Origin of the sequence: Ruegeria atlantica (genome assembly GCF_013032455.1) — a bacterium.
In the GTDB taxonomy this organism is placed as follows: Bacteria; Pseudomonadota; Alphaproteobacteria; order Rhodobacterales; family Rhodobacteraceae; genus Ruegeria; species Ruegeria atlantica_B.
The window spans coordinates 1-57,671 of sequence record NZ_WQCF01000015.1 but is presented as its reverse complement, the minus strand read 5'-3'; the positions used below and the strand labels follow the sequence as shown (position 1 = coordinate 57,671).

Here is a 57,671-nt window from a genome sequence, read left to right as displayed (position 1 = left end):
GCACCTGTTCGGGGCTTTCAGCGGTAGACTACTATGCCCTGTCGCGGCGTGCCTACGAAGGCATCACGCGCCCGGCGATTTTCCGCAAGCTGGATGCGCAGGTCAAACTTCCGGCATCTGTCGTCGAAGAGGCGTTCCTAAAGGCCAATCCCAACCTTGAACGCGACATGATCACGGTCACTTGCAACCAGGGTTATATCGAAGAAGTCCGCTTGTGCCTGTCCCTTGATCTTGAACCCGTCCCATGCGGCCGGGACGTGATACGCGATTGCACAGCCAAGGACGCGCTGTTCGACCCGATTCGTTAGAGTTCACCGCTCTGGCAGTCCCGTGCATATTCCAGCGCCTTGGCGGTGCCATTGAGGTCGATCGCCATGACCACTTCACCTGCGGGGTTGTAGACGGTCATGGTCTTGTTCTGCGCAATGGCGGCGACGAAACTTCGGTCGGTAAAAAACACGGTTGCTCCGGGCACACGGCCCTTATTGAACCCGATGGCGGTGGCATCAAAGCTTTTGCCGTCAAGTTCGAACCTGATCGGGTAGCTCTCGCCTTGTTTGATGTCGCCCCAGGCCTTGTTGTAGACGACGAAATATCCGCGATTGCCCAAGGCATCATATCCCAGCCGCACGACCGAGAGGTCCTGATACACCGTCTGGATCAGACATCCGTTACCAAGCGCGGGGTCCATCATGATGTTCCAGCCTTCGACGAAGCCCTTGTCGATCAGTTCCTGAGACAGGGCAGCGGTTGCGGTGAAGGCGGCGAGGGTGAAAGCGAGAAGGCGGTTCATTACAATTTCCCAGAATGTGATTTGTGAATTTTTGGTTTCTTGTAGGTTACTGAACTCGGGCTCGGCAGACTACACCTCTATGGACTAAACGTAATCATCGGGAAGTGTCGACATGGTTGCTATGCCAAAGATTGGCAATACAGCGAACGATAGCATAGACGCTAAAGCTAGCTCCTGCCGAAGCCACGAAAAACCCGGTAAGACAAGGAACGTTAGCTCCTCCATTCCGGTGCAATTACGACACCGACCTGTTTCTATTTCGATGTACATCGCGGCAAGGCTGATCACCATCACAACAGCCTGCAACCCTACCGCAGTCTTGAGCCATTTTAGTTTCTGAAAATACCCGAAGATTACCGCGACGGCCGGTACTGCGAACAGCAAATTCACAAAGAATTCTATAGAAAGTTCGCTTAGGTACATAAATCAAATACCAAGTTATTTCCGATAGTAATAAAACAAACAAAATGACAATATAGCATTAAAACTATGCGTCTATAACTCCTTCCGCGCCCGCAGCGCCGCCGTAATCGTCCCGTCATCCAGATAATCAAGCTCTCCGCCAATCGGCACGCCTTGCGCCAGTGAGGTCAGGCGAACCTGCCCCTCCAACTGATCGGCGATGTAATGGGCGGTGGTTTGGCCATCGACAGTGGCGTTCAGGGCAAGTATGACCTCAGTAATCCCCTCGGCAACAACCCGATCCTTGAGGCGGGGAATGCGCAGTTCGTCCGGGCCGACGCCGTCCAGCGCGGACAGAGTACCGCCCAGAACGTGATAGCGGCCTTTGAAGACCCCGGCGCGCTCCATCGCCCAGAGGTCGGCGACGTCCTCGACCACGCACAGCTCTCCGGTTGCGCGGGCTTCGGAATCGCATATGTCGCAGATATCGGTGGTGCCGACGTTGCCGCAGTTCAGGCATTCGCGGGCGGTGACGGCCACTTGCTGCATCGCGTCCGACAGCGGCGTCAGCAACAGGGCGCGCTTGCGGATCAGATGCAGAACTGCGCGACGGGCCGAGCGGGGGCCGAGGCCGGGCAGTTTGGCCATCAGGTCGATCAGGTTGTCGATATCGCTGTTCGAACTCACGGCGCGGGCTCCTGCAAAGGGGCCGGGCAGGGGTGCCCAGCCCGGTGTTCGTCAGGAATGCCTATCAGAAAGGCAGCTTGATGTCTGCGGGCAGGCCCATGCTTTCGGTCAGTTTTGCCATCTCGGCTTGAGACCGCTCAGCGGCTTTGGTCTGTGCGTCCTTGATGGCAGCCAGGATCAGATCCTCGACAACTTCCTTGTCGTCGCCGTTGAAGATCGACGGGTCGATGTCCAAACCTTTCAGTTCACCTTTGGCGGTGGCGGTGGCCTTTACGAGGCCAGCACCGGATTCGCCAACAACCATCAGGTTGTTCAACTCTTCCTGCATGTCGGTCATTTTGGTCTGCAAATCCTGTGCGGATTTCATCATCTTGGCCATGTCGCCCAGACCGCCGAGTCCTTTTAGCATCGGTATTCTCCTGTAAATCTATTTGCCGCCTAAATACGGTCGGCATACGCGCGGCACAAGGGTCGAGGGTTTCGAGTTGACCGTGGGGCGGTTTATTCCTCTTCGAACGGGTCCCATTCGTCTTCGACTTCGGGCAGGGCTTCGGTTTCTACCTTTGCGGCGCGTTGTTCCGGCGTTTCTATGTTTGTGATCCGCGCCTTCGGAAAATGGGCCAGAACTGCCTGCACCAGAGGGTGCTCTCGGGCCTGGGCCTTCAACGCCTCCTCTGCTGCGTTTTCTCTTTCATAGATCGTCTCGCCACCGCCTTCATTGACGACGGTCAGGGCCCAGCGGTTGCCTGTCCAGCGTTGCAGCGCAGAGCCCAGACGCTGAGCCAGTTGGCCGGAGGCACGCTCGGTCGGCTGGAACTCGATGCGACCGGGTTGATAGGCAACCAGCCTCAAGGATCGTTTGACCTCGTCCAGCAGAACGCCATCCCGGTTTGCGCGGATCAGTTCGACCACGTGGTCGAAGGTTGGATAGCGTGCCAGAGCCGCTTGCGCATCCTGTGCCAAAGCGGCGCTTGGCCCGCCGGACCCGCCGCTGGCGGGTGCTGCATAAGCAGACGCCACTGTTGGCTGAGGTTGAACGGCCGCATGAGATGGTGCCGGTATCCCACCACCGGGCCCGCCATTTGGCGGTGGCGGAGTATCCTGCAACCGCTTGATCAACTCTTCCGGGCTGGGCAGGTCGGCCACATGGGTCAGGCGGATCACGGCCATCTCAGCCGCCATCATAGCGTTCGGTGCGGCGGAGACCTCTTCCAGCGCTTTCAGCAGCATCTGCCACATGCGGGTCAGTACGCGCATCGGCAGGGCCTCGGCCATCTGTTGACCGCGCGCCCGCTCGTCCGGGGATACGGTGGGGTCGTCCGCTGCATCCGGCGTGATTTTGACAACCGATACCCAATGGGTGATTTCGGCCAGATCGCGCAGCACAGCCAGCGGATCGGCGCCTTCGGCATATTGCCCGCCCAGTTCGGTCAGCGCTCCCGCAGCGTCGCCGCGCAGGATCATGTCCATAAGATCCAGCACGCGCCCGCGATCTGCCAAGCCAAGCATCGCGCGCACCTGATCTGCGCTGGTTTCCCCAGCCCCGTGTGAGATCGCCTGGTCCAGCAGCGAGGTCGCATCCCGCGCCGAACCTTCCGCTGCGCGGGTGATCAGTGCCAGCGCGTCATCCGCGATCTGAGCATTTTCGGCGGCTGCAATTTTTCTGAGCAGGCCGATCATGTCCTCAGGCTCAATGCGGCGCAGGTCAAACCGCTGACAACGCGACAACACCGTAACCGGCACTTTGCGAATCTCGGTGGTGGCGAAGATGAATTTCACATGCTCGGGCGGCTCCTCAAGCGTCTTAAGCAGCGCGTTGAAGGCGCTGGTCGAGAGCATGTGGACCTCGTCGATGATATAAATCTTGTAGCGCGCGCTGGCGGCGCGATAGCGGACGCTGTCGATGATTTCGCGAATATCATTCACGCCAGTGCGGCTGGCGGCGTCCATTTCCATCACATCGACATGGCGGCCTTCCATGATGGCCACGCAATGCTCGCACTGGCCGCAGGGTTCGGTCGTTGGCTTGCCCTCGCCGTCGGGCCCGATGCAGTTCATGCCTTTGGCGATGATCCGCGCCGTGGTGGTTTTGCCGGTGCCGCGGATACCGGTCATGATGAAAGCCTGAGCGATCCTGTCGGCCTCGAACGCGTTTTTCAGCGTGCGCACCATCGCGTCCTGGCCGACGAGGTCGGCAAAGGTTTCCGGACGGTATTTACGGGCAAGAACCTGATAGGCGGGGCTGGGCGTGTCGTTCATGTCTGCTCTGTCGGATTCGGGTTCCGATGCAGCGTAGAGACCCCTGCGCCCCGCGTCCACAGCAGGCTTGGGTGAATTTCGGTTTGCAGGGCAGTTTGCACATCTTACAAGCTGTGTCTGAGGAGGACCCGGAGTGAGCCAGTTTGCAATTTACGCTGTACGCGTGGGAAACGGCACCGTCGCCCTGTCGCCGCTGCCGGGACGTGGTGGGGGGTATGTGCGGGATTTCAGTGCCATTCGCGACTGGCAGCCGGATCTTGTGATCTCGATGACTACCGAGTTTGAAATGCAGCAGGAGGGCGCAGGCGGTTTTGGTGATGACCTGCGTGCGCACAATATCGAATGGGCTCATTTGCCGGTTGCGGATTTCGGGACACCACCCCCTGCAACTGACGCCGATTGGGTCAAGGTCAGCGCAGCGGCCACTCGCATTCTGTCACGCGAGGGGCGGGTGCTGGTGCATTGCCGGGGCGGCTGTGGCCGGTCCGGGATGATTGCCCTGCGCCTTATGGTCGAGCATGGCGAATCCCCAGAGACGGCGTTGAACCGTTTGCGAGCAGTGCGGCCCTGCGCCGTCGAGACCGATGGCCAAATGGATTGGGCCAGCCTTCCGCAGACAAGCGGCTAGTCTATAGCGCGAGCTGTTGTTCTGTCTGGGCTACCGGCTTGGAGGGAATCGCCGTGACCTCTAGCATGGCGCAGGGCGGTGCGGCCAACATTCCCGCAGGGCGCATGACCATGTCAGGGCCGAACAACATATCCGCGTAGTCGTCTAGCGATTCGAGTGACGCATCATCGCTTGTGCCACAAAAGACGCGGATCAGGTCTTTTTGCGCTCGGAACCGTGCGGTGCAGCCTTCGGCGCAATGGGTCAGGTCGCTACTGCCGTCGAACTCAAACTCAGGGGTCGTTGCAAGGGCGGCGGTGTCCATCGCCTGTACAACAGCGCGCGCCATCTGCGCTAGTGCCGGGCAGTTTTCTCCGGTACGTTGGCAGACCGTTGCGGTGAATTGGTGTGTCCTTGTCTTCCAGATCATATTGCGCCCTCCGCGCGTGGGACGAGGGGCATAGATCAGGTGTGACAGCGTACTGACTACCTGCCCGGACACCCCGCCCGAGTTTCGGTTTTTCGTTCGATGGCAGGTCTCCTGACTTGCGGGTCGTTGCTTTGCCAACCTTCCCAGCCTTGTGGCCAGTGGTGTTTCGGCATTGCTCACCGCTTACAGTTGCGGGGGCAGTCGCGGCTTTGGTTCGTTCCGGCATAACCGAGCAGAATCGCACCGCGTTCCCTTTTCATCCCGCCCCGAAACCGGGGACGGGAACCATCACGTTATCGCTAATTGGTTCGGGTGGTTTGAGTCAAGCGGCCATTGACCATGGCCGAGCGGACGTATGGTCATGCTGAAACGGGATTGACCTGAAGGGGTGAACCGTGCGGTTTGCAGGGGTGAACTGATTAGTTCAGATTGAGGGCGACATGCTGGACAACGCAAAGGCCGTATTGACCGAGGACTTTCTGTTTCAATCAGGTTCGACCAATTTGTCGGCTCGGTTGTACCTGCCGGTGAACGAGCCCCAGACCGCTGTGATCATCCATGGCGCGACCGGCGTGCCGCGGGATTACTATCAGCATTTTGCGCGCTGGCTCGCTGCTGATCGGGGCATGGCCAGCTTGACTTATGACTATCGAGATTTTGGTCATTCGCTTGAGGGGCCGCCCAAGAATTCACACGCCACGATGGCGGATTGGGCATTGATCGACATGCCCGCCGCTCGGGCCGAGATGCGGCGGAGATTCCCCAACGCGCAGCAGTGGAGCATCGGCCATTCCGTCGGCGGAATGCTGGGGCCGATTCAACCCGATATTGACCAGATCGATCGCATGATCTGTGTCTGTTCCGGCCCGGTTACAGTGTCAGATCATCCCTGGCCCTACAGAGCTTTGGCTTTGCTGTTTTGGTACGGCCACGAACCCTTGGCGGTGAAAGCTCTGGGTTATTTGCCCGGCAAGGCGTTGGGGTTCGGGGCGGACTTGCCCGCTAGTGTTTATTGGCAATGGCGCAGTTGGTGCACCGCGCCGCGCAACTACCTGCCCGAAATCGGCGTTACTTTGCCCGAGGCACGCTGGGCGCAGAGGGATACGCCAGTGGATTTGTTTACTTTTGAGGATGACGACGTTGTTCCGCCAAAAGCGGTTTGGCGACTGGCTGATCTTTATGGGCCCAATGCACGTCGCCATCTGCTGTCACCGGCTGAGTTCGGCTTGCCCAAGGTTGGCCATATCGGCGCTTTCGCGCGTCGCAGCGCGGCCGTCTGGCCGCGGTTGATCGACTAATCTACTGGCCCGTTTGGTGCGAATATGTTGGGGAATTGAAGTGAGAGGTTGGACATCGACCCAAGCGGGGCTCGTTGTGGCTGCTTCCTTCCGGACCTGACCAGGTTGGCGAGGCGCTCGCCCGCGCCAACCTCTCATCGGTCGATATAGGCAATGACCGGGGAAAAGACAAGCCGTCAGAGCGTCAAGCGGATCAGTAGAAAACCTTCATCGTCTTTACCGACCACTTGCGGGTTGTATTCTGCCAACTCTTCCAGATGCGCTTGGGCCATTGGTCCGGTGCGCAGCAACGTCTTTGAGCCGGGCTGAGACGTCAGGTGGAAGGGGCGCGGGGCGTGCTGCAGCGGGTCTTGTGGCAGATCGCCGGACAGGTAATCCCGCAAGATGCTCTGGATCGGTAGCATGGGCAGCGCAATGGGTTCTGCCTGTTCGACAAAGGGGAAATGACCGCCTCCATTCGCGCGATAATTGTTCAACGCGACGACAAAGCGCTGTTTGGGGAGCAACAGCTGACCTTCGAGCTGAATATTGCGAATGCGCCGATGCGCCGGGTTGATCAGGCGACCGCTGGCCTCGAAACGCGGGGGCTGCGACAGGTCGATCTGGTAGGTAAGCCCCAACAAGACATCAAAGTTATGCCCAGCTCGGTCCAAGGCAATCAGTTCGTCTTGATGCCCGGGCGTGATCTGGTTGAAAACCCCGGCGGACATTTCCAACCAATCGCTGATCTGCTCGGCAGTCACCACCACTGCCTGCAATTCGTTTGGGAATACATACAGATCGTTGACATGGCGCAAGCACAATTGGCCAGAGGGAACGTCCGTGTAGTGCCTGGGGCCAGCTCGACCTCCGAATCTTGAAGGCGCAACCGCTGATAAAATGGGTAACTCGGCAAGGTTTGTGCCGTGCAGATAGGGACGCAGGGCAGCGGCTTGGGCTGCCGCGGCCAAGGTAAGTCCACGGTCCGGGACGCAAAAGCTGAAATAACTGTGCAGAGGATGGCCGCTATGACCGACGGGTTGTGACGCGCGACGGCGCGTATCCGAATGCGCCTCGGAAAAAAGGTGTACTAATTCAGGGTCTTCTGCGACCGGTGTGGGCATGCTTCCCGTTGGCGTTGAGCAGATGGGTCGCAACTCGGATTTGTGGTCGTGAACTCTCCACTTTCCGGTGTCCTCACGGTGTAGCGTCAGGTCAATCACACCCAGATTCGACCCCGCTGCGCCGGGCATGACCACAGGTTTTCCGTGCACCCGGCCCAAACTGGCGTCGACATGGTCCAATCCATCATGCGCCTGACCCGGCAGTGTAAGATGTGAATGCCCTGCGATCAGAGCGTCGATACCATCAATCGCCGCAAGAGGGATGATTGCGTTTTCCAGATCCGGCTGAGGGGCGGCGGGTCCAAGTCCCGTATGCGCCAAAGCAAGGATCAGATCGCAATCCTGTGTCAACAAGTCCTGCACCTGTTGTTGGGCGCATGACAGAATGTCGTCCACAACGACTCTGCCCTTTAGCCGCTGCGTTTCCCATTTTGCTGTCTGAGGCGGCAGCACCGAAAACACGCCGATCTTTAACGATACATTTCGGCCGAACTGATTGGTTGTCCGGGTCAAAATGGCCTGATCCTGCCAAGCGGACCTCGTATCCAGGTGGCGCGCGTTGCTGCAAATCACCGGACACGTCGCGTCGGCGATCACGCCATCCAAAGCGTCCAGTCCAAAGCCGAAATCGTGATTCCCGAGGCCGACGGCGTCATAGCCCAGCACATTGAAGGCGCGCATAAGGATATGCGGGGTATTTGCCGGTTCCACCGCCCATTCTCCGACGGGTGTACCTTGCAGCGAATCTCCGTTGTCGAACAGTAGGGTGATTGTGCCCTCCGCCTCAGCTTCGCTTCGCGCGTCACGGATCAGGGAGGCTGTGCGGCTGAAACCGATCGTTGGGTCGGGCTTATCTGAATAGTAGTCGAATCCTCGAAGATTCATATGCAGATCGGAAGTTGCCAGAATCCGGATCTTCAGCGAGGCGTGCGGCGGGAGAGGGGAATGTGACAATCTTCTACTTTTAGCAGTTGTATGTTAAGCTTTTTCACCAAAAAGTATAACAAATGCAACTTGCAACGCGGGCCTGTGATCATTTGACGGCCTCATGTTTTCGGGCATCTAGAATTCCCATTGCACTGCCGGTGTAGCCGTGGCAGCCCTGTGCCGTCGTCCAGAGGATATTCTATGAAACACGCTGAACTTGTGACATTTGGCAGCTCGGGTCTGGATCGTGCGGCGCAAATTCGGGGGGATGCCGAACAGTTGGCGCAGGCGCGTGCCCACCCGCAAGCGTCATGTCTGCTGCTTTGGCGTGGCAAGCCGCTGGTTCAGGGGGAGGGGCTGGATCGGCTTGAGCTTATTCCAATGTCCCACGGGCTGGTTGAAAATGGTCCTGGCGGAAGTATTGAAGAACCCGTGTTTCTAGGGCTGTCCGACGGTGACCCGGTTTTTGCTTTGGATATCTCGGGCTGGTCGCCCGAAGGGCTGGACATGTCGCAGATCGGCGGCTTTATCGATCCGTCCGAACAGCAGCACCCGGACCTTCCACACGGCCATGTGTTCGCCGAGCTGCGCCGGATCATGACCCGCCTCTCCGCACGGGATGCGGAATTGGCGGCGGCGGCCAAAGCGGTCATTGGATGGCACGAAACCCATCGGTTCTGTGCGCGTTGCGGTGCGGCCAGCGAGGTTGCACAAGCCGGATGGCAACGCAGTTGCCCCGCATGTGGAGGTCAGCATTTTCCGCGAACCGATCCGGTCGTCATCATGTTGATCACACACGGAGACGCGGTGCTGGTTGGCCGATCTCCGGGGTGGCCCGAAGGGATGTATTCGCTGCTGGCCGGTTTCGTAGAGCCCGGTGAAACACTAGAGGCTGCGGTGAGGCGTGAAGTGATGGAAGAGGCGGGCGTGCCCGTAGGTGCGGTCAGCTATCTCTCCAGTCAGCCTTGGCCTTTTCCAGCTTCGCTGATGTTTGGTTGTGCGGGTGAGGCGCTGTCGCGCGAGATCACCATTGATCCGGTGGAAATAGAAGACGCGATGTGGGTTAGCAAACCTGAAATGCTGCAGGCTTTTGCCGGGGAACATCCAAAATTGCTGCCCGCCCGCAAAGGTGCCATTGCGCATTTCCTGCTGCAAAACTGGCTTGCGGATACGCTGGACTGACAAAATACTGACCTAACAGGAAACAGAGCGACAAACCGCCATGCAGTTTAAAGCGCGCGAAGATATCGAAGCTCCCATCAATTCGGTGTTCGAAATGGTTGCCGATTTTGAACGTTTCGAGCGTATGGCCATACGCCGCGGGATCGAGGTGCGACGGTTGTCGGGCCATATGGGTGTCGTACCGGGAACGCAGTGGGAAACCGAATTCAAGCTGCGCGGCAAGCCGCGTCAGGTCGCGATCCAGATGGCCGAGTGTGAACCGCCTTCGCATATGCGGTTTGAAGCGTCGAGCAAAGGTATGAACGGCGTTACGACCGTTGAGTTTCTGGCGCTATCGCAGCGCCGCACTCGTCTGAGCATTGATATGTCGTTGGCCGCCAAATCTCTGCCAGCGCGTCTGTTGCTGCAATCAATGCGGCTGGGTCAGGCGCGGTTCCGGCGGCAGTTTCAGGTGCGGCTCAGTGAATTTGCCCGCGAATTGGAAGAGCGTCACCTGCATGGCACCTGATTGAGCCGAGGCCCATTTGCGCCAGCAAATTCAATTCAGGCAGCGCATTTTCAACTATTAGCCACGCGGTTCAGCTGCTGGGTAAACGCCCAGAACTTCGACATTGGTGGTGAAATGCTCTAGTTCATCCATGGCCAACTGCACGCTTCGGTCGTCGGGGTGACCGACGATATCGGCATAGAACTGGGTCGCGGTGAACGAGCCGTCGACCATGTAGCTTTCCAATTTTGTCATGTTGATGCCATTGGTGGCAAATCCGCCCATCGCTTTGTACAGCGCCGCCGGAATGTTGCGGACCTGAAAGACAAAGCTGGTGATCATCCCATGCGGCCCGCGCCGGGTCAGGTCGGCCTCGCGTGACATGACCAGAAAGCGGGTCGTGTTGTTGTCTTGATCCTCGATATGACGAGCCAGCAAGTTTAGGCCATATATTTCCCCTGCCAGCTCGCTGGCCAGAGCAGCTGAATGCAGGTCTCCTTGCTCCGAGACCTCACGCGCGGCACGGGCGTTGTCGGGGCTAACGCGGCCACGGATGTTGTGTTCTTTCAGGAAACCTGCGCATTGCGGCAGCAGAACCAGATGCGAATGCGCCTCGGTGATATCATCCAGTGTCGCGCCCGGTACAGCCAACAGGTTGATATGCACGCGCACGAACGCCTCATCGATGATGTGCAGTCCGCTATGCGGCAGCAAGCGGTGAATGTCGGCCACCCGACCGTATGTCGTATTTTCGACCGGTAGCATCGCCAGATCGGCCTCGCCTGACCGAACCGATTCGATTACGTCCTCGAATGTGCGGCAGGGAAGGGCCTCCATATCGGGACGGGCATTGCGGCAAGCCTCGTGACTATAGGCGCCGGGTTCTCCCTGAAATGCGATGCGATTGGTCATTTGGACGATTCCGTGCAACAAGTTCGTGAATTGGGCGTTTAGTCGCGGTGTCTATACCTTGCCTCTTGCAAGGGGAAGCCTTAGACACCCCGCAGACAGCTGAAATGGACTCGCGATCAATGTTCGACACGATGACAGTTACCAAGGCCGCCGCAGGCCTGTTTGGCACCTTCCTGGTGCTGCTTCTGGCCAAATGGGGTGCCGAGGTTCTTTACCATGCGGATGGGCATGGCGAGACGGCCTCTTACATTATCGAAACCGAAAGCTCTGGTGAAAGCGCAGACGGCGAAGAGGTGGTCTTCGAAGATCTGCTTGCCGCAGCGGATCCTGAGAAGGGCGCAAAAGTATTCCGTAAATGCACCGCCTGCCACAAGCTGGAAGACGGCGCAAATGGTACCGGCCCCTATCTGTACGCAATTGTGGACCGCCCTGTTGCGTCGGCCAAAGGCTTCACCGGATATTCGGCTTCGATGCAGGCGCATGGCGGCAACTGGACACCCGAAGCACTGGACGCGTTCCTGACCCGCCCCAGCGCCTATATCTCGGGTACATCAATGAGCTTTGCCGGCCTGAAAAAACCGCAGGAACGTGCCGATCTGATTGCTTACCTGCAAACTATCGGCAACTGATCGCGTGATCAGCCACTGAATTCAAAAGCCGCTGCCCTGTGCAGCGGCTTTATTTTTGCTTAAGAACATCTTCACAAAGCGTTCACGCATTCTAAACTTGAACCTGACAGCGCTGGTCATTTAGCTGGCGCGTATAAGATTAAAGACACAGGCGAAGCAGGGGATGAGCAATATGAGATCCAAAAGAGTTTCCGTTCAGGCGCGCGCATTGGATTTCAGGGGCTCGATACATGCTTTGATGGCGGGGTTTTTTCTGGCTTTTTTGGCGGCGACCCAGCTATTTGCCGAAGAGAAAATCATCAAAAGCCACGGGTTCTCTGAATTTGGCGATCTTAAATACCCCGAAGGATTCGCGCATTTCGACTATGTGAACCCGAATGCGCCAAAGGGTGGCGAACTGTCTTACGGCGCGCAGGGTACGTTCGACAGCTTTAACCCGTTCACACGGCAGGGTCGCGCCGGAGTACGGTCGGCGGATCAATATGAATCTCTGTTGTTCCCGTCTTATGACGAGCCTGCATCCTATTACGGTCTGCTGGCTGAAAGCCTCGAATACCCGGAAAGCCAGGATTGGGTGATCTTTAACATGCGCCCTGAGGCGCGTTTCTCGGACGGTACTCCGGTGACCGCCGAGGATGTTGTGTTTTCCCACAACCTGCTTCTGGATCAGGGACTTAAGTCTTACGCAGACGCCGTGCGCAAGCGAATCCCCCGTGCCGAAGCGCTGGATGAACATAGGGTCAAATTCTATTTCGCGCCGGATATTCCACGCCGGGCGCTGATTTCTCAGGTGGGCGGTACGCCGGTGTTTTCCAAAGCCTGGTTCGAGGCTGATCCAGAAAATCGGCGTTTGGACAAGTCACGCCTTGTGCCGGGTATTGGTTCAGCGCCCTATGTGCTGGACAGCTACGACATCAACCGGCGCATCGTGTACAAGCGCAACCCCGATTACTGGGGCGATGACATCAACGTAAATGTCGGCCGCAACAACTATGACACCATCCGGATCGAGTATTTCAGTGACTCGATTGCGGCGATGGAAGGGTTCAAGGCGGGGACGTTCACTCTGCGGCAGGAAAATAACTCGAAAAGCTGGGCCACGGCCTATGACTTTCCGGCGATTTCCAATGGCAATGTGATCCGGGCCGAGTTGGAGGATGGTAACGTGCCGTCCGCGACCGGTTTCATCATGAATCTCGACCGCCCGCAGTTCCAAGACCCCCGTGTCCGCGAGGCGGTGCAGCTCGGTTACAACTTCGAATGGACCAACGAAAGCCTGCAATACGGCCTGTTTCAGCAACGGCATTCATTCTGGGAAGGTACGCATCTAGAAGCCAAAGGGCTGCCTGAAGGGCGTGAGCTTGAGGTTTTGCAGGCTTTGGGTGATGCGGTCGATCCCGCGGTTTTGACTGAAGAACCTGTAAGCGCCCATGAATCCCGGCCCGCACGTCAGAACGACCGCCGCAACCTGCGCGCTGCCATGAAACTGTTGGATGAGGCAGGTTGGCTGGTCGGCGATGACGGTATCCGCCGGAATGACAAGGGAGAGGTTCTGTCCATCGAATTCCTGTCGGACCAGCCTACGCTGGACCGTATTATTCAGCCTTTTGTCGACAACCTGCGTGCCATGGGTATTGATGCGAAATACAACCGCGTCGACAACGCTCAGTTCACCTTGCGTCGCCGCGACCGGGATTTCGACATGATAAACGGCGGTTACCGGAAATCGCTGCAGCCCTCGACGGGGCTTTACCAGCAGTATGGGTCTGAGGCGGCGTCATATTCCGTGTTCAACCCGTCGGGTGCGCATGGCCCCGATATTGAACCGCTGATCGACAACATCGTTGCCGCGACCGAAAGCGAAGAGCTTTTCGCCAATGTCCGCGCACTGGACCGCGTGTTGCGCGCCAAGCGGATCATGGTGCCCACATGGTATCTGGGCAAATACTGGGTGGCCTATTGGGATATGTATGAATACCCCGAAAATCTGCCGCCTTATGCGCTGGGCGTGGAAGACCTCTGGTGGATCAACGCTGAGAAAGAAGCCGAGTTGAAATCGTCAGGCGCGTTGAGGTAATCCGCCCCCATGGGAGCATATATTCTAAGACGTCTGTTGCTGGTCATCCCAACCCTTCTTGGGATCATGATCGTCAACTTCACACTAGTTCAGTTCGTCCCCGGTGGGCCGATTGAACAGATCATCGCCCAGATGGAAGGCGGCGGTGACGTATTTGAAGGCATTGCCGGAGGCGGCAGTGACATCGAGCAGCAGACCGGCGGCGCCAATGATCGTTACGTCGGCGCGCGTGGCCTGCCGCCCGAATTCATAGAAGAGCTTGAGAAAGAGTTCGGCTTCGACAAACCTCCGGTTGAACGATTCCTCAACATGATGGGCAACTACCTGACGCTGGATTTTGGTGAGAGCTATTTCCGCTCGATCAGTGTGACTGATCTGGTGTTGGAGAAGATGCCTGTGTCGATCTCTCTGGGGCTGTGGTCGACATTGATCGCCTATCTGGTGTCGATTCCGCTGGGCATTCGCAAGGCGGTAAAGGATGGATCACGCTTTGATACCTGGACCAGCGGCACCATCATCGTGGCCTATGCCATCCCCGGCTTTCTTTTTGCGATCCTGCTGCTTGTCCTATTTGCCGGTGGCTCATACTGGCAGATCTTCCCGCTACGGGGGCTGACCTCGGACAATTGGGACAGTCTCAGCCTGATTGGCAAGGTCGCGGATTATTTCTGGCACATCACCCTGCCTGTCATTGCCCTGACGATTTCCGCCTTTGCGACGCTGACGCTGCTGACCAAGAACTCGTTTCTGGATGAGATCAAAAAGCAATACGTGATGACCGCGCGCGCCAAAGGTTTGAGCGAAAGCAAGGTTCTGTACGGCCACGTCTTTCGCAACGCGATGCTTATCGTCATCGCGGGATTCCCGGCGGTGTTTATTGGCGTGTTCTTCGGAAGTTCGATTATTATCGAGACGATCTTCTCGCTGGATGGTTTGGGCCGTCTGGGCTTTGAGGCGGCCGTGGCGCGCGATTATCCGGTAATCTTCGGCACGCTGTTCATCTTTGGCCTGATGGGGCTGGTTGTCGGCATCATCAGTGACCTGATGTATGTGCTGGTCGACCCGCGCATCGACTTCGAAAAGCGGGAGGGGTAAATGGCCTTGTCCCCACTCAACCAGCGCCGCTGGCGCAACTTCCGCCGCAACGGACGGGCCTTCTGGTCGCTGATTATCTTCTCGGTTTTGTTCGGCCTATCGCTGTTCGCCGAGTTTATCGCCAATGACAAACCGATCCTGGTGAAATACCGGGGCGAGTTCTTCACGCCGATCTTCAACTTCTACCCTGAAACCAGATTTGGCGGCGATTTCCAGACCGAAGCGATTTATCGCGACCCCGAGGTTCAGTGCCTGATCGACAGCGGCGGGCTTGAGGACTGTTTCGACGATCCCGAAGGTATCATTGATGAGATCAAGGCTGGGTCGTTTGAAGCGGAAGGTTACGAAAAGGGTTGGGCCATCTGGCCGCTGATCCCGTATTCCTTCAACACCAGTGTTGATCGCCCCGGAGCCGCGCCGCTGCCGCCCAATGGTCAGAACCTGCTGGGTACAGATGACACCAAACGTGACGTTCTGGCTCGAGTAATCTACGGTTTCCGCCTGTCGATCCTGTTCACGCTGATGGTTACCGGCGTGGCCAGCATGATCGGTATCTTCGCGGGTGCCATTCAGGGTTTCTTTGGCGGTTGGCTCGATCTTGTTTTCCAAAGGATCATCGAAATCTGGTCGGCCACGCCCTCGCTCTACGTCATCATCATCATGTTTGCCATTCTAGGACGAAGTTTCTGGCTATTGGTGGCGCTGATGATCCTGTTCAGTTGGACCGGGTTGGTGAGCGTTGTCCGGGCCGAGTTCCTACGTGCGCGTAATCTTGAATATGTCCGTGCGGCACGGGCGCTGGGCGTGGGCAACATGACCATCATGTTCCGCCACATGCTGCCCAACGCGATGGTAGCGACACTGACTTTCATGCCATTCATCGTGACCGGCACGATTGGCGGCTTGGCTTCGCTGGATTTCCTAGGCTTCGGCCTGCCATCCTCTGCGCCGTCGTTGGGGGAACTTACCTTGCAGGCGAAACAGAACCTGCAAGCGCCTTGGTTGGCCTTCACTGCCTTTTTCACCTTTGCCATCATGCTGTCGCTGCTGGTCTTCATTTTCGAAGGCGTGCGCGACGCGTTTGATCCCAGAAAGACCTTCTCATGAGCCTGTTGGATGTGAACAACCTCAAGGTATCGTTCAAGCAAGACGGGCAGGTGAGCGCGGCGGTCAAGGAAGTGTCCTTCACCGTGGATCGAGGTGAAACCGTCGCTTTGGTGGGTGAATCCGGTTCGGGCAAATCCGTCACTGCCCTATCTACGGTGTCCTTGCTGGGCGACAGCGCCATTGTCGAAGGCTCCGTCAAATACGACGGCGACGAGATGATCGGCGCCTCGCAGGACAAGCTGATGGATGTGCGCGGCAATGACATCAGCTTTATATTTCAGGAGCCGATGACATCACTGAACCCGCTGCACACGATTCAAAAGCAGATGGCTGAGTCTTTGGCTCTGCACCAGGGGCTGACCGGTGAGACAGCGCGGGAACGTATCGTTGAACTGCTGACCAAGGTGGGTATTCGCGATCCGCGCGAGCGTCTGGACAGCTATCCGCACCAACTGTCGGGCGGGCAGCGGCAGCGGGTCATGATCGCGATGGCGCTGGCCAACAAACCGGACATTCTGATTGCGGATGAGCCTACGACAGCATTGGACGTGACCATTCAGGCGCAGATTCTGGAGCTGCTGGCCGAGTTGCAGAAATCCGAGAATATGGGGATGCTGTTCATCACCCACGACCTCGGAATCGTGCGCCGGATTGCTGACCGGGTTTGCGTGATGAAAGACGGTGAGATTGTTGAGACCGGAGTGACCTCCGAAATTTTTGAGAATCCGCAGCACCCCTACACGTGCAAGCTGCTGGGGGCCGAACCCTCGGGGCATCCCGACCCGGTCGCGCCGGATGCCGAAGAGGTCGCCCGGACCGATCACCTGAAGGTCTGGTTCCCGATTCAGCGCGGGTTTCTGAAACGCACCGTTGGCCATGTGAAAGCGGTGAACGACGCCACACTTAGCGTGCGCGCGGGCGAGACACTTGGCATCGTCGGCGAAAGCGGCTCGGGCAAGACTACGCTGGCGCTGGCGATCATGCGGTTGATTGCGTCCGAGGGTGGGATCACCTACCGCGATCAGGATGTGCGCCGCTGGTCCACGCGCGAGCTGCGGCGTCTGCGCAAGGACATGCAGATCGTGTTTCAGGACCCGTTCGGCAGCCTTAGCCCGCGTATGACTTGCCAGCAGATCATTGCCGAGGGGCTGGCGATCCACAAGGTTGACCCCCACCGTGCTTCGCGCGAGCTGGTCGCCGAAGTGATGACCGAAGTGGGTCTCGACCCAGCGGCGATGGACCGTTACCCGCATGAGTTCTCGGGCGGACAGCGTCAGCGTATCGCGATTGCACGCGCCATGGTCCTGCGCCCCAAACTGTTGGTACTGGACGAACCGACCAGCGCACTGGACATGACGGTACAGGTGCAAATCGTCGATCTGCTCCGCGATCTGCAGCGGAAATACGGTCTGGCCTATCTGTTCATCAGCCACGACTTGAAGGTCGTGCGGGCTATGTCGCACAAAGTGATCGTCATGCGGAATGGCGATGTGATCGAAATGGGTGCGGCTGAAGACCTGTTTGAGAATGCCCAGACCGACTATACCCGAGAACTGATTGCGGCGGCGGGCTGAAACCAGCCCGCCACGCGCGGAATTCAGGCGTTCGCTTTCTCGCGGTCGGCTGATTTTGGCACCGGTCCGCGTAGTTCTTCATAATGATCAAACGTCAATTTGACCCACCCGGTGCCGCGCGTAGCGCTGGCAAGGGTGCGGTGTAGTTCGTCTTCGGCCACGGCAGGTAGTTGGGCGTTGAAAATTTCCCAGCCCGAGGCATTGGGATTGCCCTCAAAGCCCAGAACCTGACCCTGCAGCGAACTGATCGTGGGAACCAGATCGCCGACGAAATCCGAAGGCAGGTGAATCTCGGCGTTCAGGATGGGTTGCAGGACGACCGGTTTGGCTTGTGGCAGGGCCTCGCGTACAGCGTTTTTGCCTGCGGTTCGGAACGCATAGTCCGAGCTGTCCACGTTGTGATGTTTGCCGTCGCTGAGCGTGACCTTCACGTCGACCACAGGAAAGCCTTCTGGTCCCTGCGCCAGCGCGTCCTTGGCGCCGTGTTCGACGGACGGGATATAGTTTTTGGGCACCGCACCTCCCTTGACGATTTCTTCGAACTGAAACCCCGACCCGCGTGGCATTGGCGCGACCGAGATTACCACGTCGGCGAACTGCCCCGCGCCGCCCGATTGCTTGCGATGGCGGTGACGATGTTCGATCGGCGTGCGGATTGTCTCGCGATAGGCGGTCTCAACCGGTTCGGTGGCGATCTCAATTCCGAAATCTTCGGCCAGTTTGCTCGAGACGCGCCGCATATGCTGCGGCCCCTGAGACCCCAGAACGGCATGGCCGCTAAGTTCATCCTGAGCCAAATGCAGGCCGGGATCGATCTCGACCAGACGGGACAGCGCGTTGGACAGGCGCACGTCATCACGCTCGTGCGCGGGTGACACGATCTGCCGATGTGCTGCCGGGTGTGAGGCCGCCCATTCCGGCAGAGGGGAGGCTGACATACTGTCATAAAGGTTGCCGGGGTTCAGGTGGTCGGACTTCACCGCAAGCCCGATTTGTCCTGCGGGCAGTTCGGAGATCTGTGTCTTGGCGTCCAGCGTTGTCAGGTTGCCCACCGTTTCACCGCCCAGATTTTCATGTGCCTTCACACCTGCGCCCAGCCCGCGCAGGACCACGATCTTGCCGATATGTTTCTTCACATCCGCAAACCCGGCGATAGCGCGGGCATTTTCTTCGGCTTCGTCGCGCCCGGCGGCGATATCGAATCCCGGTGCTTCGTGCCGCAGGGCTTTCATCAGGCGAGTCAGCCCATTGCCGTGGCTGGCTGCGCCCAGGCAGGCGGGAATCAGCAGGTGGTTCTGCAGCACTTGTGCGGCCAGTTCATAAACCTCGGCACTGGGTGGCTGCTTGTCCTCAATCAGCTGCTCCAGCAGGTTGTCGTCGAAATCCGACAGGGTTTCCAACAATTCCGTTCGGGCTTCCTGTTCGCGATCCTCGACCGATTGAGGCAGCTCGATCAGGGCCGAAGGCTGCCCTTCCTGATATTTCCACGCCCGCTCAGATATCAGGTCGACTGCGCCGACAATATCTTCGCCTTCGCGGATCGGCACTTGCCGCAGGGCTATGTGGTGGGTGCAATAGGTTTGCAGCGCCGAGATAATGTCGCGAACCCGGCCGTTGGGATTGTCCATCCGATTGATGAACAGAAAACAGGGTATGCCAGCCTCTTCGACCAGACGCAGGTAGGGCGCGCAGAGAACAGCAGCGTTTGGGTCGGGTGGCACGACCACTACGGCGGCATCCGAGATTGCCATGGCGGGTCCGACATAGGCCAGATTGTCGCCGCCGCCATCTACGTCGATGGCGCACCAGGGCTCGTCCAAATAAGAAAAACCGTGCAAATGCACGGTTCCGGATACGTCGAATGTGGTGGGCCGCCCGTCGAGGCGGCTAATAGCCTCGACCAGAGTGGTTTTGCCCGATTGGCTGGGGCCGAGGACGGTGAAAACGCGCATGGGTGCTGTCCCTCTTTCAAATTGCAGATCGGCTGCACGAATGGGAAAGCCTTACGCGAATGCGTTGGCATGAACTGTCTGGTACTTGGCCTGCCTCAGGCGCGGGCGGATACCACCCGCCCCGCAAGTTTGGAAAAAACTGACCCGCCGCGTCAAGCCCTGACCTTCTTTCGGGTCAGATTGCCGAGCTGTGGCCAGCTTTGCTCAGATCATAAGCGTCGAAACTGCCAGCAATCATGCGGGTCAGCGGGCGCGCCTCGATCGGGATGAACAACCCGTCCTCGGTAATCCGCAGCAGGCCGTCAAAGGCGGCATTGGCCTTTTGGTACATGCCCTGCAGCTCGGCCTTGGTAATGTTGTGGTCGCGCAGTATCTCGGAGCTATTGATCTGGAAATCGCACATCAGCGCCTCGATCAACCGGGCGCGCAGTATGTCTTGCCCTTTGAACAGATGGCCGCGCGAGGTCGAGAACCGCCCTTCGCGGATCGCTTTCGTGTGAGCTGAGGTCGCGGGCGCGTTTTGGGCATATCCCTGCGGAAAGCGCGAGATCGAGCTGGCACCGACGCCGATGAGGACATCAGCCTGATCGTCAGTATAACCTTGGAAGTTCCGCTTAAGCTGCCCGGTTTTCAAAGCACGGGTCAGGCCGTCATCCTGCGTGGCAAAGTGGTCGATGCCAATCTCGGCGTAATTGTCCCACATGAACAGGCGGCGGGCCGTGTCGAACAGGTCCAGCCGTTCTTCTGGTGTGGGCAGCGCGTCTGAAGGGATCAGCTGTTGCCGTTTGGCCATCCAGGGAACATGGGCATAGCCGTAAAGCGCTACGCGATCCGGGCTGAGCGACAGGAGTTTCTGCACGCTTTCCGTCATCCGCGCCTTGGTCTGGTGCGGCAGCCCATACAGGATATCGGCGTTCAGGCTTGTGATTCCGCGGGCACGGATCATATCCACGGCTTCGCGCGTGGTGTCATAGCTTTGAATGCGCCCAATGGTTTTTTGAATCTCGGCGTCGAAATCCTGTACCCCGATTGAGGCGCGGTTCATCCCGGCCTCGGCCAATGCGTCCAGGCGGGCCTCATCAATCTCGTTTGGGTCGATCTCAACCGAGAATTCGGCGTTCGGCCCCAGTGGCACCACCTCTAGAATTCGTGCCGCCAGATCGCGCATCAAATCCGGGTTCAGCAGGGTTGGTGTGCCGCCGCCCCAATGCAGGCGCGACAGGGTGACGTCCTCGGGCAGGCGCGCGGCCAAAAGATCCAGTTCGGCCTTTAGAACGTCCACATAGGCAATCACCGGATTATCGGTCTGCGTCCCTTGCGTCCGGCAGGCACAGAACCAGCACAATCTGCGGCAGAATGGTACATGGATGTACAGCGACACTTGACTGCCGGGTTTGATCCCGGAAATCCAGTCACCATAAAGACTTGCCTCCACGTCATTGCTGAATTGGGGCGCGGTGGGATAGCTTGTGTAACGCGGGACTTTCGCGTCAAATAGTCCAAGCTTTGCCAATTGAGGTTTCACAGTCATGGCGATACCTTTATGGGACGGCCCGCCAAGTTGCTTTGACCAAGATCAAATGGAAACGCGCATGACACCGATATTCAAAGTCGACCACACGAACTGTGAAGATTGCCCCATCCGGCATCGCGCAGTGTGCGCGCACTGTGATGCGGATGAGTTGGAAGAGCTTGAAGGCATTAAGTATTACCGCAGTTTCGAAGCTGGTCAGACGATCATCTGGTCCGGGGATCAGATGAACTTTGTTGGTTCTGTCGTGTCTGGAATCGCGTCTTTGACGCAGACGATGGAGGACGGGCGCACGCAAATGGTAGGTCTGTTGCTGCCCAGTGATTTCGTCGGGCGCCCCGGGCGCGAATCTGCGCCCTATGACGTACAGGCGACCACTGATCTGGTCATGTGCTGTTTTCGCAAAAAACCCTTTGAAGAGTTAATGAGCTCCACGCCGCATATCGCGCACCGCTTGTTGCAGATGACGCTGGATGAGCTGGATGCGGCCCGCGAATGGATGCTGGTATTGGGACGTAAGACCGCTCGCGAGAAAATTGCCAGCCTGTTGTCGATCATTGCCCGCCGAGATGCTTCGATCAGCCAGAAGGGCAATGTTGGCCCGATCGTGTTTGATCTGCCACTGACCCGCGAGGCAATGGCTGATTATCTGGGTCTGACGCTGGAAACGGTCAGCCGTCAGATCTCGGCCCTGAAAAGGGATCAAGTCATCTTACTTGAGGGCAAGCGCCACATCACAATCCCGGATATGGGGCGCCTGATGGAAGAGGCCGGTGACGATTCGGATGGCGGGTTTCCTATTTGATGCTTGCCGCGTGACTGTGCTTTGACGTCATGCTTAACTGGCCCTGAACGAGGCAAACTTCAGGAGTAAGTAATGGGATTTAGTAGCATTCTGGCGATGCTTTTCATTGGCGCGGTCGCCGGATGGCTGTCAGGCAAAATCATGGAAGGCCGTGGTTTTGGCTTGATCGGCAATATTATTGTTGGCGTCGTCGGTGCATTTCTGGCCGGTTTGATTTTCCCAGCTCTCGGTTTTTCCATTGGTGGGGGCGTCTTGTCCTCGATCCTATTTGCGACCATCGGCGCAGTGATCCTGCTGTTCCTGATTGGGCTAGTGAAGAAATAGAAAACCGCCCCAAAGGGCGGCTTTTTAGGAAGGTTCACCTAGTGCGCCAAGAACACTGGGACCGAAGCCTGCTCCAACATATTTCTGGTGGCGCCGCCCAGAATGGCCTCGCGGAATCGCGAATGCCCATAGGCCCCCATTACGATCATGTCGGCCTGGGTGTCCGAGGCGTGCCGGTTTAGGATATCGGACACGCGGGTCATGGTCTTGCTGAGCACGTCGATCTCACATTTCACACCATGGCGGGCCAGCATTTGTGACAGCATTCCGCCGGGGTCCGAGCGATCGGGGCCATGGCGCGGCGGGTCAATCACTACGATGCGCACCAGATCGGCTTGAATCAGGAAGGGCAGGGCACGTCGGGTGGCCCGCATTGCCTCGACACTTTCGTTCCACCCAAGCAGGATTGTGCCGGGGCGGTCGAACGGGGTCGTATCGTCGGGCGTGACCAGAACCGGCGCATGACCTTCGAACATGGCGGCTTCGATGATCGGCTCGGCCTCGGCGCCGCAATCTTTTCCATAGGGTTGTGGCAGAATGACAAGATCCGAGAAGCGGGCACGATGGGCCACATGGCGCCCGATATCGGCGATCTGTGCTACGCCACTTTCGGCGGACCAGCGGGTCCCTGTCTTACCCAGATAGTTCTTTGCATAAACCAGAACTTCTTCGGCTTCAGCGTTTGCACGGTTGAGCGTTTCCTGAAGAATCAAAGCATTAGCACCGGCATAATAGTACCCTGTCTGGCTGCGGTCGACGCCCAGACACAGTGCTTCGGCATGTGCATCCTGCGCATGCGCCAGAGCGGCCATCTGTGCCAGTGCCGGTCCGCTTTGCTTTGCATCTGTGATGACGGTGAGAAGCGATTTATACGCCATATTGACCTCGTGCCTTGAACGCGCGTCGTGCTGCGGCTTGATGCCTCAGCAGACAATACACGATAGTCATAGAATTCAGGCTATTGTCTTGACACAGATCAAAGCAGTTCCGGCCTCTGTCGGACAAAACAACAGCCAGTCAAAAAGGTCCTGCGACACATAAAGAATCGCGCGGGGCATGGCAAAGGGACGCAATATGTCAAATTACATCAAGCTGATCGTGCTTGGTCTCGTCGTGGTATTTGCCGCGATCGGGTCCAATTATGCACGCGATTTGGCGTATCAGGTGCATGCAATTCTGGTGATGCTGATCGCCGGTGGTTTGTTCATCTGGACGCTTAGAAACACCGATGAGCCAGATATTCTAGTCGACCGCTCGGGTGAGTACATGGATGACGTGATCCGCTATGGCGTGATCGCAACCGCCTTTTGGGGCGTGGTCGGGTTCCTGGCGGGGACCTTTATCGCGTTTCAGCTGGCCTTTCCGGTGCTGAACTTCGAATGGGCTCAGGGTTATCTGAATTTTGGCCGTTTGCGTCCGCTGCACACCTCAGCGGTGATTTTTGCGTTTGGCGGCAACGCGCTGATCGCGACGTCTTTCTATGTGGTGCAACGCACCAGCGCCGCGCGCCTGTGGGGCGGCAATCTGGCCTGGTTTGTGTTCTGGGGCTACCAGCTGTTCATCGTGCTGGCTGCGACCGGCTATGTTCTGGGCGGCACCCAGTCCAAGGAATATGCGGAACCCGAATGGTATGTTGACCTGTGGCTGACCATCGTCTGGGTTGCCTATCTGGCCGTGTTCCTCGGCACCGTGGTCAAGCGGAAAGAGCCTCACATATACGTGGCAAACTGGTTCTATCTCGCGTTCATCGTCACCGTTGCCATGCTGCACCTTGTCAACAACATGACCATCCCGGTCAGCATTTGGGGTTCGAAATCGGTCATCGTCTGGTCGGGTGTTCAAGACGCCATGATCCAGTGGTGGTACGGCCACAACGCCGTGGGCTTCTTCCTGACCGCAGGCTTCTTGGGCATGATGTATTACTTCATCCCGAAACAGGCCGAGCGTCCGGTGTTTTCGTACAAGTTGTCGATCATCCACTTCTGGGCGCTGATCTTCCTGTATATCTGGGCTGGTCCGCACCACCTGCACTATACCGCGCTGCCGGATTGGGCCTCGACGCTGGGCATGGTGTTCTCGGTCATCCTGTGGATGCCGTCCTGGGGTGGTATGATCAACGGTCTGATGACCCTGTCCGGCGCATGGGACAAGCTGCGCACCGACCCGGTGATCCGCATGATGGTGATCTCGGTTGGCTTCTACGGCATGTCCACGTTCGAGGGTCCGATGATGTCGATCCGCGCTGTGAACTCGCTCAGCCACTACACCGACTGGACCATTGGTCACGTGCACTCGGGCGCGCTGGGCTGGAACGGTATGATCACCTTTGGTGCGCTGTACTTCTTGGTGCCCGTCCTGTGGAAGCGTGAGCGTCTGTACTCGCTGCAAATGGTCAGCTGGCACTTCTGGCTCGCCACTATCGGCATCGTTCTCTATGCCGCGTCGATGTGGGTCACCGGTATCATGGAAGGCCTGATGTGGCGTGAAGTGGATGCCAACGGCTTCCTGGTGAACTCGTTCGCCGACACCGTGGCGGCCAAGTTCCCGATGTATGTGGTGCGTGCTCTGGGTGGCGTGTTGTTCGTCGCTGGTGCTGTGATCATGTGCTACAACCTGTGGATGACTGTACGGAAAGCGCCGGCCAAAGAGGCCAGCCTGACCGTCGCGGTCCCGGCTGAATAAGGAGGGCCGGAGCAATGGCAATTCTCGACAAACATAAGATCCTCGAGACCAACGCGACCCTCCTGCTGGTATTCAGCTTTTTGGTCGTGACCATCGGTGGCATCGTTCAGATCGCACCCCTGTTCTATCTTGAGAACACCATCGAGAAAGTGGAGGGCATGCGCCCTTACACACCTTTGGAAATGGCGGGGCGTGAGATCTACATTCGCGAAGGCTGCTATGTGTGCCACAGCCAGATGATCCGTCCGATGCGGGATGAGGTTGAGCGCTATGGCCACTACTCGCTGGCGGCTGAATCGATGTATGACCACCCGTTTCAGTGGGGTTCCAAACGCACCGGGCCTGATCTGGCGCGTGTCGGCGGCCGCTACTCTGATCAGTGGCACGTAGACCACCTGCGTGATCCGCAGTCGGTGGTGCCTGAATCGGTCATGCCGAAATATGGCTTCCTTGAGCATCGCAAGATCGACGGCAAGTATATCGCTGACATCATGAAGGCGAACGCGGTTGTGGGTACGCCCTATACCGAAGAGATGCTGGCGAACGCTCAGGCCGACTTCCGTGCGCAGGCAGACCCGGACAGCGATTATGATGGGCTGCTGGAGCGTTATGGCGACAAGGTCAGCGTCCGCAACTTCGACGGTCAGCCTGAGCTGACCGAAGCGGATGCGATGGTCGCTTATCTGCAGATGCTGGGAACGTTGGTCGATTTCTCGACCTTCACCCCGGACGCAAGCCGATAAGGAGGGTGTGATGGAAGAATATACACTCTTACGGCAGTTCGCGGATAGCTGGATGCTGCTTGTGCTGTTTGTCTTCTTTGTTGGCATCATTGTCTGGGTTTTCCGCCCCGGCGCCAGCAAGGAATACAAGGACACCGCCAACATCCCCTTCCGGCACGAAGATAAACCCGCCACATCCAAGGAGGCGCGGCCATGAGCAAAACACCTGAAAAACTGCCGGGCGACCCTAAGACAACCGGGCACAGCTGGGACGGTTTGGAAGAGTTCGACAACCCGATGCCCCGCTGGTGGCTGTGGACCTTCTACGTCACCATCATCTGGGGTGTGATCTACACGATCATGTATCCCGCATGGCCTCTGGTGCAGTCGGCAACGGCTGGCGTGACCGGCTGGTCCTCGCGCGGTGAAGTGCAGGAAGAAATGGTTTCCTTTGAAGAGGCCAATGCGCCGTGGAATGCCAAGCTGGTCGAAACGCCGCTGGAGCAGATTTCGTCCGATGCTGAACTGCAGCAATACGCAGTGAACGCAGGCGGCGCGGTGTTCCGCACCTGGTGTGCACAGTGTCACGGCTCGGGTGCACAGGGTGCGCCAGGCTTCCCGAACTTGCTGGATGACGCATGGCTGTGGGGCGGTACGCTCGAAGATATCGAGTTCACCATTGCCCACGGTATCCGGAACGAAGAAAGCGACGATGCACGCTATTCCGAGATGCCGGCCTTTGGCGAAATCCTCGAAAAGGAAGAAATCGCCCAAGTGGTTCAGTACGTGATGTCGCTGACCAATGCTCAGTCTGATGACGCGGCGGCACAGGCAGGCAAGGTTGTCTTTGAAGACAATTGCGCGGCTTGCCACGGCGAGGACGGCACTGGCGATGTCTTCCAGGGCGCACCGAACCTGACTGATGCGATCTGGCTCTATGGCGGCAGCGAAGAGGCTCTGACCGAAACGGTTACTTACAGCCGCTTTGGCGTGATGCCCGCTTGGGAAAACCGTCTGACCGATGCGCAGATCCGCGCTGTCACGGCTTACGTCCACCAGTTGGGTGGCGGTCAGTAACGGCAAAAGAATACCTTCGGACGGCTCGCCGCCCGAAGGTTGAGGCACCGGCTGTTCCATCTGTTCGCGCGTTTCCTGAACAGCCGGTGCTACAACCTAAGACTAGTGACCCGTTTTGGTCCGGTCCATAGTGCCTGTTATTTCGAACAGGAATGTGAAGCGCGCTTAGTTTTCTTCCACCAGTACTCATTGACGGCCCTCTCCGGGTATTCAGGTGTTTTGTGGGTATCCGTCTGGGTTGCAACCCGGAATGATTGAGCGAGAATTGACAGCATCTTATCTTTCCTTTTCGTTCTTCCGATTGAGTTCAAGATTGATCTTTCGGGGCGAAAATGCGACTCAATTGTAATTCGGTTATGTAAGTATGGATTACATATGGACTGGATGAAGATGCCGCCGCTTTCATCTCTGAAAGCCTTTCATGCCTTTGCCCAAACCAGGAACGTGGTAAAGGCCGGCGATTTATTGAATGTTAGCCACGCTGCCATTAGTCAGCAGTTGCGTGCGCTCGAAAAACATCTTGGTACCGCCCTGTTGGATCGGCGCGGGAAGTCACTGCGGCTAACAGCCGAAGGCGAAAAACTGGCCCGTTCCCTGCAGCTTGGGTTTGGTGCCATTGGAGATGCCGTCGCTGATCTGATGCACCTTGCAGAGGATCGCCCCGTTCATGTTTCATTGACCCCTACTTTTGCCGCTTCTTGGCTAATGCCACGCCTGCCGGCGTTTCAGGCCCTCCATTCAGATATCCCCTTGGCGCTGGATCCTTCGCCCAAGATTGTGAGTTTGCGCCCAGGTGGAGTGGATGTTGCGATCCGGTACGGCGATGGCGATTGGCCGGGCCTGAATGCGGAATTGTTGCTGCAAAGCCCTATCGTGATCGTTGCCGCGCCCTCATTGTTGGGTGGTAAGACGTCCTTGACGCCGGATGAACTGAGCAAATTGCCCTGGCTTGAGGAGCTTGGTAGCACTGAAACCACCACTTGGCTGGCCCGGCACGGTGCCGAGCGAGGCCCCAGCGCAGGTCGGATCGCAATGCCCGGAAACCTGGTGTTGGAGGGGGTGCGGGCTGGTCAAGGCGCGGCAGTCACGGTGCGACATTTTGTTGAGGCCGATATTGAAGCCGGACGTGTCATTGAGCTGTTTCGAGAGCGTGGCACGCTTGGATACCACATTGTTACCGGAAATACGCCGTTGCGCCCTGCGGTCAAAACTTTTGTTGGCTGGCTCAGGCGACAAGCTGGTAAGATGTGACAAAAGGTGTCTGTGCGATGCGCTTTTGACCCATGTCAAAGTGGCTATCTTTGTGTTCTGGAAGAAGACGCCTATTATACCAGCCATATCTGGAGCCAGCTCGTGAGCGATTCCGACCCCGCCCCCAGCCTTTACGCTGCAAGGGAGCCGATTTTTCCCAGACGCGTGTCCGGGCCGTTTCGAAACCTGAAATGGATCATCCTCGCGGTAACGCTGGGCATTTACTACATTACACCGTGGATCAGGTGGGACCGTGGGCCCAGCCTGCCGGATCAGGCAGTGCTGTTGGATCTGGCAAACCGGCGTTTTTACTTCTTTTGGATCGAAATCTGGCCGCATGAGTTTTATTTCGTGGCGGGCCTGCTGATCATGGCGGGTCTGGGGCTGTTTCTGTTCACCTCAGCGCTGGGACGTGTCTGGTGCGGCTACGCTTGTCCGCAGACGGTGTGGACCGACCTCTATATTCTTGTCGAGCGTTGGATCGAAGGTGACCGAAATGCGCGTTTGCGCCTGCATCGTCAGGAAAAACTGGATTTCCGCAAGGTCCGACTGCGGGTGACGAAATGGACCGTCTGGCTGTTGATCGGTCTGGCGACGGGCGGGGCCTGGGTGTTTTATTTCGCCGACGCGCCGACGTTGCTGCGCGATCTGGTCACCGGCAATGCACACCCGGTCGCATACACTACCGTTCTTATTCTGACTGGTACGACCTTTTTGTTCGGTGGGTTTGCCCGCGAACAAATCTGCATCTACGCCTGCCCGTGGCCGCGTATTCAGGCCGCAATGATGGATGAGGACACTCTGGTCGTGGGCTACCGTGAATGGCGGGGTGAACCGCGCGGCAAGGGTAAACGAACAGCCGATTCCGAGTTGGGTGATTGCATCGATTGCATGGCTTGCGTGAACGTCTGCCCGGTAGGCATCGACATTCGCGATGGTCAGCAATTGGAGTGTATCACCTGCGCGCTGTGCATCGATGCTTGCGATGACATGATGGCTAAGATCGGGAAGCCGCGCGGTCTTGTCGACTATATGGCTCTGAGTGACGAGACACGTGAAAAATCCGGTCAGCCGCCAAAGAATGTTTGGAAACATATCCTGCGGCCCCGGACCATCATGTACACGTCCATGTGGGCGGCGGTCGGTTTTGCCTTGTTGTTCGCCCTATTCATCCGCTCGGATATCGACCTGACCGTGGCACCGGTGCGCAACCCGACCTTCGTAACCCTGTCAGACGGCACGATCCGTAATACCTATGACGTGCGTCTGCGCAACAAACATGGCGAGGATCGTCTGTTCAAACTGTCCCTCTCTGGTGACCCCGCGATGCGAGTGGTGATCGAAGGCACAAACCTTGATACCGTCAACGTCACGGCGGATACTGCTCAGCTGCAACGCGTGTACATCATTGCGCGTAAGGAAACTGGTCCGGCGGCTGCGGATTCGACTCCGGTCCGGATCTGGGTTGAAGATCTGAAGAGTGGTGAGCGTGCCTCGAAGGACACCACGTTCAACGGACGAGGAAACTAAAATGGCCGAGCGTCAGTTTACCGGAAAGCATGCCCTTGCGGTATTTGTCGCGGCCTTTGGTGTGATCATCGCCGTGAACCTTGTGCTGGCCTACAGCGCGGTTAAAACTTTTCCGGGGCTCGAGGTCAAAAATTCCTATGTCGCAAGTCAGGAATTCAATGAGCGGCTGCAGGAACAGCAGGCGCTGGGCTGGGACATCCGGGCTGAGGTGAAGGGCGGTCTGTTGATTCTGTATATCACCGACAAAACTGGCGCACCGGTCGAAGTGGCCGAACTGCAGGCCGTAGTTGGGCGTGCCACCCATGTGAAAGAGGATTTCTCGCCTGATTTCACTTTTGACGGTCAGGCCTACTCGACCCCGGCAGCGCTGGGTGAGGGGAACTGGAATATCCGTCTTGTCGCCAAGGATCGGGACGGGGCGGAATTCGCGCAGCGTGTGCCGCTATATGTGAAGGGGTGACCGGATGACGGCACAGCTGACATCTGGCACGGCAGCCTGTCCGGGGTGCATTGCCAGTCCGGCGGAACCGGCGCGGCCAATCCCTCAGGATGTGCAGATTGCGCTGTCGTTGCCGGGCATTCATTGCTCGGCCTGTATTGCGACCGTTGAACGTGAGCTGAACGCCCATCCGGGGGTTGAGAGCGCAAGGGTCAACCTGACGCTCAAGCGTGCAATGATCAAAGCTGCGCCCGATCTGCGCGCCGTCGACCTGATACCGGTGTTGGAGCGTGCGGGCTTTGAGGCGCATGAATTGGACCCCGGCGCGTTATCCGCCACGCAGGCGGACAAGGCAGGACGTGATCTGCTGATGCGGCTGGCGGTGGCCGGGTTTGCCTCGATGAACGTCATGCTGCTGTCCGTGTCGGTGTGGTCTGGGGCTTCGGATGCCACGCGCGACATGTTCCACTGGATCTCGGCGGCGATTGCGTTGCCTGCGATTGCGTTTTCGGGACGGCCTTTCTTTGCAAATGCCTGGTCGGCCTTGCGTGTTCGAAGGCTGAACATGGACGTGCCGATTGTTTTGGCAATCGTGCTGGCGCTGGTGACATCGCTTTGGGAAACCGCGTTAAGCGGTGAGCACGCCTATTTCGACGCGGCTCTGACGCTGACTTTTTTCCTGCTGGCCGGTCGGTATCTGGACTACCGCACGCGTGCCGCCGCGCGGTCTGCGGCTGAGGAACTGACTGCGCTTGAGGTGCCGCGCGCCATTCGACTGGTCGGTGATGCGGAAGAAGAGGTTGCCGTTGCTGCGCTGAACGTCGGTGATCTGATCCTCGTACGTCCCGGTGGGCGTATGCCGGTGGATGGCGAGATTGTCTCGGGTCAGTCGGAGCTCGACCGGTCCCTGCTTACCGGAGAAACCCTGCCTGTCTTCGCCGAAGCGGGTCTGAATGTCAGCGCAGGTGAGGTTAATCTGACCGGTCCCCTGACGATCCGGGCAACCGCGGTGGGCGAGGACACGTCGCTGCATCGTATGGCCGATCTGGTGGCCATCGCTGAATCCGGCCGGTCGCGCTATACCTCGCTGGCGGACAAGGCGGCCAAACTTTACGCGCCGGGTGTGCATATCCTGTCGGCGCTCAGCTTTCTGGGCTGGTACATTTATTCTGGCGATATCCGCACTGCGTTGAACATCGCCGCTGCCGTTCTGATCATAACCTGCCCCTGCGCGCTGGGTCTCGCGGTCCCTGCGGTGACCACAGCAGCCTCAGGGCGCCTGTTCCGCAAGGGGATGCTCATCAAGCATGCCACCGCGCTGGAACGTCTGGCTGAGGTCGATACGGTCGTGTTCGACAAGACCGGTACGTTGACCTCGGGTGCGCCTGAACTGACTAACCTGGGGGACCATTCCCGAGTTGATCTTGAGGTCGCTCTGGCTTTGGCCGAGGCGTCCTCGCACCCACTGTCGGTTTCGCTGGCTAAATCCGCGCGGGAGGCCGGGATCAAACCGGCTCGCTTGACCGGTGTTGTCGAAGTGCCGGGATATGGCACCGAAGGCTCACGTCAGGGTCAGTCCGTCCGTCTGGGCCGGGCGGCATGGGCTGGCGCGGACGAAGGCAATCAGACTGCCGCTTGGTTGTCGATCGCAGGGCAGGAACCGGTGGCTTTTCTGTTCTCTGACAGCTTACGCCCTGGCGCTGCTGAGGCTGTGCAGGCGTTCCGGGATGTGGGCAAGGAAGTCCTCCTCATATCAGGTGACACGCAGGGCGCAGTTCAGGGCCTGGCTGAAAAGCTTGGGATTGAAAACTGGATCGCACAGGCTTTGCCACAGGATAAGGCCGCCCGCGTGCAGGAACTGAGCGAACAGGGGCGCCGTGTGCTGATGGTTGGCGATGGCTTGAACGACACAGCCGCACTGGCGGCTGCGCATGTGTCGATCTCACCAGCCTCGGCGCTGGACGCAGCGCGGGTAGCGTCGGATATTGTGCTACTGGGCAACGATCTGGCCCCGATTGCCGACGCCTGCGACACCGCCGTCAAAGCGACCAAACGGATTCGCGAGAACTTCCGTATCGCCACCGTCTATAATATTGTTGCAGTGCCGCTGGCGGTGGCCGGTTTAGCCACGCCTCTGATTGCGGCGCTGGCGATGTCGACCTCGTCCATCACTGTGTCCCTGAATGCCCTGCGCCTGAGGTAATTGATATGGAAGTTCTGGCCTATCTGATACCGATTTCCCTGTTTTTGGGAGGGGTTGGCCTTGTGGCTTTCATCTATACGGTTCGGTCCAACCAATATGACGACCCCGAGGGCGATGCGCGCCGCATCCTAAGTGATGAATGGGACGACAAGCCCAAGCCCTGATCCGTCGCGTCCAACCGCCCTTGAAATTGCCGCAATGCCCGGTTATGTCCGGCCTATCCGCTAGCAGAGAGAAACAAGCCAAATGGCAACTTTGAATCCGATCCAGTTCATTCAGCAAGTCCGTGCCGAAGTTGCAAAGGTCGTCTGGCCGACACGTCGCGAGGTGTTGCTGACCACGGTCATGGTGTTCATCATGGCGGCGCTGACGGCCGTATTCTTCGCGCTAGTTGATCTAGGCATTCGCGGCGGATTGCAACTGGTCCTCGGCATGTTCGGCTAAGGTGGTTCCGGCAGTGCGGAAACGCCACTGCCCCCTTGCACAGCGCGCGATGTCAGAGTAGTTGACACGGTACTATTCGGAATGGGCGTGCGGCGATTCGGGCTGCGCGCCGCTTTTTATTCCGGGTCACGAGATAGAATTTCAATGACGGTGCTTCAGGCATTCCGAAGGTACCGAAGGCAAACAAGGACGACAGGTTCATGGCGAAACGGTGGTACTCGGTCAGCGTTCTTTCGAATTTCGAAAAGAAGATCGCAGAACAGATCCGCACGTCCGTGGCCGAGCAGGGCCTTGAGGACGATATTGACGAAGTTCTGGTGCCCACCGAAGAGGTGATCGAAGTGCGCCGGGGCAAGAAGGTTACGACCGAACGCCGCTTCATGCCCGGCTACGTGCTGGTGCATATGGAAATGTCCGATCAGGGCTATCACCTAGTGAACTCGATCAACCGCGTCACCGGTTTCCTGGGCCCGCAGGGCCGCCCAATGCCGATGCGCGATGCCGAGGTGAACCAGATCCTCAACCGCGTTCAGGAAGGTGAAGAAGCGCCCAAGCTAATGATCACTTTCGAGGTTGGCGAGAAGGTCAAGGTCAACGATGGCCCGTTCGAGGATTTCGACGGCATGGTCGAAGGCGTGGACGACGAGAACCAGAAACTGAAGGTATCGGTTTCGATCTTTGGCCGCGAAACCCCGGTTGAGCTGGACTTCACGCAGGTTACGAAGCAGGGCTAATAAGCCCGCCAGCTTATTTATTAACGCCGCGCTGCCACGAGCATCGCGGCGTTTTTGTTTTCATTACAACCCAGTTCTCAAACTCGAAAGCGAAGAGCAGGTTACTACGAGACCCATCAAAGTGCTTTGCGGTTATGGCGGGCCGGGAATCAGTTTTCTTTGTTGAAGGACTGTAAGAATGTCGAGAATTGTCGACGGGCTGACATCCACAGAGCCGTCCAAGAACACACCAAGCCCGCCGTCTCCGATCTCCATTGGGCCACCATTTTCATAAACCGGGTCAAGTGACGCAAGTTCTGCGGGCAGTTCGGGACACAACGGGGTTTCATTCAAGACAAGGTCTACGGCGGCCAGCATCAGTTCTTTTACGGAGTCGAGCGTATCGTCCTCAAGGAGTTGCTCTCGCTGCGCTTCGGGGGCTGTAAGGGTAAGATCAATCAGCTTGAAATAGGCGCAGTTGTTACGCAGCTCGACAGTCGCTTGGGTGGACATGTTCGCCAGAATAGCCCTTTTTTGTTCACCTCGCTGAAAGTCGCGTTCGCTGGTTCGGCTGCATTCGAAGATCGTGATGGTCACGCCCCCGTCCAGACCGATTGCCTCGTCCTGGGCTTGAAAGCTCAAATCATCAAGGCGCACTTGCAGGCCGCAATTGTCGACAATCGCATTGTCAGCCATCCGCTCTGGCACAATTTTCTGTATTTCACGCAGATCGAGAAGAGCGCCCACCCCAATCCGGGTCGGGGCCGCAGCGGTTAGATTCAGATCAAGCGTGTACGGCAATTCCGTATCACGAACCGGTAGGGTCGCGTCGATGTCAAAATGCACCTGTTGAGCGTTGGCATCTCGGGCACCCAGTGCAGCTGCCATCAAAGCCGGTATCAAAAACCAAAGCCTCATTCCGCAAACTCCAATACGCCAAGTTCCTTCAGCCCCCCGAGGACTTTGACTATCGTTTCGGCGCTGACATCCGCGGACCCGACAACGGCTGCCCCCATCCCTCCAGGAGCGATTTCGCGTGTGCCTCCGGATTCATAGATCGGGTCGAGAACGGTGAATTCTTCGGGCAGTGGCGGGCAAACCGGATTGGCTGCCAAAAACTCGCCACCCTTTTCTAAAACGGCTTCGTTAATGCGGTTGGTCAGCCCGAAAAGGTTGGAGATAGCGCCGATGAACCCGCGGGGGTCAAGATCAACTCCTTCAATGCTGAATGTAAGGCATTGGTCCTTTACCACGGCTTTGGCAATCGCAACCGCGTCTACGGTCGCGCCAAAGTAACGAAAGCCTGGTTCTTCATTCCGTTTGCACCGCGTGAATTGGGCACGGGCTGAACCCTCAACCTTTACGGTTTCACCTATGGCGGTAACGTCTCGGATCTCGAGGTATATCTGGCGTTTGCAGCTTTCCTCCAAGGGCCCAGTCAGAATCTGAGGCGCTTTTTCCTGCAATCCGCGCAAGTCCATGAAGGCCTTCAACCGCAAACGGGTTGGGCTGGCTTCTTCGAGGCCGCTGTAGACGGTGAAGGGAACGGGAATATCGCGCAGCGGAACTTCCTTGGTCAGTTTGATCTGAAACCGGCCGGCATAGGTGGCAGGATCAATTCCCGATGTTGCGAATGAAGCAGTGTTATTAGAGCCATCGGCTTGGGTGGCCGTTTCGGACGTTGCACCCTGATCTTGGGCCTTGCTGCCGCATCCCGGCAACATTGCCAACAGAACGCAAATCAGCAGTCCTTTGTTTGTTCGAGATGATGCCATCCCAGATCACCTCTTAAATAGGTAAGTTGCCTCAAGATACTCGCCAGCGTCTCTTAAGCAACTGAAGTATTCAGATTAATTGGTTTGTTCCGCAAAATCCGACTGGCATTGAGGAATGATTGGGTCTCAATCGGGTCAATTGAGGCAAAGGGGCAATCGGCCTCCTCCTCTGGTCCTCCGCCAATGACGGCCTGTTCGTGGGTTTCGACAGGATGGTATCTGTGATGTTATTATTTTCCAGACGCTAGCCAATTGCTGCATTCCGGCCCGAGCTCTGCCAAGGCCCTAGCCTCGTAGCGGGCTTTGTCCTCTTCTGGGAGAACCTCACGCCAACGACCGTTCACGCCACGATGGATGAATGTCTCTGCTCCACCATCCCAAAATATACCGCCTCCAGGGACGGACTTGCTTGCATGTGCTTTCATGTAGTCAAAGGAACAGTGCTTGAGAATCGCATCCCAACGGCTTTCGTCGATCTCAATGTCGAGGAAATCTGCGATGCGGCGAATTTCCCCCGGCATGTCGCGTTTAAGAGCTTCAAAATGGATGAGTTGCACGTTGGGTAGATCGCGTATCTCCCACCATGTTCGAATATTTTCCCAGAAAGGCCACATCGGATAACCATCACTATCCAACCATTCCCTGAAGTACTGAACAGTATCTCGTGTTGGTCTTTCGATCGGTGGGCCTACCCGACCAGGCGTTTCATTCAAAACTTCATACCAAGTGTCGTTCGCATTCGCATGATGGTTATGAAAGCTCCACACTACGTCCCGTCCATCGCGCCCAATGTATATGTATTTGGCTTGTTCGGAAAAAACGAGCGCATCCACTGGCAAATGTGTTTTCAAGAAGCGGCGGTGCGTTTGCGATGCGACTGCTGGCAACTTAACCTCTTTGGGTGGCACCCGAAGGTCTAGCCACGGCGACATCTCGGCGACGTCGAGATCCTCTGCACCATTGAATATCAGCTGAGCGACGATTTGCTGAACCCAAGTCGTTCCGGACTTTGCATAGGTGGCGATGATGATATCGTCATCACGAAATTCAAAATCATTCCACATGGTGGAGTCAAAGTGGTGGTTGTGAAATTCCCGTGTTTTCTTTGGTGATTCAAGCCCGTTCATTTTCCCGATCCCTCCAGCGCCGTAAAAGTATCAGTCTGCCACAAAACGCCAATCCGAGAAAGAATCCGCGGCAATACTAGGTCCTGAAGTTGCTAAGATAGATTGGGCTGAGCACGCGCTTTTCGGGCCCAAAGCGGTTATGCCAAGTTTAACGCCCACCTCTTGCCAGCCCCACTGTTTCCCTGCTCATTTCACGTCTATTTTTTCGGGCGAGATACTCTGGTCGGAATTTGCAGGGATCGCATTTCTGGCTCGGAGCACGCTAAACAGACCAGGTCAGGCGCGGCTGTCAGTCTTCTGTTTTGATCTTCGGTCCGTAACCTCGAATGACCTGGATTTCACACAAGCTTCGAAGCAGCGCTGATCAATCTCACCGGCTTATTTTATAAGGCTGCGACGCGATATGAAATGACGCGAGTTTTGGTTTCAGCGCCACAGCCGCCCATACCGTATTTGCATCGACTTATTGCGCCTGCATCATCGCCGCTCGGAGGAGTTGCGGTCGGTCGGATTGGGACGGTAAGAAGACAGCTTGCGATCCGGCGTCCAAAGCCGAAAGGCTCGCATCATACCACTGCATGGCAAGATCGGGACGTTCCCGCACTCCGAAACCTTCGCGCAGATGGTGTCCGATCAACTCACCGTAGGCTGGCTCGCCCATTGCGACTAGCATTAGTGCGGATCCAACCGCGGTGTCCATGTTGTCCTGACGGTATCCAATTGCCAGGCAGACCTTGCTTGTAGCTGCAAGATCTTCGGGGCTTAGTCCGGACTCCAACGCAAGTTGGCGCATCTGGGTTTCCGCGTCGGTTTTCGAGCTGAGAGACAAGGTGTCAACTTGCGGTGCCAACATGCCACCATACGCGTCGCATTGGGCGCTAACCTGATCCGGCGTCAGCCCCTGGATATCCTGCATCAGATCTTCGCCGTGCGCCATCGCGTAGCTACGAGCAAGGCAGAACTGCTCGCTGAGCGCAAAATCAGGATCGGACATGTTCGACAGTGTTGTGTAGCCGCCATTTGTCGATGTTTGCAGCATTACCCCGCTACAGCGATTGGCCAGCGACGGACCTCCGGTGCCGCCAGAGAACAGGCTCGGCAGGCTGGCTGACTCTGTGTCCGTGGCATTTGTCCCGGGCTCGGTTTCTTGGGGTGTTGCGACCGGGATTGCTTGTGCCGGAGGTTGAGAAGCCGCTGCCAACGCAGAACCCGATTGAACTTGACGGCGGTATTCCATCAGAAGCGGTTGACCCGCTAGCTGGGTAGAGGCTTGTCCGCCGCTTGTCCCCCAATAGTAAGCCTGCATCAGGAAGTCACGCTGATAAGGTTGGAAGTCATACCCGTTCACGGGGTATCCCATTGAGACTTGATAGCGTTCGATTGCTGCACGTGTTCCGCGGCCGACCTGACCATCGACCCGTCCTGCGTTGTAGCCGAAGTAATTTAGTGCAGTCTGAGTCTGCGCACCCTGCGAGGTCGACGGAATGCCCGACCCATAGGTCCGAGTCGTTGTTTGCGTCTTTTTCTTTTGCTGGTCTTTGCCGATTAGATATCCGGCAACGCCGCCGACGACAGCGCCGCCCAAGAAGTCACCTGCGTCAGCCCGTGCTATTTGAGGCGCGGTCGCAGCAAAGGAAAGCGCGATGCCAAGCGTCATAATAAAACGAATGATCATAATTAGCCTCCACTGAAAAAGTCTACTTTCCCTGAGTATAGCACGGCAGATAGTGTTAATGTGATACAAAGGCCGAGCCTCGACCGATGAGTAGGTTAAAACGATCTTTTTACTGCGCTATTAAGTTCTTAGTGAAATACGGCTCATCATTAATAACGGTCCACATTCCTTGAGCCGTCGATTGCCCTATTGGAGCTCGATTCGATGGTTTTGAATTCAGAAGCCATGGCACTTGCCAACCCCGCCATTCCCCTATAAACGCCGCCTCTATCGTCTTCGGGCGAGATTCTCTCGTGGGAGGTTGCTGGGATCGCGATCCCGGATCGGACCACGCAACATAATCTGGTCGGGGCGCGCCCTGACTAAGTTGAAAGGAAAACCAAATGGCCAAGAAGCTTGCTGGTACAATGAAACTGCAGGTTCCTGCAGGTCAGGCGAACCCGTCGCCGCCAGTTGGTCCGGCGCTGGGTCAGCGCGGCATCAACATCATGGAATTCTGCAAGGCGTTCAACGCCAAGACCGCAGACATGGAGCCCGGCGCTCCGTGCCCGACCGTGATCACCTACTATCAGGACAAGTCCTTCACCATGGACATCAAGACGCCGCCCGCGTCTTACTACCTGAAAAAAGCAGCTGGTTTGAAGCCGGTCGGCAAGCGTAACCGCCCCCGTGGTGCAGAAAACCCCGGTCGCGAGACCGTGGCAACTGTGACCTCGAAGCAGGTTCGTGAAATCGCCGAAGCCAAAATGAAAGATCTGAACGCCAACGACGTCGAAGGCGCAATGCAGATCATCCTGGGCTCGGCCCGCTCCATGGGCATCGAGGTGAAGTAAGATGGCAAAACTCGGTAAACGTACCCGCGCTGCGCGCGAAGCTGTCGCCGGCAAGGAAAACCTGTCGATCGAAGAAGCAGTTGCCCTGGTTAAGTCCAACGCAACCTCGAAATTTGACGAGACCATCGAAATCGCGATGAACCTGGGCGTTGACACCCGTCACGCAGACCAGATGGTTCGTGGCGTTGTCGGCCTGCCGAACGGCACCGGTAAAGCGATGCGCGTAGCTGTTTTTGCTCGTGGCCCGAAAGCTGATGAAGCAAAAGAAGCAGGCGCAGATATCGTTGGCGCAGAGGACCTGATGGAAACCATTCAGGGCGGCACCATCGAATTCGATCGCTGCATCGCAACCCCGGACATGATGCCGATCGTCGGTCGTCTGGGTAAGGTTCTGGGCCCCCGCAACTTGATGCCGAACCCCAAGGTTGGCACCGTGACCATGGACGTGAAGACAGCCGTGGAAGCAGCCAAGGGCGGTGAAGTTCAGTTCAAAGCGGAAAAAGGCGGCGTTGTGCATGCCGGTGTTGGCAAAGCGTCGTTTGACGAAGCCAAACTGGTTGAAAACGTCCGTGCATTTGTTTCGGCTGTTGCCAAGGCCAAGCCGTCGGGCGCCAAAGGCACATACATGAAGAAGATCGCTTTGAGCTCGACCATGGGCCCGGGCGTGACTCTGGATGTGGCGGCTGCCGCGGGCGAATAAGCTCGGATTATGTACTTGAAATGAAAACCCAGGTTGCGGAAGCAGCCTGGGTTTTTCAATTTCAGACCTGCCTTATTTCAAAGATAGGCGCGCAGGACGCTGGCTTCACGCGCATTGATTGTTGGGGCTGCGGTGTGCTGGAAGGCATCATTGATAGCTTCTACAGATGGGAAAAGTGCTCTGATTTCAGCTCGCTGAGGAGAGGACAACGCGTATTTAGCGCTCTGCCCGAAATAGAAGCTTTCCGTCAGCGCGCCGTTCGACCGAACAATCTGATGTCGGTCGAACATGAAATGCACATAGGTGATGCGGTCCGTTTCGCGGATCGAAATTCCCGGATGGCCACACAGGTGTTTGGCAGCTACGAAAACCTCGGGGGATCCGAACAGCATGTCGGTCGCTGGTGCCTTGATAAGCACCCGGTGTTCTTGTGATACGATGAGGTCGCGTGTGTTACCGAGCGCCCCGGCCTCGATCAACACGGGAGCAAAGGCACCAACGCCTGACACCTCTGTTGTTCCGATCCACCGCACCGGTTGCAGCCCGTTGTTGCGGGTCCAGACGAGTTGACCGGGTTCAAGGTTCTGCACTTCTTCAACACCATCTGCGGTGTCTATCAGTGTCCCGGCACCAAAACACGTGATGAAGTCGGAATAGCTCGAACTGCCAGTGTTTGAGCCCCCGACTTTGATGTAGGATGTTCCTGGCTCCAGCGGCTCTGAGGTACCATAGCCCCAGACATCCTGAGTAACGCCGTTCTGGGAAAACACATAGACGTCAATCTCGGGACCGGTTGGGTTTCCATTCTCGTCCAGTGCGCGCACCGTGATGATGGACTCAGATTCGACCTGGGTTCCGTTGGCGACAAGCCCACCACCGTCGGTGATGACATGGTCGTCTTCTTGATCATCATTGAACACATTGGGACTGCCACCAGTGTCGTCCAATGTGACCGTTGTCCCTGTGCCGCCGGAATAGACAAAGATCGTTCCGTCCGGTGTATCCGAGTTATTGATGATCGAACCGCCGACGGTGATATCGTTGGCGTCGGCAGAGCCGGGAACGAAGGTGGCGATGAGGCTGGAGCTGTCCTGAGCGAAAAAACTGCGGAGAACCATCTGTGTGATCAACTTTCCTGATACTTGTTACGGCGGCTCAAATGCGGCGAGCTCGCTTTTATCTAAATGGCATAGAGAAAGCGTTAAACCACGCCAGTCAATGTTGTTATACGCATGAACCTGTGCACATTTGCGTCAAAAGGGCCTGAGCAATCTGGATCAACCGTTTTGAAACGCGATCCGCAGCCGGTCGCCTAGCCGATGTCGCCTGTCTTCTTCATATGTGCTGCAGGCGTGTTTAATGTGCCACAAAGACAGCCAGTCTTTCAAAAGGCGCGCGCGCAGGCAGAAATCCAGAATCTCCATGTGAACAGGATGCCGATAGCGACGAAAAAACATGTCTTTGTTGTGTTTCAGAATGCCGGTGCGATCTACGGCGCTGGGTGTTGCGTCGCGAAAGATGTCAGCCTTCAGGAAGTCAACGATGTCATAGACCGCCAGTTTTTCCCGCGCCTCGGTGAAATCCAGGCCAATCATCTCACCTCGGCCGATCAGCAGGTTTTGACCGTGAAAATCTCCGTGCGAAAACACCTGCGTTTCTGGAATGCCTTTTAACAGCAGCGCATCCCTTTCCAGCTTTTTGGTCATTGGTTGACCTTCGTTTCGAATATGGTGTGGCACTTCGGTCAGTAGCGCGTGGATGCCGTCGGTCATCCAGCGCGGGCGAAAGCCGTATTCCTTGGACGGTTGGACGCTGTGAAGATCATGCAACCAAGCTCCGGCGCGGCGGTAGATCTGAGCGACCTGATCGTCATCGGTGCTGTTGTGGATCACATCAATGCAGGTGGGGCGATCGATGAACTCGGTGACAAAGAACATGCCTCTTGGCGACATATAGCAGGGGCGCACCACGCGTGATGCCTTGTGTTTTTCAAATGCCTGGGTCAGGCGCACCAGAAGGTCGAATTCGCTTTGGAGCCGCCCTGTTTCTGGCGAAGCAGTGTCAATTTTCAATGCAAAATGCTGTTTTGGCCCCTTGATCCGTAACACCATGCGGGTTTCGGCAAAGTCATGGGACCTGTACATGCATTCAAATGGTATCACTCCGCTTGCCGCAACATAGCGCGAGAACTCCTCGACAAAGGCAGTGGCGCGTCTGTGTTCATCTTCGGTGAGGGCCAACATGCTTGGGGGCAACCAGAAAGGGGCTAATCAAAGGGTTCTGCGTTTGACAGGACCCCAGGCGGCAGGGCATGTCAATCGCCGCCAAAAGCAATGTCTTGCGAAACCTTCAAACGGGCAATTTACCCCTTGGAAACCCCGCGCATCTGCCCTAAAGAGAACTGCGGAATAAAGCGTGCGATTCGTCGTGCGCTTTATTTCGTTTCGTCCAAGACGGTGGGTGGGTCCATCTGGCCCCTTAATTCCCTGCCTGAGACGGGTAAGACCAAAGAATTCTGAGGGTCCAACCCTCGGGCGCATTTTGGCCAATCCCGTAACAACGGACCTGAACGCCGGAGCGAAAGCTGCGGCAAATATGAGCCGGGGTGAGATATCACCCCTAACTTGGAGAGAACTGTGGATAGAGCCCAGAAAGAGAAAGTGGTCGAGGAACTCGGCCAAATCTTCGAAAGCTCTGGCGTCGTAGTGGTTGCACACTACGCCGGTCTGACAGTTGCCGAGATGCAGGACCTTCGCGCACGTGCTCGTGACGCGGGCGGTTCCGTGCGTGTTGCCAAGAACAGGCTCGCCAAAATCGCCCTTGAGGGTAAGCCGTGTGAAAGCATGGCCGACCTGCTGACAGGGATGACCGTTCTGACCTATTCCGAGGACCCCGTGGCAGCAGCCAAAGTGGCCGAGGACTTCGCCAAGGATAACAAGAATTTTGAAATTCTTGGTGGTGCAATGGGTGAGAACGCTCTGGACCGCAAAGGCGTCGAAACAGTTTCGAAAATGCCGTCTCGCGAGGAGCTTATTGCTTCGATCGTGGGCTGCATTGGCGCACCTGCTTCGAACATCGCTGGCGCGATTGGCGCACCTGCAAGCAACATCGCAAGCATCCTTTCCACCATCGAAGAGAAGGCGGAAGCTGCGTAAGCGGTTGGCACTGAATGATCTGCGTAGGGGAATACCCCTGACGTTGGAACACACACTGTAAACGGAAAGAGCTGATAAAATGGCTGATCTGAAAGCACTCGCAGAAAGCATCGTGGGTCTGACCCTGCTGGAAGCACAAGAACTGAAAACCATCCTCAAAGACGAGTACGGCATCGAGCCCGCAGCAGGCGGCGCAGTTGTCATGGCTGCTGGTGGCGACGCCGGCGGTGCGGCTGAGGAAGAAAAAACCGAATTCGACGTCGTTCTGAAGAACGCCGGCGCATCGAAAATCAACGTCATCAAAGAAGTTCGCGGCATCACCGGCCTGGGCCTGAAAGAAGCCAAGGAACTGGTCGAAGCCGGCGGCAAGATCAAAGAAGGCGTGGACAAAGCAGAAGCAGAAGACGTCAAAGCCAAGCTGGAAGCAGCTGGCGCCGAAGTCGAGCTGGCCTAAGCTTAGTCTCTGGTGCATCGCTGATGCGCCGAAAAATTTGGCTGGGTCCGGAGAAATCCGGGTCCAGCCGAACCTGTCTTAGAAAGGGCCTCATGGATTGGGGTGTTTTCTAAGACGCGGTTCTTGGATCGGGAGGCTGCCTTCGGGACGGTGGCCATGAATTGATCCGGACGTGTCGTCTCGAATGTGCAAGGCGCCGGGGCCCGACGGTGTCTTTGCCCGCTGAGAACATCGAAAGGTGACATCTGACATGGCTCAAACGTTCCTTGGCCAGAAACGTCTTCGTAAATATTACGGCAAAATCCGCGAAGTGCTGGAGATGCCGAACCTCATTGAGGTGCAGAAATCTTCTTATGATCTTTTCCTGCGCTCCGGCGATGCAGAGCAGCCCACTGATGGCGAAGGCATCAAAGGTGTGTTCCAGTCGGTTTTCCCGATCAAGGATTTCAACGAAACCTCCGTTCTGGAGTTCGTGAAATACGATCTGGAAAAACCCAAATATGACGTCGAAGAGTGCATGCAGCGCGACATGACCTACAGCGCGCCGCTGAAGGTCACTCTGCGTCTGATCGTATTTGATGTCGATGAGGACACCGGCGCGAAATCGGTCAAAGACATCAAGGAACAGGACGTGTTCATGGGCGACATGCCCCTGATGACGCCGAACGGTACGTTCATCGTGAACGGGACCGAACGCGTGATCGTGTCCCAGATGCACCGCTCGCCCGGTGTGTTCTTTGACCACGACAAGGGCAAGACCCATTCCTCGGGCAAGCTGCTGTTTGCCTGCCGCATCATCCCGTATCGCGGCAGCTGGCTGGATTTTGAGTTCGACGCCAAGGACATCGTGTTCGCCCGTATCGACCGTCGCCGCAAACTGCCTGTGACAACCCTGCTGTATGCGCTGGGTCTGGATCAGGAAGCGATCATGGACGCGTATTACGACACTGTGTCCTACAAACTGGATAAGAAGAAGGGCTGGATCACACCGTTCTTCCCCGAGCGTGTGCGTGGCACCCGTCCGACCTATGATCTGGTTGACGCGAAATCCGGCGAAGTGATTGCCGAAGCCGGCAAGAAAGTCACGCCGCGCGCGGTCAAGAAGCTGATCGAGGAAGGCGTCGTCACTGACCTTCTGGTTCCGTTTGATCACATCGTTGGCAAGTTTGTCGCCAAGGACATCATCAACGAAGAAAACGGCGCGATCTATGTCGAAGCCGGTGATGAGCTGACCCTGGAATACGATAAGGATGGCGACCTGATCGGCGGCACAGTGAAAGAGCTGATCGACGCGGGCATCACCGAGATCCCGGTTCTGGACATCGACAACGTCAATGTCGGCCCCTACATGCGCAACACCATGGCGCAGGACAAGAACATGGGCCGCGAAAGCGCCCTGATGGACATCTACCGTGTCATGCGCCCGGGCGAGCCGCCCACCGTCGAAGCTGCGTCGGCCCTGTTCGACACGCTATTCTTCGACAGCGAGCGTTATGACCTGTCCGCCGTTGGCCGTGTGAAGATGAACATGCGTCTGGCTCTGGACGCGCCGGATACTCTGCGCACCTTGCGCCGCGAAGACATCGTGGCCTGCATCAAGGCGCTGGTTGAACTGCGTGACGGCAAAGGCGACGTGGACGATATCGACCACCTCGGCAACCGTCGTGTGCGTTCGGTTGGCGAGCTGATGGAAAACCAGTACCGCGTCGGTCTGCTGCGCATGGAACGCGCGATCAAAGAGCGTATGTCGTCGGTCGAGATTGACACCGTCATGCCGCAGGACCTAATCAACGCGAAACCGGCTGCGGCCGCTGTTCGTGAATTCTTCGGCTCGTCGCAGCTGTCGCAGTTCATGGACCAGACCAACCCGCTGTCGGAAGTCACCCACAAACGCCGTCTCTCGGCGCTCGGCCCGGGTGGTCTGACGCGTGAGCGTGCGGGCTTTGAGGTGCGCGACGTTCACCCGACCCACTATGGCCGGATGTGCCCGATTGAAACGCCGGAAGGTCCGAACATCGGTCTGATCAACTCGCTGGCCACCTTTGCCCGCGTGAACAAGTATGGCTTCATCGAAACACCGTACCGCGTCGTGAAAGACGCCGAGGTGACCGATGAGGTTCACTACATGTCCGCGACCGAGGAAATGCGTCACACCGTGGCGCAGGCGAACGCGACGCTGGATCAGAACGGCAAGTTCATCAACGATCTGGTGTCGACCCGTCAGGCCGGTGACTACACTCTGGCTCCGCGCGAGAATGTGGACCTGATCGACGTGTCGCCGAAACAGCTGGTCTCGGTCGCTGCATCGCTGATCCCGTTCCTTGAAAATGACGACGCCAACCGCGCTCTGATGGGCTCGAACATGCAACGTCAGGCAGTTCCGCTGCTGCGCGCCGAGGCACCGCTGGTCGGCACCGGGATCGAGGAGAAGGTTGCGATCGACTCAGGCGCTGCGATTCAGGCGAAACGCGCCGGTATCATCGACCAAGTCGATGCCCAGCGTATCGTTATCCGCGCCACCGAAGATCTGGAACTGGGCGACGCTGGCGTTGACATCTATCGTCTGCGCAAATTCCAGCGGTCGAACCAGAACACCTGCATCAACCAGCGTCCGCTGATCAAGGTGGGTGACACCGTCCAGAAGGGCGAGGTCATTGCTGATGGTCCGTCGACCGATATGGGTGAACTGGCCCTTGGTAAGAACGTGGTCGTCGCGTTCATGCCGTGGAACGGTTACAACTACGAAGACTCGATCCTGATCTCGGAACGTATCGCGCGTGACGACGTCTTCACCTCGGTTCACATCGAGGAGTTTGAAGTCGCCGCCCGTGACACCAAGCTGGGTCCGGAAGAAATCACTCGCGACATTCCTAACGTCGGTGAAGAAGCGCTGCGCAACCTCGACGAGGCCGGCATAGTTTACATCGGTGCGGATGTTGAGCCGGGCGATATTCTGGTCGGCAAGATCACTCCGAAGGGCGAAAGCCCGATGACCCCGGAAGAAAAGCTGCTGCGCGCCATCTTTGGTGAAAAAGCATCTGACGTGCGCGACACCTCGCTGCGCGTGAAGCCGGGCGATTACGGTACGGTCGTTGAGGTTCGCGTCTTCAACCGTCACGGAGTCGAGAAAGACGAGCGTGCGCTGCAGATCGAGCGTGAGGAAGTCGAGCGTCTGGCCCGTGACCGGGACGACGAGCTGGCGATCCTTGACCGCAACATCTATGCGCGTCTGCAGGGCCTGATCCTGGGTAAAACCGCTGTCAAAGGCCCGAAAGGCGTCAAGGCAGGGTCGGTGATCACCGAGGAGCTGCTGGAAACCCTGACCCGTGGTCAGTGGTGGCAGCTGGCGCTGGAAGGTGAGCAGGATGCGCAGATCGTCGAGGCTCTGAACGAGCAGTACGAAGTGCAGAAACGCGCTCTGGATGCCCGTTTCGAGGACAAGGTCGAGAAAGTCCGCCGTGGCGACGACCTGCCCCCGGGTGTGATGAAGATGGTCAAAGTCTTCATCGCCGTGAAGCGCAAGCTGCAGCCGGGCGACAAGATGGCCGGTCGTCACGGGAACAAAGGTGTGATCTCCAAAGTTGTTCCGATGGAAGACATGCCGTTCCTGGCCGATGGTACGCCAGTCGACTTCTGTCTCAACCCGCTGGGCGTGCCGTCGCGTATGAACGTTGGTCAGATCCTTGAAACCCATATGGGTTGGGCCGCACGTGGTCTGGGCTTGAATATCGACGACGCACTGGGTGAGTACCGCCGTTCCGGCGACCTGACCCCGGTTCGCGAAGCGATGAAGCTGGCCTATGGCGAGAATGTCTATGAAGAAGGCATCGCCGGTCTGGACGAGGGTCACCTGATCGAGGCTGCGGGCAACGTGACCCGCGGTGTTCCGATCGCGACCCCGGTTTTTGACGGAGCCAAGGAAGCAGACGTCAACGACGCGCTGGTACGTGCGGGCTTCTCGGAAAGCGGTCAGTCGGTTCTGTTCGACGGTCGTACTGGTGAGCAATTCGCACGTCCGGTAACCGTGGGCATCAAGTACCTGCTGAAACTGCATCACCTGGTGGACGATAAGATACACGCGCGTTCGACAGGGCCGTACAGCCTGGTTACCCAGCAGCCGCTGGGTGGTAAGGCGCAGTTCGGTGGTCAGCGCTTTGGTGAGATGGAAGTCTGGGCTCTGGAAGCTTACGGCGCCGCCTACACCTTGCAGGAGATGCTCACCGTGAAATCGGATGACGTCGCCGGCCGGACCAAGGTCTATGAGTCGATCGTCAAGGGCGAGGATAACTTTGAAGCGGGCGTACCGGAATCGTTCAACGTTCTGGTTAAAGAAGTCCGTGGCCTCGGCCTGAATATGGAACTCCTGGATGCGGAGGTTGAGGAGTAAGGGCCTCGGCCCTTCCTCCCGTCCCCCCTTCCGCAAAATTTGAGGTATCAAAATGAACCAGGAAATCACCAACAACCCGTTCAACCCGCTGACACCGCCGAAAGTCTTTGACGAGATCAAGGTTTCGCTGGCCAGCCCTGAACGGATCCTGTCTTGGTCCTATGGTGAGATCAAGAAACCCGAAACCATCAACTACCGGACGTTCAAGCCCGAGCGTGACGGTCTGTTCTGCGCACGTATCTTTGGCCCGATAAAAGATTACGAATGTCTGTGCGGCAAATATAAGCGGATGAAGTATCGCGGCGTTGTCTGCGAGAAATGCGGTGTGGAAGTCACCCTGCAGAAAGTCCGCCGCGAGCGTATGGGCCACATCGAACTGGCCGCGCCCGTTGCACATATCTGGTTCCTGAAATCGCTGCCGTCCCGCATCGGTCTGATGCTGGACATGACGCTGCGCGATCTGGAACGCGTTCTGTACTTTGAAAACTATGTTGTCATCGAGCCCGGTCTGACCGACCTGACCTACGGCCAGATGCTGACCGAAGAAGAGTACATGGACGCGCAGGATGCCTATGGCATGGACGCGTTCACAGCGAATATCGGTGCCGAAGCCATCCGTGAGATGCTGGCCCAAATCGATCTGGAAGCCGAAGCCGAGCAGCTGCGCGCTGATCTGGCCGAAGCCACCGGCGAACTGAAGCCCAAGAAGATCATCAAGCGTCTGAAGGTTGTTGAATCCTTCCTCGAGTCGGGCAACCGGCCCGAGTGGATGGTTATGACCGTGATCCCGGTCATTCCGCCGGAACTGCGTCCGCTGGTTCCGCTGGATGGTGGTCGTTTCGCGACTTCAGATCTGAACGATCTGTATCGCCGCGTCATCAACCGGAACAACCGTCTGAAGCGTCTGATTGAGCTGCGCGCGCCTGACATCATCGTCCGCAACGAAAAGCGGATGCTGCAGGAATCCGTTGACGCACTGTTCGACAACGGCCGCCGTGGCCGCGTGATCACCGGTGCCAACAAGCGTCCGCTGAAATCGCTGTCGGACATGCTGAAAGGTAAGCAGGGCCGCTTCCGCCAGAACCTTCTGGGTAAGCGCGTCGACTTCTCGGGCCGTTCGGTCATCGTGACCGGGCCGGAACTCAAGCTGCACCAGTGTGGTCTGCCCAAGAAGATGGCGCTGGAGCTGTTCAAGCCGTTCATCTATTCGCGCCTTGAAGCCAAGGGTCTGTCTTCGACCGTGAAACAGGCGAAGAAACTGGTCGAGAAAGAGCGTCCCGAAGTGTGGGATATCCTCGACGAGGTGATCCGCGAACACCCTGTCATGCTGAACCGTGCGCCGACGCTGCACCGCCTTGGCATTCAGGCGTTCGAACCGGTGTTGATCGAAGGCAAAGCGATCCAGCTGCACCCGCTGGTCTGTTCGGCCTTTAACGCCGACTTCGACGGGGACCAGATGGCGGTTCACGTCCCGCTGAGCCTTGAGGCACAGCTGGAAGCGCGTGTTCTGATGATGTCGACGAACAACGTTCTGTCGCCCGCAAACGGTGCGCCGATCATTGTTCCGTCGCAGGATATGATCCTGGGTCTGTACTATGTGACCCTGGAACGCGAGGGCATGCCGGGCGAAGGCAAGGTCTTTGGCTCGATCGAAGAAGTTCAGCACGCGCTGGACGCCGGTGAGGTGCATCTGCACTCGAAAATCACCGCGCGGATCACGCAGATCGACGACGAAGGCAACGAAGTTCAGAAGCGTTTCGAGACCACTCCGGGACGTCTGCGTCTGGGTGCGTTGCTGCCGATGAACAACAAGGCGCCATTCGAGCTGGTAAACCGTCTGCTGCGGAAGAAAGAAGTGCAGCAGGTGATCGACACCGTCTACCGTTACTGCGGTCAGAAAGAGTCGGTTATCTTCTGTGACCAGATCATGTCGATGGGCTTCAAAGAAGCGTTCAAGGCGGGCATCTCGTTCGGTAAGGACGACATGGTCATTCCGAACGACAAGTGGGGCATCGTTGATGACACCCGTGGTCAGGTGAAAGACTTTGAACAACAGTACATGGACGGCCTGATCACTCAGGGCGAAAAGTACAACAAAGTTGTCGATGCCTGGTCGAAGTGTAACGACCGCGTCACCGAGGCGATGATGAGCACCATCTCGGACGTTGCCAAGGCCGAAGACGGGTCGGATCAAGAGCCGAACTCGGTCTACATGATGGCCCACTCGGGTGCGCGTGGCTCGGTCACTCAGATGAAACAGCTGGGCGGAATGCGCGGCCTGATGGCCAAGCCGAACGGTGACATCATCGAAACGCCGATCATCTCGAACTTTAAAGAAGGTCTGACCGTTCTCGAGTACTTCAACTCGACCCACGGTGCCCGTAAGGGTCTGTCGGATACCGCTCTGAAGACGGCGAACTCGGGTTACCTGACCCGTCGTCTGGTTGACGTGGCACAAGACTGTATCGTTCGTGAGATCGACTGTGGTACTGAGCGTGCGATCACTGCAGAAGCCGCCGTGAACGATGGTGAAGTGGTTGCTTCGCTGGCTGAACGCGTGCTGGGCCGTGTGGCTGCCGACGATGTTCTGCGTCCGGGCACGGATGAGGTGATCGTGGCCGCTGGTCAACTGATCGACGAACGTATGGCCGATACCATCGATGAAGCCGGTGTTGCTTCGATGCGCATCCGCTCGCCTCTGACCTGCGAGTCCGAGGAAGGCGTCTGTGCAACCTGCTACGGTCGTGACCTCGCACGCGGCACCATGGTGAACACGGGTGAAGCTGTCGGTATCATCGCCGCCCAGTCCATCGGTGAACCCGGTACGCAGCTGACGATGCGGACTTTCCACATCGGTGGTGTTGCGCAAGGTGGTCAACAGTCGTTCCAGGAAGCCAGCCAGGAAGGTGTTGTTTCCTTCGAGAACCCGCAGATTCTGGTCAATGCCGCAGGCGAAAGCCTCGTTATGGGCCGGAACATGAAGCTGGTGATCAGCGACGAACACGGCGAAGAGCGTGCCAGCCACAAGCTGGGCTACGGCTCCAAGCTGTTCGTCAAGGACGGCACCAAAGTGGCCCGTGGCGACAAGCTGTTCGAATGGGATCCATACACCCTGCCGATCATCGCTGAGAAAGCTGGTACTGCGAAATATGTCGACCTGGTTTCGGGCCTTGCTGTCCGCGACGAGACCGATGAAGCAACCGGTATGACCCAGAAGATCGTGATCGACTGGCGCGCCGCCCCTAAAGGCAGCGACCTGAAGCCTGAGATCATTCTGGTCGGCGAAGATGGCGAGCCGGTCCGCAACGATGCGGGCAACCCGGTTCACTATCCGATGTCGGTGGATGCAATCCTGTCGGTTGAAGATGGTCAGACCATCGAAGCCGGTGACGTTGTTGCGCGTATCCCGCGTGAAGGCGCCAAGACCAAGGATATCACCGGTGGTCTGCCGCGTGTGGCCGAACTGTTCGAAGCGCGTCGTCCGAAAGATCATGCGATCATTGCAGAAGCCGATGGTTACGTGCGCTTTGGACGCGACTACAAGAACAAGCGCCGCATCAGCATCGAACCGGCCGACGAGTCCATGGAGACCATCGAATACATGGTACCCAAGGGCAAGCACATCCCGGTCGCCGAAGGGGACTTCATCCAGAAGGGTGAATACCTGATGGACGGTAACCCGGCTCCGCATGACATCCTGTCTATCATGGGTGTCGAAGCGCTGGCGGATTACATGATCGACGAGGTGCAGGACGTCTACCGCTTGCAGGGCGTGAAGATCAACGACAAGCACATCGAGGTCATCGTGCGCCAGATGCTGCAGAAGTGGGAGATCCTGGATTCAGGCGACACCACCCTGCTGAAAGGCGAGCATGTCGACAAGCAGGAGTTCGACGCGGCCAACGAGAAGACCATCGCCCGCGGTGGTCGTCCGGCACAGGGCGAACCGATCCTCTTGGGGATCACCAAGGCCTCGCTGCAGACGCGTTCGTTCATCTCGGCGGCGTCGTTCCAGGAAACCACTCGTGTGCTGACCGAAGCTTCGGTTCAGGGCAAGAAAGACAAGCTGGTTGGCCTGAAAGAGAACGTCATTGTCGGTCGTCTGATCCCTGCCGGTACTGGTGGAGCCACCCAGAGTGTGCAGCGGGTAGCTCAGTCGCGCGACAACGTGGTGATCGAAGCCCGTCGGGAAGAGGCCGAAGCGGCCGCTGCTCTGGCTGCGCCCACTATTGATGACGACATGGTTGGTGACGAGTTGGATGTTCTGGTCGAAACACCGGAGAGCCGCGAGTAAGCGATCCTATATGGTTAAGATCAGGCCCTGCGATTTCGCAGGGCCTTTTCTTTTGGTCGGCAGGCATGACTGGTCGTGAAATGGGGGTTCGGCCGAGCCACCACGGGTTTTGCTGTTTGCAACAGGTCTATTGCATCTTTGGGGTGTGTACCCCTTGAGTAGATGCAACTCACGATATAGTACTTGAGGCAAAATTGTTTGAAAGTATTGAGTTTATCTATGGCTACAGAGCAGAGTTCGTTTCAGGATCGTATTGAGCGTATAGAGAAGAAAGCAAAAGAAACCGCCAGCAAAGCGCCACCTCCGAGAGTCGAAAGTATCTGGCAACGGCTAGGATACCCCGCATCGTTTATCGGGGCCTTTTTTCTTGGTATTTTTGCGGCCTTCCTGACCCGTTACATTCAGTATCACTTGGTCGGTGTCCCAGGCAGTGGCCAGTTGGGTGTTCAGGAGATCATTGGTATCGGCCTTGCTAGCTGTGCGGGCTTTTTCGTTTCATTCTTTCTGAAAGACCGGCAAAAGGAATTTGCCAGTTGTGTTACAGCGGGTGTACTTCTGACAACCTTCACCTACCACAATCTGGTTTGGGAATATCCTGACGTCTTTGAACGGGTATACGGAAAGGATTGGGTGGAATTTGTCGAAAAACTGACCGAGCCATCCAGCTTGTACGTGTTCGGTAACGTTATCAAACTGAGCTGACCGGGTTTGGCTCCAGCTTTGCCATATTGACTTCCCCTTTCGGACCCTGGCCAATACCGCGCATTACCCCGTGTGGAGCTCACGCAGAATGACCCCGAATGTGAAAGGCGCGCTGCTGATGATGGGCAGCATGGCCGCCTTTACGATAAATGATGCGTTGATCAAGGCCGCTGGGGCGGATTTGCCGCTGTTCCAGATGGTGGCCATGCGCGGGGTGCTGGCCACGGTTCTGGTGTATCTGCTTGCGCGTCATCTGGGTGCATTGCATTTGAACTTCCCGCGTCAGGATAAATGGCTTGTGGTTTTGCGTTGCCTGACGGAACTGTCTGCCACCTTCTTTTTTCTGACAGCGCTGCTGCACATGCCATTGGCCAATGTAACTGCGGTTCTGCAGGCCCTGCCGTTAACCGTGACTTTGGGTGCGGTCCTGTTTTTTGGCGAACACATTGGATGGCGCAGGGTTATGGCCATCTTCATGGGGTTCGCTGGGATGTTGTTGATCGTACGTCCCGGACCGGATGGGTTCAGTGTTTACTCAATCTATGCTCTGATCGCCGTCGCATCGGTCACGGCCCGCGACTTGATAACCCGGCGCATGTCTCACCGGGTGCCGTCTCTGACCGTGACTTTGGCAACTTCGTTGTCAATCACATTGGCGGCAAGCGTTGCAACATTGCTCACCGGATGGACTCCGATCCCGCAAGATGCGGGGCTGATGGTGGCGTCTGCGGCGATTTTCGTGCTGGCGGGCTATTTGTTCAGTGTGATGGTCATGCGGGCTGGTGACGTCGGGTTCATTGCCCCGTTCCGCTATTCCAGCCTGATCTGGGCGTTAGGTCTGGGCTGGGTCATGTTTGGGGACTGGCCCGACACGATTACGATGATCGGAGCAGCTTTGGTTGTCGGGGCGGGCTTGTTCACTTTATTCCGCGAACGTGTCAATCACGCGGCCGAGTGAATTTTCCGAACCGCATCCTGCTCGATGGCGAAACGCGCGATGAACTCACCTTCCTGTTCAGGTGTCAGGGGCAGCAGTTCGGCCTTGCTGTTGCGGGCATGAGGGGAATCATTGAACTGGTTCAGGGTTCGCACCCACATCGGAGCATCCGGGTAGCTGACAACGGGCATGAAGTTTCCGATCCGGTGATGGGCGAAATTCATGATCGTCAGCTCACAACCGCCGCGCACATACATGCCCATCCCCACCCCCAGAAGCGGCTGGTATTTCTGAGCGGCAAGAATGCCGTCAGGACCGAAACGCGCGAGAAAGCCGCTGTTATAGTCAATTGTGACCGTCCGGTTGTTTTCGATTAGCCCCTTGGCCTCGTCAGCGGCAATGCGAAGGCGCTCAACGAAATCCACTGACACGGCGTCGTCGTCATCGTGACGGAATTGCAGGCAGGGCGCATCGGGGTTGTTACGCGCAGCGTTCAGTACCTCTTTCATCACCTTGCGTTGCCGCATCGGCTCGCGGGCGATGATCCTGACCTGTTTCATGCCGGCCGTCAGGTCGTGCAACCGGTCTAAGGAAGGTTTTGGCAGGCACTCCCCTGTTACGATGAGAAACTGAAAATCCTCATCGGTCTGCTCCTTGAAGCAGGGCAGGGTGGTGGTTTCGAATAGGCGAAAGCGTTCTTCCAGCCGAGCAGGATTATAGAGGTACTGCCTGCGTTCTTCGATCGTGTCATGCTCTACCTGAAAGCCACCATAGGCAGGATAGGAAAAGCGGCACAGGCCGATAACTTGCATGATTCATCCGTGGCTCAGACTGGTAACGGGACTATGCCCTTGCGGCCTGAGACCCGCAACAACTGTCGCTCTGGAAATCCCCATTGCGCGCTGATAAGTCCATGCTTACTGGCCTGCTCGGTGCCAATCGGGTGTACTGTTGACACTCGGGCCGACTCCCCCTATTACGCGCGTCATCTCGGTGCCGGGGGCCGCCCCATAACCGATTCCAGTAATGAACTGGTCAAGGCCCGGACAATTTTGCAGTTCGCGCCCTCTGATAACCAACCGCGACGTTCACCTCGGAATGGGAACGCTCGCGGGTTTTGCGCTTGTGGACGCATGAGTGCAGCGAATTTAACCGCACGCAACCGCGTGCATGTCATGTGTGTTGCAAAACGGGGAAGAAACCGGAATGCCAACTATTCAACAGCTGATCCGCAAGCCGCGGCAGCCCAAAGTAAAACGCTCGAAGTCCATGCACCTGGAGCAGTGCCCGCAGAAACGCGGCGTCTGCACCCGCGTGTACACCACCACACCGAAGAAGCCGAACTCGGCTATGCGTAAGGTTGCCAAGGTGCGCCTGACCAACGGGTTCGAGGTCATCTCGTACATCCCCGGTGAAAGCCACAACCTGCAGGAGCACTCGGTTGTTCTGATCCGTGGCGGCCGTGTAAAAGACCTTCCCGGTGTGCGTTACCACATCCTGCGCGGTGTTCTGGATACTCAGGGCGTCAAAGACCGTAAGCAACGCCGTTCGAAATACGGCGCGAAGCGTCCCAAGTAAGAAGGAGAGGCTGATATGTCACGTCGTCACGCCGCCGAAAAACGCGAAGTCCTGCCTGACGCCAAATTTGGCGACAAGGTACTGACAAAATTCATGAACAACCTGATGATCGACGGCAAGAAGTCGGTCGCAGAGCGCATCGTTTACAACGCCTTTGACCGCGTTGAGAACAAGGTAAAGCGCGCTCCTGTCGAAGTGTTCCACGAAGCGCTCGACAACATCAAACCGTCGGTCGAGGTTCGCTCGCGCCGGGTTGGTGGTGCAACCTATCAGGTTCCGGTCGAAGTGCGCCCCGAGCGCCGCGAAGCACTGGCCATCCGCTGGCTGATCACTGCTGCGCGCGGCCGCAACGAAAACACCATGGAAGAGCGCCTTGCAGGCGAGCTGCTGGACGCCGTTCAGTCCCGCGGTACTGCCGTCAAGAAACGCGAAGACACCCACAAGATGGCCGAGGCGAACAAAGCCTTCAGCCATTATCGTTGGTAATCCGAGAGGCTGAGACCAATGGCACGCGAATATCCGCTCGAACTGTACCGTAACTTCGGTATCATGGCGCACATCGACGCAGGTAAGACCACCTGCTCGGAGCGTATCCTGTATTACACTGGTAAATCCCACAACATCGGTGAGGTGCACGATGGTGCAGCCACCATGGACTGGATGGAGCAGGAGCAGGAACGCGGCATCACCATCACTTCGGCTGCGACCACCACCTTCTGGGAGCGCACCGAGGACGGTCAGACCGCCGATACCCCCAAGCACCGCCTGAACATCATCGACACCCCCGGCCACGTTGACTTCACCATCGAAGTCGAACGCTCGCTGGCGGTTCTCGACGGTGCCGTCTGCGTTCTGGACGCAAACGCCGGTGTTGAGCCCCAGACCGAAACCGTATGGCGTCAGGCTGACCGCTACAAGGTTCCGCGTATGGTTTTCGTCAACAAGATGGACAAGATCGGCGCTGACTTCTTCAACTGCGTCAACATGATCGAAGACCGCACCGGCGCACGCGCTGTTCCGGTTGGTATTCCAATCGGCGCAGAAACCGAGCTGGAAGGCCTGATCGACCTGGTCACCATGGAAGAGTGGCTGTGGCAGGGCGAAGATCTGGGCGCAAGCTGGATCAAAGCTCCGATCCGCGACAGCCTGAAGGACATGGCTGACGAATGGCGCGGCAAGATGATCGAAGCGGCCGTCGAAATGGACGACGACGCGATGATGGAATACCTGGAAGGCAATGAGCCCGACGTTCCGACCCTGCGCGCCCTGCTGCGCAAAGGTACGCTGGAAATCGCGTTCGTTCCGGTTCTGGGTGGTTCGGCCTTCAAGAACAAAGGTGTTCAGCCGCTGCTCAACGCTGTGATCGACTATCTGCCCAGCCCGCTGGACGTTGTCGATTACATGGGCTTCAAACCCGGCGACGAGGAAGAAGTTCGTGACATCGCCCGTCGTGCAGACGACGACATGGCCTTCTCGGGCCTGGCGTTCAAAATCATGAACGACCCCTTCGTTGGCTCGCTGACCTTCACCCGGATCTACTCGGGCACCATGAACAAGGGTGACTCGATCCTGAACTCGACCAAAGGTAAGAAAGAGCGCATCGGTCGTATGATGATGATGCACTCGAACAACCGGGAAGAGATCGAAGAAGCGTTTGCAGGCGACATCATCGCGCTGGCGGGTCTGAAAGACACCACCACCGGTGATACTCTGTGTGATGCGAAAGATCCGGTGGTTCTGGAAACCATGACCTTCCCCGATCCGGTGATCGAGATTGCGGTTGAGCCCAAAACCAAGGGCGACCAAGAGAAGATGTCTCAGGGTCTGGCCCGTCTGGCCGCTGAAGACCCGTCCTTCCGTGTGGAAACTGATCTGGAATCCGGTCAGACCATCATGAAGGGCATGGGCGAACTTCACCTGGACATCCTGGTTGACCGTCTGAAGCGTGAGTTCAAAGTTGAAGCGAACATCGGTGCACCGCAGGTGGCCTATCGCGAAACCATCTCGATGCCGGTCGAGCACACCTACACCCACAAGAAACAGTCGGGTGGTTCGGGTCAGTTCGCGGAAGTCAAGCTGGAGATCCAGCCGACCGAAGCAGGCGAAGGCTATTCGTTCGAAAGCCGCATCGTTGGTGGTGCCGTGCCGAAGGAATACATCCCGGGTGTTGAAAAAGGCATCAACTCGGTCATGGATAGCGGCCCGCTGGCTGGCTTCCCTGTGATCGACTTCAAGGTTGCCCTGCTGGACGGTAAGTTCCACGACGTTGACTCGAGCGTTCTGGCGTTCGAAATCGCATCGCGGATGTGTATGCGTGAAGGCATGCGCAAAGCTGGCGCGAAACTGCTGGAACCGATCATGAAGGTCGAAGTGATCACCCCGGAAGAATACACCGGCGGTATCATCGGCGACCTGACCTCGCGTCGGGGCCAGGTGTCTGGTCAGGAACCGCGCGGCAACGCAATCGCGATCGACGCGTTCGTTCCGCTGGCGAACATGTTCGGCTACATCAACACTCTGCGTTCGATGTCGTCGGGCCGTGCCCAGTTCACCATGCAGTTCGACCACTACGATCCGGTTCCGCAGAACATCTCGGACGAGATCCAGGCGAAATACGCATAAGCGAAGATTTGAGGGAGCTCCGGTCAGGGGCTCCCTTCATTACCGAAAAAGGAGGCCATCATGGCAAAGGAAAAGTTTGAGCGTACAAAACCGCACGTCAACATCGGCACGATTGGGCACGTTGACCACGGTAAAACCACGCTGACCGCAGCAATCACCAAGTATTTCGGTGACTTCAAAGCGTATGACC

The 57,671-nt window shown here is 57.4% G+C and carries 52 protein-coding genes, 1 other RNA gene and 1 riboswitch (1 of these 54 running past the window's edge); of the genes, 35 read left to right on the top strand and 18 right to left on the bottom strand.

Annotated features, from left to right (window positions below):
* Window positions 1-308, top strand: partial view of a ribonuclease T2 family protein gene (locus GOW93_RS19030; RefSeq protein WP_170387694.1) — the 3' end only. 334 nt of this gene lie to the left of the window's left edge; 308 of the gene's 642 nt are visible here — the last part of the coding sequence; its start codon lies off the left edge, out of view; it ends in the stop codon at window positions 306-308.
* Here GOW93_RS19030 and GOW93_RS19025 read toward each other — a convergent pair.
* The 4 genes from GOW93_RS19025 to GOW93_RS19010 form a co-directional block, all read right to left on the bottom strand.
* Window positions 305-793, bottom strand: a complete 489-nt coding sequence (locus tag GOW93_RS19025; RefSeq protein WP_170387692.1) for a hypothetical protein — start codon at window positions 791-793, stop codon at window positions 305-307. The genes GOW93_RS19030 and GOW93_RS19025 overlap by 4 nt on opposite strands.
* 495 nt (window positions 794-1,288) lie before the next feature.
* On the bottom strand, window positions 1,289-1,882 hold the full coding sequence (gene recR, locus GOW93_RS19020) for a recombination mediator RecR (protein ID WP_170387690.1): 594 nt from the start codon (window positions 1,880-1,882) through the stop codon (window positions 1,289-1,291).
* A 64-nt stretch (window positions 1,883-1,946) separates the two neighbouring features.
* On the bottom strand, window positions 1,947-2,291 hold the full coding sequence (locus GOW93_RS19015; RefSeq protein WP_170387688.1) for a YbaB/EbfC family nucleoid-associated protein: 345 nt from the start codon (window positions 2,289-2,291) through the stop codon (window positions 1,947-1,949).
* 92 nt (window positions 2,292-2,383) lie between these two features.
* The gene (locus tag GOW93_RS19010; protein ID WP_170387686.1) at window positions 2,384-4,141 is read right to left on the bottom strand and encodes a DNA polymerase III subunit gamma/tau; all 1,758 of its coding nucleotides are present in this window, start codon (window positions 4,139-4,141) and stop codon (window positions 2,384-2,386) included.
* 133 nt (window positions 4,142-4,274) lie between these two features.
* Here GOW93_RS19010 and GOW93_RS19005 point away from each other — a divergent pair, with 133 nt between their 5' ends.
* Window positions 4,275-4,769, top strand: coding sequence for a protein-tyrosine phosphatase family protein (locus GOW93_RS19005; protein WP_170387684.1), 495 nt, complete (start codon window positions 4,275-4,277; stop codon window positions 4,767-4,769).
* Between the two features lies 1 nt (window position 4,770).
* Here GOW93_RS19005 and GOW93_RS19000 read toward each other — a convergent pair whose 3' ends face one another.
* Complete coding sequence (locus GOW93_RS19000; protein WP_170387682.1) at window positions 4,771-5,178, bottom strand: hypothetical protein; 408 nt, start codon at window positions 5,176-5,178, stop codon at window positions 4,771-4,773.
* 84 nt (window positions 5,179-5,262) lie between these two features.
* Window positions 5,263-5,483: riboswitch (cobalamin riboswitch) on the bottom strand.
* Between the two features lie 135 nt (window positions 5,484-5,618).
* Between GOW93_RS19000 and GOW93_RS18995 the strand changes: the two genes are divergently transcribed.
* On the top strand, window positions 5,619-6,476 hold the full coding sequence (locus GOW93_RS18995; protein ID WP_170387680.1) for an alpha/beta hydrolase family protein: 858 nt from the start codon (window positions 5,619-5,621) through the stop codon (window positions 6,474-6,476).
* 38 nt (window positions 6,477-6,514) lie between these two features.
* On the opposite strand, the gene ffs is transcribed toward GOW93_RS18995, so the two are convergent.
* Window positions 6,515-6,613: signal recognition particle sRNA small type (ffs, locus tag GOW93_RS18990), an RNA gene on the bottom strand.
* Between the two features lie 39 nt (window positions 6,614-6,652).
* Window positions 6,653-8,533, bottom strand: a complete 1,881-nt coding sequence (locus GOW93_RS18985; protein WP_302477034.1) for a bifunctional 2',3'-cyclic-nucleotide 2'-phosphodiesterase/3'-nucleotidase — start codon at window positions 8,531-8,533, stop codon at window positions 6,653-6,655.
* A 174-nt stretch (window positions 8,534-8,707) separates the two neighbouring features.
* On the opposite strand from GOW93_RS18985, the gene nudC reads away from it, so the two are divergent.
* A complete protein-coding gene (nudC, locus tag GOW93_RS18980; protein WP_170387676.1) occupies window positions 8,708-9,688 on the top strand; it encodes an NAD(+) diphosphatase in 981 nt (326 codons plus the stop codon).
* A gap of 40 nt (window positions 9,689-9,728) precedes the next feature.
* Entirely contained in the window at window positions 9,729-10,196 is a 468-nt protein-coding gene (locus GOW93_RS18975) for an SRPBCC family protein (protein ID WP_170387674.1), read from the top strand.
* A 57-nt stretch (window positions 10,197-10,253) separates the two neighbouring features.
* Here the strand turns inward: GOW93_RS18975 and GOW93_RS18970 are convergent, their stop codons facing one another.
* Window positions 10,254-11,087 carry a prephenate dehydratase gene (locus tag GOW93_RS18970; protein ID WP_170387672.1) on the bottom strand — a complete coding sequence of 278 codons (834 nt, stop codon included), beginning with the start codon at window positions 11,085-11,087 and terminating at the stop codon, window positions 10,254-10,256.
* 119 nt (window positions 11,088-11,206) lie between these two features.
* Here GOW93_RS18970 and GOW93_RS18965 point away from each other — a divergent pair, with 119 nt between their 5' ends.
* From GOW93_RS18965 to GOW93_RS18945, 5 genes are all read left to right on the top strand, one after another.
* Window positions 11,207-11,716, top strand: coding sequence for a c-type cytochrome (locus tag GOW93_RS18965; protein WP_170387708.1), 510 nt, complete (start codon window positions 11,207-11,209; stop codon window positions 11,714-11,716).
* Window positions 11,717-11,879: 163 nt separating this feature from the next.
* Window positions 11,880-13,793 (top strand): extracellular solute-binding protein, encoded by a 1,914-nt coding sequence (locus tag GOW93_RS18960; protein ID WP_438826208.1) that lies wholly within the window; start codon window positions 11,880-11,882, stop codon window positions 13,791-13,793.
* A gap of 9 nt (window positions 13,794-13,802) precedes the next feature.
* Window positions 13,803-14,888, top strand: a complete 1,086-nt coding sequence (locus GOW93_RS18955; RefSeq protein WP_170387668.1) for a microcin C ABC transporter permease YejB — start codon at window positions 13,803-13,805, stop codon at window positions 14,886-14,888.
* Window positions 14,889-15,995 carry an ABC transporter permease gene (locus GOW93_RS18950; RefSeq protein WP_170387666.1) on the top strand — a complete coding sequence of 369 codons (1,107 nt, stop codon included), beginning with the start codon at window positions 14,889-14,891 and terminating at the stop codon, window positions 15,993-15,995.
* The gene (locus GOW93_RS18945) at window positions 15,992-17,569 is read left to right on the top strand and encodes an ABC transporter ATP-binding protein (RefSeq protein ID WP_170387664.1); all 1,578 of its coding nucleotides are present in this window, start codon (window positions 15,992-15,994) and stop codon (window positions 17,567-17,569) included. The genes GOW93_RS18950 and GOW93_RS18945 overlap by 4 nt, the downstream gene beginning before the upstream one ends.
* A gap of 23 nt (window positions 17,570-17,592) precedes the next feature.
* Here the strand turns inward: GOW93_RS18945 and GOW93_RS18940 are convergent, their stop codons facing one another.
* Together GOW93_RS18940 and hemN are read right to left on the bottom strand one after the other, a co-directional pair.
* Window positions 17,593-19,521 carry an elongation factor G gene (locus GOW93_RS18940; protein WP_170387662.1) on the bottom strand — a complete coding sequence of 643 codons (1,929 nt, stop codon included), beginning with the start codon at window positions 19,519-19,521 and terminating at the stop codon, window positions 17,593-17,595.
* 175 nt (window positions 19,522-19,696) lie between these two features.
* Window positions 19,697-21,052, bottom strand: a complete 1,356-nt coding sequence (gene hemN, locus GOW93_RS18935; RefSeq protein WP_170387661.1) for an oxygen-independent coproporphyrinogen III oxidase — start codon at window positions 21,050-21,052, stop codon at window positions 19,697-19,699.
* 49 nt (window positions 21,053-21,101) lie between these two features.
* On the opposite strand from hemN, the gene fnrL reads away from it, so the two are divergent.
* Window positions 21,102-21,857, top strand: a complete 756-nt coding sequence (gene fnrL, locus GOW93_RS18930) for a transcriptional regulator FnrL (RefSeq protein ID WP_170387706.1) — start codon at window positions 21,102-21,104, stop codon at window positions 21,855-21,857.
* A 72-nt stretch (window positions 21,858-21,929) separates the two neighbouring features.
* Window positions 21,930-22,181 (top strand): GlsB/YeaQ/YmgE family stress response membrane protein, encoded by a 252-nt coding sequence (locus tag GOW93_RS18925; protein WP_170387659.1) that lies wholly within the window; start codon window positions 21,930-21,932, stop codon window positions 22,179-22,181.
* 38 nt (window positions 22,182-22,219) lie between these two features.
* On the opposite strand, the gene GOW93_RS18920 is transcribed toward GOW93_RS18925, so the two are convergent.
* Window positions 22,220-23,059, bottom strand: a complete 840-nt coding sequence (locus GOW93_RS18920; protein WP_170387657.1) for a universal stress protein — start codon at window positions 23,057-23,059, stop codon at window positions 22,220-22,222.
* Between the two features lie 196 nt (window positions 23,060-23,255).
* Here GOW93_RS18920 and ccoN point away from each other — a divergent pair, with 196 nt between their 5' ends.
* The 11 genes from ccoN to nusG all read left to right on the top strand — a co-directional run bounded on the left by ccoN (window position 23,256) and on the right by nusG (window position 33,263).
* On the top strand, window positions 23,256-24,863 hold the full coding sequence (ccoN, locus tag GOW93_RS18915) for a cytochrome-c oxidase, cbb3-type subunit I (protein WP_170387655.1): 1,608 nt from the start codon (window positions 23,256-23,258) through the stop codon (window positions 24,861-24,863).
* A gap of 14 nt (window positions 24,864-24,877) precedes the next feature.
* The gene (ccoO, locus tag GOW93_RS18910; protein WP_170387652.1) at window positions 24,878-25,606 is read left to right on the top strand and encodes a cytochrome-c oxidase, cbb3-type subunit II; all 729 of its coding nucleotides are present in this window, start codon (window positions 24,878-24,880) and stop codon (window positions 25,604-25,606) included.
* Between the two features lie 10 nt (window positions 25,607-25,616).
* Window positions 25,617-25,802, top strand: a complete 186-nt coding sequence (locus GOW93_RS18905) for a cbb3-type cytochrome oxidase subunit 3 (RefSeq protein ID WP_170387651.1) — start codon at window positions 25,617-25,619, stop codon at window positions 25,800-25,802.
* Window positions 25,799-26,662 (top strand): cytochrome-c oxidase, cbb3-type subunit III, encoded by an 864-nt coding sequence (ccoP, locus tag GOW93_RS18900; RefSeq protein WP_170387649.1) that lies wholly within the window; start codon window positions 25,799-25,801, stop codon window positions 26,660-26,662. Before GOW93_RS18905 ends, ccoP begins: the two co-directional genes overlap by 4 nt.
* A 375-nt stretch (window positions 26,663-27,037) precedes the next feature.
* Window positions 27,038-27,913, top strand: coding sequence for a LysR family transcriptional regulator (locus tag GOW93_RS18895; protein WP_170387647.1), 876 nt, complete (start codon window positions 27,038-27,040; stop codon window positions 27,911-27,913).
* A gap of 102 nt (window positions 27,914-28,015) precedes the next feature.
* Window positions 28,016-29,443 (top strand): cytochrome c oxidase accessory protein CcoG, encoded by a 1,428-nt coding sequence (gene ccoG / locus GOW93_RS18890; RefSeq protein ID WP_170387645.1) that lies wholly within the window; start codon window positions 28,016-28,018, stop codon window positions 29,441-29,443.
* A 1-nt stretch (window position 29,444) separates the two neighbouring features.
* Window positions 29,445-29,903, top strand: a complete 459-nt coding sequence (locus tag GOW93_RS18885) for a FixH family protein (RefSeq protein WP_170387643.1) — start codon at window positions 29,445-29,447, stop codon at window positions 29,901-29,903.
* A gap of 4 nt (window positions 29,904-29,907) precedes the next feature.
* The gene (locus tag GOW93_RS18880) at window positions 29,908-32,085 is read left to right on the top strand and encodes a heavy metal translocating P-type ATPase (protein WP_170387641.1); all 2,178 of its coding nucleotides are present in this window, start codon (window positions 29,908-29,910) and stop codon (window positions 32,083-32,085) included.
* Window positions 32,086-32,090: 5 nt separating this feature from the next.
* Complete coding sequence (ccoS, locus tag GOW93_RS18875) at window positions 32,091-32,249, top strand: cbb3-type cytochrome oxidase assembly protein CcoS (protein ID WP_170387639.1); 159 nt, start codon at window positions 32,091-32,093, stop codon at window positions 32,247-32,249.
* 82 nt (window positions 32,250-32,331) lie between these two features.
* Entirely contained in the window at window positions 32,332-32,529 is a 198-nt protein-coding gene (gene secE, locus GOW93_RS18870; protein WP_170387637.1) for a preprotein translocase subunit SecE, read from the top strand.
* Window positions 32,530-32,729: 200 nt separating this feature from the next.
* The gene (gene nusG, locus GOW93_RS18865) at window positions 32,730-33,263 is read left to right on the top strand and encodes a transcription termination/antitermination protein NusG (protein ID WP_170387635.1); all 534 of its coding nucleotides are present in this window, start codon (window positions 32,730-32,732) and stop codon (window positions 33,261-33,263) included.
* A 132-nt stretch (window positions 33,264-33,395) separates the two neighbouring features.
* Here the strand turns inward: nusG and GOW93_RS18860 are convergent, their stop codons facing one another.
* The 4 genes from GOW93_RS18860 to GOW93_RS18845 form a co-directional block, all read right to left on the bottom strand.
* The gene (locus GOW93_RS18860) at window positions 33,396-34,160 is read right to left on the bottom strand and encodes a hypothetical protein (RefSeq protein WP_170387633.1); all 765 of its coding nucleotides are present in this window, start codon (window positions 34,158-34,160) and stop codon (window positions 33,396-33,398) included.
* Window positions 34,157-35,017 carry a hypothetical protein gene (locus tag GOW93_RS18855; protein ID WP_170387631.1) on the bottom strand — a complete coding sequence of 287 codons (861 nt, stop codon included), beginning with the start codon at window positions 35,015-35,017 and terminating at the stop codon, window positions 34,157-34,159. The genes GOW93_RS18860 and GOW93_RS18855 overlap by 4 nt, the downstream gene beginning before the upstream one ends.
* A 230-nt stretch (window positions 35,018-35,247) precedes the next feature.
* Window positions 35,248-36,144 (bottom strand): sulfotransferase domain-containing protein, encoded by an 897-nt coding sequence (locus GOW93_RS18850; protein ID WP_170387629.1) that lies wholly within the window; start codon window positions 36,142-36,144, stop codon window positions 35,248-35,250.
* A 463-nt stretch (window positions 36,145-36,607) separates the two neighbouring features.
* On the bottom strand, window positions 36,608-37,819 hold the full coding sequence (locus GOW93_RS18845) for a peptidoglycan-binding domain-containing protein (protein WP_170387627.1): 1,212 nt from the start codon (window positions 37,817-37,819) through the stop codon (window positions 36,608-36,610).
* A 383-nt stretch (window positions 37,820-38,202) separates the two neighbouring features.
* Here GOW93_RS18845 and rplK point away from each other — a divergent pair, with 383 nt between their 5' ends.
* Complete coding sequence (rplK, locus tag GOW93_RS18840; protein WP_010440985.1) at window positions 38,203-38,652, top strand: 50S ribosomal protein L11; 450 nt, start codon at window positions 38,203-38,205, stop codon at window positions 38,650-38,652.
* 1 nt (window position 38,653) lies between these two features.
* Window positions 38,654-39,352: a 50S ribosomal protein L1 gene (rplA, locus tag GOW93_RS18835; RefSeq protein ID WP_170387625.1), complete on the top strand. Its 699-nt coding sequence runs from the start codon at window positions 38,654-38,656 to the stop codon at window positions 39,350-39,352.
* 77 nt (window positions 39,353-39,429) lie between these two features.
* Here rplA and GOW93_RS18830 read toward each other — a convergent pair whose 3' ends face one another.
* Entirely contained in the window at window positions 39,430-40,470 is a 1,041-nt protein-coding gene (locus GOW93_RS18830; RefSeq protein WP_170387623.1) for a Hint domain-containing protein, read from the bottom strand.
* Between the two features lie 159 nt (window positions 40,471-40,629).
* Window positions 40,630-41,595 (bottom strand): aminoglycoside phosphotransferase family protein, encoded by a 966-nt coding sequence (locus tag GOW93_RS18825; protein ID WP_170387620.1) that lies wholly within the window; start codon window positions 41,593-41,595, stop codon window positions 40,630-40,632.
* Window positions 41,596-41,988: 393 nt separating this feature from the next.
* Between GOW93_RS18825 and rplJ the strand changes: the two genes are divergently transcribed.
* From rplJ to GOW93_RS18795, 6 genes are all read left to right on the top strand, one after another.
* Window positions 41,989-42,507: a 50S ribosomal protein L10 gene (gene rplJ, locus GOW93_RS18820; RefSeq protein WP_170387618.1), complete on the top strand. Its 519-nt coding sequence runs from the start codon at window positions 41,989-41,991 to the stop codon at window positions 42,505-42,507.
* Between the two features lie 79 nt (window positions 42,508-42,586).
* Entirely contained in the window at window positions 42,587-42,961 is a 375-nt protein-coding gene (gene rplL / locus GOW93_RS18815) for a 50S ribosomal protein L7/L12 (RefSeq protein WP_008204003.1), read from the top strand.
* A 250-nt stretch (window positions 42,962-43,211) separates the two neighbouring features.
* Window positions 43,212-47,348: a DNA-directed RNA polymerase subunit beta gene (rpoB, locus tag GOW93_RS18810; RefSeq protein WP_170387616.1), complete on the top strand. Its 4,137-nt coding sequence runs from the start codon at window positions 43,212-43,214 to the stop codon at window positions 47,346-47,348.
* Window positions 47,349-47,400: 52 nt separating this feature from the next.
* On the top strand, window positions 47,401-51,642 hold the full coding sequence (rpoC, locus tag GOW93_RS18805) for a DNA-directed RNA polymerase subunit beta' (protein WP_170387614.1): 4,242 nt from the start codon (window positions 47,401-47,403) through the stop codon (window positions 51,640-51,642).
* A 198-nt stretch (window positions 51,643-51,840) separates the two neighbouring features.
* Window positions 51,841-52,344 (top strand): hypothetical protein, encoded by a 504-nt coding sequence (locus GOW93_RS18800; protein ID WP_170387612.1) that lies wholly within the window; start codon window positions 51,841-51,843, stop codon window positions 52,342-52,344.
* 88 nt (window positions 52,345-52,432) lie between these two features.
* Complete coding sequence (locus GOW93_RS18795; RefSeq protein WP_170387610.1) at window positions 52,433-53,302, top strand: DMT family transporter; 870 nt, start codon at window positions 52,433-52,435, stop codon at window positions 53,300-53,302.
* Here GOW93_RS18795 and GOW93_RS18790 read toward each other — a convergent pair.
* Window positions 53,287-54,093 carry a putative rhamnosyl transferase gene (locus GOW93_RS18790; RefSeq protein ID WP_170387608.1) on the bottom strand — a complete coding sequence of 269 codons (807 nt, stop codon included), beginning with the start codon at window positions 54,091-54,093 and terminating at the stop codon, window positions 53,287-53,289. The genes GOW93_RS18795 and GOW93_RS18790 overlap by 16 nt on opposite strands.
* A 394-nt stretch (window positions 54,094-54,487) precedes the next feature.
* Here GOW93_RS18790 and rpsL point away from each other — a divergent pair, with 394 nt between their 5' ends.
* From rpsL to GOW93_RS18770, 4 genes are all read left to right on the top strand, one after another.
* Window positions 54,488-54,859, top strand: coding sequence for a 30S ribosomal protein S12 (rpsL, locus tag GOW93_RS18785; RefSeq protein WP_005621086.1), 372 nt, complete (start codon window positions 54,488-54,490; stop codon window positions 54,857-54,859).
* Window positions 54,860-54,874: 15 nt separating this feature from the next.
* On the top strand, window positions 54,875-55,345 hold the full coding sequence (gene rpsG / locus GOW93_RS18780; protein ID WP_010441203.1) for a 30S ribosomal protein S7: 471 nt from the start codon (window positions 54,875-54,877) through the stop codon (window positions 55,343-55,345).
* An 18-nt stretch (window positions 55,346-55,363) separates the two neighbouring features.
* Window positions 55,364-57,481, top strand: coding sequence for an elongation factor G (gene fusA, locus GOW93_RS18775; protein WP_170387606.1), 2,118 nt, complete (start codon window positions 55,364-55,366; stop codon window positions 57,479-57,481).
* A 60-nt stretch (window positions 57,482-57,541) separates the two neighbouring features.
* On the top strand, window positions 57,542-57,671 hold a 130-nt coding region (locus GOW93_RS18770; protein WP_254443686.1), incomplete at its 3' end, for a GTP-binding protein.

Coding starts and splice junctions, on each gene's coding strand:
- GOW93_RS19025 (WP_170387692.1), bottom strand. CDS start 793: ATGAACCGCCTTCTCGCTTTCACCCTCGCCGCCTTCACCGCAACCGCT.
- GOW93_RS19015 (WP_170387688.1), bottom strand. CDS start 2,291: ATGCTAAAAGGACTCGGCGGTCTGGGCGACATGGCCAAGATGATGAAA.
- GOW93_RS19010 (WP_170387686.1), bottom strand. CDS start 4,141: ATGAACGACACGCCCAGCCCCGCCTATCAGGTTCTTGCCCGTAAATAC.
- GOW93_RS19000 (WP_170387682.1), bottom strand. CDS start 5,178: ATGATCTGGAAGACAAGGACACACCAATTCACCGCAACGGTCTGCCAA.
- GOW93_RS18995 (WP_170387680.1), top strand. CDS start 5,619: ATGCTGGACAACGCAAAGGCCGTATTGACCGAGGACTTTCTGTTTCAA.
- nudC (WP_170387676.1), top strand. CDS start 8,708: ATGAAACACGCTGAACTTGTGACATTTGGCAGCTCGGGTCTGGATCGT.
- GOW93_RS18975 (WP_170387674.1), top strand. CDS start 9,729: ATGCAGTTTAAAGCGCGCGAAGATATCGAAGCTCCCATCAATTCGGTG.
- GOW93_RS18970 (WP_170387672.1), bottom strand. CDS start 11,087: ATGACCAATCGCATCGCATTTCAGGGAGAACCCGGCGCCTATAGTCAC.
- GOW93_RS18965 (WP_170387708.1), top strand. CDS start 11,207: ATGTTCGACACGATGACAGTTACCAAGGCCGCCGCAGGCCTGTTTGGC.
- GOW93_RS18960 (WP_438826208.1), top strand. CDS start 11,880: ATGAGCAATATGAGATCCAAAAGAGTTTCCGTTCAGGCGCGCGCATTG.
- GOW93_RS18955 (WP_170387668.1), top strand. CDS start 13,803: ATGGGAGCATATATTCTAAGACGTCTGTTGCTGGTCATCCCAACCCTT.
- GOW93_RS18950 (WP_170387666.1), top strand. CDS start 14,889: ATGGCCTTGTCCCCACTCAACCAGCGCCGCTGGCGCAACTTCCGCCGC.
- GOW93_RS18945 (WP_170387664.1), top strand. CDS start 15,992: ATGAGCCTGTTGGATGTGAACAACCTCAAGGTATCGTTCAAGCAAGAC.
- GOW93_RS18940 (WP_170387662.1), bottom strand. CDS start 19,521: ATGCGCGTTTTCACCGTCCTCGGCCCCAGCCAATCGGGCAAAACCACT.
- hemN (WP_170387661.1), bottom strand. CDS start 21,052: ATGACTGTGAAACCTCAATTGGCAAAGCTTGGACTATTTGACGCGAAA.
- fnrL (WP_170387706.1), top strand. CDS start 21,102: ATGGAAACGCGCATGACACCGATATTCAAAGTCGACCACACGAACTGT.
- GOW93_RS18925 (WP_170387659.1), top strand. CDS start 21,930: ATGGGATTTAGTAGCATTCTGGCGATGCTTTTCATTGGCGCGGTCGCC.
- GOW93_RS18920 (WP_170387657.1), bottom strand. CDS start 23,059: ATGGCGTATAAATCGCTTCTCACCGTCATCACAGATGCAAAGCAAAGC.
- ccoN (WP_170387655.1), top strand. CDS start 23,256: ATGTCAAATTACATCAAGCTGATCGTGCTTGGTCTCGTCGTGGTATTT.
- ccoO (WP_170387652.1), top strand. CDS start 24,878: ATGGCAATTCTCGACAAACATAAGATCCTCGAGACCAACGCGACCCTC.
- GOW93_RS18905 (WP_170387651.1), top strand. CDS start 25,617: ATGGAAGAATATACACTCTTACGGCAGTTCGCGGATAGCTGGATGCTG.
- ccoP (WP_170387649.1), top strand. CDS start 25,799: ATGAGCAAAACACCTGAAAAACTGCCGGGCGACCCTAAGACAACCGGG.
- GOW93_RS18895 (WP_170387647.1), top strand. CDS start 27,038: ATGGACTGGATGAAGATGCCGCCGCTTTCATCTCTGAAAGCCTTTCAT.
- GOW93_RS18885 (WP_170387643.1), top strand. CDS start 29,445: ATGGCCGAGCGTCAGTTTACCGGAAAGCATGCCCTTGCGGTATTTGTC.
- GOW93_RS18880 (WP_170387641.1), top strand. CDS start 29,908: ATGACGGCACAGCTGACATCTGGCACGGCAGCCTGTCCGGGGTGCATT.
- ccoS (WP_170387639.1), top strand. CDS start 32,091: ATGGAAGTTCTGGCCTATCTGATACCGATTTCCCTGTTTTTGGGAGGG.
- secE (WP_170387637.1), top strand. CDS start 32,332: ATGGCAACTTTGAATCCGATCCAGTTCATTCAGCAAGTCCGTGCCGAA.
- nusG (WP_170387635.1), top strand. CDS start 32,730: ATGGCGAAACGGTGGTACTCGGTCAGCGTTCTTTCGAATTTCGAAAAG.
- GOW93_RS18860 (WP_170387633.1), bottom strand. CDS start 34,160: ATGAGGCTTTGGTTTTTGATACCGGCTTTGATGGCAGCTGCACTGGGT.
- GOW93_RS18855 (WP_170387631.1), bottom strand. CDS start 35,017: ATGGCATCATCTCGAACAAACAAAGGACTGCTGATTTGCGTTCTGTTG.
- GOW93_RS18850 (WP_170387629.1), bottom strand. CDS start 36,144: ATGAACGGGCTTGAATCACCAAAGAAAACACGGGAATTTCACAACCAC.
- GOW93_RS18845 (WP_170387627.1), bottom strand. CDS start 37,819: ATGATCATTCGTTTTATTATGACGCTTGGCATCGCGCTTTCCTTTGCT.
- rplK (WP_010440985.1), top strand. CDS start 38,203: ATGGCCAAGAAGCTTGCTGGTACAATGAAACTGCAGGTTCCTGCAGGT.
- rplA (WP_170387625.1), top strand. CDS start 38,654: ATGGCAAAACTCGGTAAACGTACCCGCGCTGCGCGCGAAGCTGTCGCC.
- GOW93_RS18830 (WP_170387623.1), bottom strand. CDS start 40,470: ATGGTTCTCCGCAGTTTTTTCGCTCAGGACAGCTCCAGCCTCATCGCC.
- GOW93_RS18825 (WP_170387620.1), bottom strand. CDS start 41,595: ATGTTGGCCCTCACCGAAGATGAACACAGACGCGCCACTGCCTTTGTC.
- rplL (WP_008204003.1), top strand. CDS start 42,587: ATGGCTGATCTGAAAGCACTCGCAGAAAGCATCGTGGGTCTGACCCTG.
- rpoB (WP_170387616.1), top strand. CDS start 43,212: ATGGCTCAAACGTTCCTTGGCCAGAAACGTCTTCGTAAATATTACGGC.
- rpoC (WP_170387614.1), top strand. CDS start 47,401: ATGAACCAGGAAATCACCAACAACCCGTTCAACCCGCTGACACCGCCG.
- GOW93_RS18795 (WP_170387610.1), top strand. CDS start 52,433: ATGACCCCGAATGTGAAAGGCGCGCTGCTGATGATGGGCAGCATGGCC.
- GOW93_RS18790 (WP_170387608.1), bottom strand. CDS start 54,093: ATGCAAGTTATCGGCCTGTGCCGCTTTTCCTATCCTGCCTATGGTGGC.
- rpsL (WP_005621086.1), top strand. CDS start 54,488: ATGCCAACTATTCAACAGCTGATCCGCAAGCCGCGGCAGCCCAAAGTA.
- rpsG (WP_010441203.1), top strand. CDS start 54,875: ATGTCACGTCGTCACGCCGCCGAAAAACGCGAAGTCCTGCCTGACGCC.
- fusA (WP_170387606.1), top strand. CDS start 55,364: ATGGCACGCGAATATCCGCTCGAACTGTACCGTAACTTCGGTATCATG.